Consider the following 55806-nt stretch of genomic DNA (forward strand, 5'->3'; position numbering starts at 1 on the left):
GACGACACGGCCGGGCAGATCCAGGCCCAGCTGAAGAGCGACCACCAGCACTCCAGCCTGAGCCTGGGGGCGATCACCCGCATCGAGGACAACCAGGGCCGCAAGGACGCACGCGGCGAGGGCTTCGAGCTGCGCACCGATGGGCACGGCGTGCTGCGCGCCAAGGACGGGATGCTGATCACCACCGAGGGGCGGCCCGGCGCCGCAGGCCACGTCAAGGGGCTCGCCTCCCTCGTCGGGCGCCTGACCAGTGCACGCGACCAGATCGAAGGCCTGCACGAAGCCGCTGTCCAGGCCACCGCCCAGGAACAGGACCAGGACCAATCCCGCGTCGCCCAGGCCGTCAAGCAGCAGAACCAGGCCCTGCAGGGCCGCGGCGTGGTTGATGCCGCGGCCCGTCGCTTCCCAGAACTGGCGCAACCCCATCTGGCGCTGGACAGCCTCGCCGGCCTTGCAGCCACCAGCACGCAGGACCTTCATCTGCACAGCGCCGTGCACACCCAGATGACGAGCGGCGGCCATGTGTCGCTGAGCAGCGGCAGGCGCCTGCTCGCGGCGGTCGCCGAGGGGCTGCGCTTCTTCACGCTCGAACACGGCCTGAAGGCCTTCGCCAGCGAAGGCGACATCCAGATCGAGGCGCAGAGCGATACCAGCGAGATCACCGCCCTGCAGGACGTGGAGGTGCTCAGCACCGAGGACACCGTCTATCTGATGGCGCCCCAGCGGGTGGAAATCCAAGGCGGCACCAGCTTCAGCGAATGGAGCGGCTCCGGCGTGCTGCACGGCACGCCCGGCGTCTGGCTAGAACACGCGGCCAGCCATGCCACGCCCGGGCCCGACCAGCGCCCGCCACCGGGTGCCGAGCAGCGGTTCGCACAGCTGCCCCCTCGCGTCTGCCCGGAATGCATGCAGCGCGCACTGCGTCGCGGCGCGGCGGCCGTCCCTCAGGCCTGAGCGGAACCTGCCGGATGAGCGCACTCCTTCTCGCCGACTTCGAACATGCGCAAGCCGTCCGCCAGGCCTTCGACGCCACGCTCCACCGCTGGCTGTGCGCCCAGATCCAGCGGCTGCTCGAATCGCCCGCCGCCGCATCACCCGGCGCTTCGCAGCCCCTGCACCGCTATGCCCTGGTGAGTGCCGGACAGTGCCTGCATCACCTGCCCGAGTCCCTGGCAGCCACCCACGGCCTGCTGCACGAATGCCTCTTCCTCCAGACGTCGGAGGCCGAATCGGTCGATGTCGGTCCCTGGCTGATCGCGCTGCCACCGGCCACGGATGCGGCCTTGCAGGATGCGCTGGCCTGGCAAGCCGCCGACGAGGCATTGACGCTGCTGGCCAGTCCGCTGCGCCTGCCCGCACTGGCCGCCCATCTGCGCGGCTTCCTCCACGGCACCCTGGATAACGGCGGGGCCGATCACGGCATCGCCGTGCTGCTGCGCTACTTCGATCCCCGCATCGGCTTCGACGCCGTCCAGCACTGGGCGCCGGCCTTGCGCGATGCCTTCCTGCAACCGCTGGCATGGTGGGCGGGCTGGGACGCGTCCGGCCAGCCCCGCTTTCTGAAAGGCCGTGCCCGGCTCTCGGCCAACCCGCCCGCGGGACGGCTGCCCCTGCCCCTCACCTGGCGCAAGGCCGTCGACGCCGTGGGCGAGCCGCAGCTCCTGGCAGCCCTCACGGCCGAAGCGCTCGAGGCCGACGACCCGGTGGCGGCGCAATGGCTGGCGCTGGTGCATCCGTTGATCCAACGCCGGATCGTCCGCGATGCCCTGGACTTTGCCGCCAGCACCGGCCTCTCCGGCTGGACGGACCGCAGCCTGGCCTGCCGGCAGGCGCTGCTCGTGCACGCGCGCTTTCATGCACATCCGGCCGTGGCTGCAGCCCTGGCCAACCAGGCTCCCGCCCAACAGACTGGCCCCACACCGCAACTGCACACGCTGCTGGCCTGCCTGCCGCCCCAGGTCGTCCAGGACTGGGCCGCCGACCGCGACCCGATGCTGGGCCGTCTGTACGAGGCGCAGGCCCGGGCGCTCGACGCGCTCCCCTCGCATTTCCAGGGGGCCTGACCGCGCCGCCCGTTCGACCCTTTGCCATGACCGCCCCCACCCCTTCCAGCGCCCTGTGCGACTGCGGCGAGCCCACGCCGCTGATGGCCGTGATCCTGTACCCGAGCCTGGGCACGCCGCTGCTGCTCGCGCCCGGGCAGAAGAAGTGCAGCGTCTTCATCGCCACGGCGGCGCCGCTGGGCGTGGCCAACACGGCCGCCGGACGCCTCAGCCAGGACCGCAAGGCCGTCGTCACCCCCATGGACGGCGACAGCGCCCACAGCGCTGCCGCCACCGTCGCCCGCCATCTGCGCCTGGTGCCCATGGAAGGCCCCAAGCCCGCCACCGACACCACCGTCGGCGCCCTCACCGGCGATGGCCGCGACTGCGCCACCGCACGCCGCGCCATCCGCGTGTGGCGCGTGGGCAGCTTCACCGCCGGCGCCCTCATCCACAACCAGATGGGTGAAGCCTTCGCCACCGTCAGCCCCCAGGCCGTCGCCGCCTACGCCAGCGCCGGCTTCGACGCCGGCCATGTCTACGAGGTCGAGCTCACGCTGGACGCGCTTGCCGTGCAGCCCGAGACGGGCACCTTCAAGAGCTTCGCCTGGATGGTGCAGCCCACCGCCGAGCAGAAGAAGAACTACCCCACCCTGTGCCAGGCCGCCACCGTGCACGCACAGGACCTGATCGTCGAGGCCTTCCTCGGCGCCCAGACGCGCGACGCACGCCACCGCCACTTGGCGGCCAACGGCAACGGCCCGCGCCGCGGCCTGGAAGCGACGCTGCTGGAGTACGACGTCGAGGCCACCGCCGCCAGCGCACGCGACCTGATCCAGGGCAGCCAGCGCCTGGCCGCCTGGCATCCCGTCATCCGCCTGGACAGCCGCAAGCCGCTCAAGCTCGGCCACCTCAGCGACGTGCACATCAACGTGCGCCACTGCGCCCTGGCCAAGTCGCCCGCCAAGGTGATCGAGGACGCCCAGTTCACCCAGCCGCCCGTCGGACAGCGCGTGTGCAACAGCTTCAATGCGCTCAAGCAGCTGTTCGACCAGTTCGGCGCCGCCGGCCGCCCCGACACCGCCCTGCTGCTCACCGGCGACCTGATCGACTTCAACCGCAACATCGATCCGGCGCGGGTGGGCCACACCATTGCCGATCAGTGGAAGCGCTTCAACGTCATGAACCAGCTGAACACGCCCGGCCTGTACCCGCGCGGCCTGGACGACCTGCTGGCCTTCAGCCTCGTGCGCCATGCCTACACCCGGCTGAAGCTGCCCGTGTTCATGACCAGCGGCAACCACGAGGCCTACGGCGTGCCCTATGGCATCAGTCCGCGGATCAACGAATGGGGTGGGGCCGTGGGCGTGCTGGAAGACACCACCGACGCGCTGGAACAGGGCCGCTGGGGCCGCGAGCGACAACTGAACGAGACAGAAACACTGGCCGGCATGGCTGCCTGGGCCGGCAAAGTGGCGGTGAATGCAAGCAAGCAGTTGCAGATCAAGGACCTGGCCGCGACCTACAACGACTTCGACAAGGCCAGTGCTTGGCACAGCAACAAGGGCAACGAGGGCATTGCGGCCGACCACAACATGACCATCTACGAGGCCGCCCTCGCCTACGGCCCCACCTATGCCCAGGTGCTGACCAGCAACAACTACAGCCTGGACAACTACGACTGGTTCTACGCGCTGTTCACTCCGCTGGAAGACGCCGTGCTCGCCCTGGGCGCCGAGCCGCACCAGCCCTCCCCCGCCATGCAGGTGCTCGCCCTGCTGGGCTGGGGGCAGGGCGAGAACTACAAGAACCTGGTCAGTGGCCTGACGGGCAAATATGTCGGCGGTGTGGACCGGCAAGGCCCCGGCGTCCTGCCGCGGGCCACCCGGTCCTTCAGCGAAGCCCAACTGGCCCTGCTGGCCCAGGCCCAGCAGCACAAGCGCCGCAGCCCAGGCGCCAGCCTGGCCGTGGCCAGCCACTTCACCCTCATCAACTACGACGAGCCCATCGCCTATTCCGCCAAGCCGCAGAACATGCGCTTCGTGCCGCCGCGCGGGCCCGGCAATCCTGTCGTCTCGGCCGGCTTCAACCGCGTCAACACCGGCACCTGCGAGATCAACCAGGCGCGCTACTTCGACACCGCCGTGCGCGCCCGGAGCGCCACAGACAGCCCCACCAGCCCGCATGTGCCCGCCGACGCCTGCGTGGACTGGCACTTCAGTGGCCACAGCCATCGCAGCGGCGTGTACGAGGTGGCGTGGCGCCAGGTGAGCACACCCACGAGCAGCCGACCCACGCAACCCGTGCGCAGCATCGAAGTGCAAAGCGCCCGCGACCCCGGCATCCAGGGTCCCCAGCCTGCGGCCCCACGCGAGCACACCCGCTTCGTCGTCTCCAGCTGCGGCGGCCCCATCGGCAAGCAGAACCTCGACCACGAACTCGACAGCTGGACGCTGCGCCCGCCCTCGGGCACGCTGCTGGACCCGGCCGAGCGGCTGATCCGCCAGATCAAGACCCTGCGCAGCAGCCGCAGCGCGGGACGCCCGCTCAACGAGAAGCCGCGCCTGTGCGTGGCGCTGGATTACCTGGCGGTGATGAGCGCCGACCCCGAGAAGAAGATCGTGCCGCCGCTGCGCTTCGAGTCGGTGCAATTGCCGGCCAGCGGCGGGCGCGTGCCCATCAAGCTCAGTCCTACGGTGGCCAGGCTGGACTGCATTGCCAGCGTGAGGATCTGGGTCTTCGAGGGCGGGGAAGGACGGGGCGGCAAAGCACTGAAGATCTGGCACCTCGTGACGCCCAGTTTCGACAGTAGCGATAAGGGATGCGCCATGAAACTCAGCAAGGCGGACATGGAAAAGCTGAGTCGCGCAGTTGAGGCCTATTCCAATCCCGCCACCCGCAGCAATCATGGACAGGGCGTGGAACAGGCATTCTTTGAAGTGCAACTCAGAGCGCCCAAGGTACGCAATGAGGACTGGAGTACGGACATGGATTGCACGGATCCTTGGGTCTTCCCGCTCGATATCTGGGCTGGAAATTCTGATTGGGGTCTACGGACCTGGTCATTTCAGCGATGGCACGGGGAGCGCGGGGAAGTGCCGGATTGGAAATTTTTGGAAAAATACCACAAGAATGGCGGTTATGTCAGCGCATCTGAAATAATACATACTGACGAAAAATAAAATATCACCCAATGAAGCGCCGATCTTTTATCAGAAAAAATGCGCTGCTCCTGTGGGTAACGAATCACAAGGGATATGCCATGAGTAAAAAAACCAATATCAGAAATATTGAAAAGTCATTTAATTATCTTGATAATCCAGATTGGCGGAAGCGAGAACTAGGCGACGATGTTCTGGTAATTCGGGATGCTGAAATTAGCGGGATTAATTTTATCGATCTTAGTTGGAGCAACCTGCACTTCATTAATTGTGATTTTTTTGGAATTTATCAGATAAAACTGAAATCGCTTAGAAATACTACATTTGAGGATTGCCGCTTCGCAGGAGTCGTAAGCTGGGGAAAAGCCAACAACCTTCGCTATATCCGATGCAGAACAGGGGGACGAAGCATTGTTCTCGATTACAGTGGAAGTTCGAATGTGCTCCTTGAAGATTGTGATTTTTTGGGATCAGATCCAGACCCAAATCACTGGGGCGGGATAGGAAGCAGAGGCGATGCGACTTTCGTAAGATGCAGAATGAAGTGGTTTTCGCTCGCGGGCTACAAGCAAATCAATCTGGAAAGCTGTGAAACGGCTGACGTAAAAATATGGACCGATAGCAGAGCCAACAGCGGAGAAGACTATTTTTCTTCATCAGTAAAAATCGAATCATCCAAACTACGGGGTAAGTTTGATATGGCAGCGTGCGATCTACAAAGCGTGACTATCAAAGATACCTACCTAGACTTCTTGGATCTCAGCGGCGCTGAAATAAAAAACGACGTACTCATTGAGCGAGTCAGAGGAGGCTATCTCAACGCAAGTGCCCACAGCATGGGCAAGCTCACCATCTCCCAATGTCAAATTCTCGGAAGAAGGAAAAATTTCTCCTTCGAGGTAGGCATGGACAGCGCCGAGGAAGTGCTCATCGAGCATTGTAATTTCGGCACCGACCCCACGCTCTCCGTAGGCTTGGGAGCAGGCCGACCATTGGAACCCAACGAATGGAGCGCTACGCCCAAAAACCGATACGCCCTGATCCGCAACAGCACCCTGCCCGTGATGGATGCCTCCTGGCTCGAATCACGTCATCTGCGACTGGAGAACAACACGATTGGCAGCGTAGATATTTCCAACTCCCGCATCGGCAAACTCGAAATTTCCGGCAATACCATCAGTCGTGAGGTGAACCTTCAGGGCACCAAGGTCAAGGAGAGCAAGATTCAACCTCTGGCCAAGGCGCAACTCAAGCTCGATGGAGCCAACATTCGTTTGAATTGAGCGGTTTCTATGGCGTGAAGCAATACCGTTGAAAATGCGGCCAAGTTCCTGACATGCTTCCGGCCCATTATGGGCCACACCTCGCCAGAGGCAGTGGTGCCATTCTTCAATCAAAAACTATCAACGCATCCCCCATCCGAAATGACTTCGACAAAAAAATACGGATTTTCCTTGGCCTCGATATTGACGCTAGTTCTTGGAGCTATCGCGGTTGCACTCTGGACGAATGACATGTTATCCACACCGAGGATCTATTTAGTCCCCGCTGCTGGAGCCCTTGTTTTTTACGCAATGGCAGCTGTAACGTTTATGAGCGCCCTGCTATCATTTATTGCCTTGCTACGGAGAGAGTCCGGGATATGGACGTTTGCATCTGTCGCCCTGTGGGCTTTTCCAGTAATTTTTGTTTCAATAAAGCAGCGTTTTTTCTAAAGTCCTGATCTTTTACGATCCATGATGGGGCCCTGGCTCTCCATTCTGAAAAACCATTCTGGTCCAGACAAAAAGGGCAGCCGGCCAGGGCGTTGAATCTGGCCACACCGGCCGCGCTGTTGCCTAAGTTTCAGCAGTGGTTCAAGGCGAGCGTGCGGAAGTGCGTTTCCGCGCAGCGTTGATCAACCGCTTCAACGGGATCCTCCGCTCTATCACAGCTTTGTTGGCCCGCGTGAAGCGGATCCGATTGGGGCCGGTGGTTATGCCAGCCGCGCCATGGACGCAACTAAGCCGGTCAAGAGTCCATGCGCCTTTGGCAGCGCCGACCCCATCACTCCTTCAGGGGCCACCCATATGCAGCGCGCTGCCGCCAGCCTAGGTTCAGCCACAAAAGGTCCGAAGCAATAGGACCCTCACGAACGCCGAAGCGGCTGCTTCTCCGCCATCGCCTTCGCGATGCCCCGCAGGATGTGGATTTCCTCCATCGTCGGCTGCGCGCGGTTGAACAGTTGGGCCAGGCGCGGCATCAGCTTCTTGGGGGCGACCGGGTCCAGGAAACCGACCTCGACCAGCGAGCGCTCCCAGTGCGCCAGCATGCCGGCCACGGCCTGGGCGTCGGCCGGTGGCGTCACCGGTGCCGCCGAGCGCACCTCGAAGCCGCCCAGCGCCTGCCGCCATTCGTAGGCCACCAGCTGGACAGCGGCCGCCAGGTTGAGTGAGCCGAAGTCGGGCGCCGTGGGGATCGACAGCGCCACATGGCAGCGGTAGACGTCCTCGTTGCGCATGCCGAAGCGCTCCGAGCCGAAAAGCAGGCCCACATGCTGCGGCCCACCCTCCTGCACCAGCCCCGCGAAGTGCTCGCGCGGCGCCCGCGTGGGCGGGCCGAAGTCGCGCGAGACCATGGCCGTGGCGCACAGATGGGTCAGGCCGTCCAGCGCCTCGTCCAGGGTGGCCACGATGCGGGCCTTCTCCAGCACATCGAGGGCGCCGCTGGCACGCTGGATTGTTTCCTCCCGGCGCAGCACGTTGTCCCAGCGCGGCGCCACCAGCACCAGGTCGTCGAAGCCCATGGTCCGCATGGCGCGCGCCGTGGCGCCGACATTGCCGGCGTGGCTGGTGTGGATCAGGATGAAACGGGTGCGCATCGGGGCAGTCGCGGAAGGACGGAAAAGCCCGTCATTCTCGCGCCGGCCCCGTGCCCATGCGGTCACGGCCGGCCAGCGTCGGAAAGAGCCGGAACCAGGCCAGCGTGACCAGCAGCGTGCCCACGCCCCCCGCCACCACCGAGCCCACCGGCCCGAGCAGCGCGGCGGTGGCGCCGGACTCGAACTCGCCCAGTTGGTTGCTGGCCCCGATGAAGATCGAATTGACGGCACTCACCCGGCCGCGCATGGCGTCGGGCGTCTCCAGTTGCACAAGGGTCTGGCGAATCACCACGTTGACCATGTCCGCGGCGCCCGAGATGGCCAGCACCACCAGCGACAGCCAGAAGCTGCGCGACAGCCCGAACACCACCATGCACAGCCCGAACACGCCCACCGCCAGCAGCAGCGTGCGCCCAACATGGCGCTCCACCGGTCGCCGGGTGAGCCAGATGGACGCCGTCAGCGCCCCCACCGCCGGCGCGCCGCGCAGCAGGCCGAGGCCCCAGGCGCCGACATGCAGGATGTCCTTGGCGAAGATGGGCAGCAGCGCCACCGCGCCGCCCAGCAGCACGGCGAACAGGTCGAGCGAGACGGCGCCCAGCACCGGCTTGCGCTGCCAGATGAAGCGCACACCGGCCAGCAGCACTTCGGTGGTCACCGGCTCGCGCGGCCGCGCCGCATGGGCGTAGCGCAAGGTGGCGGCCAGCAGCACGGCCGCGATGAAGAAGCCGATGCAGGTCGCATACACGGCACCCATGCCCGCCACGAAGAGCAGCCCGCCCAGAGCCGGCCCGCCAATGATGGCCGACTGCTGCCCCGCCGAGCTGAAGGCCATGGCCCGGGGCAGCATCAGCGGCGGCACCAGCAGTGGCGTGAGCGCCTGCTGGGCCGGCATCTGGAAGGCACGCACCGCCCCCAGCACCAGCGACAGACCCAGCAGCAGGTTGCGCGAGTCGCCCCCGCCCAGATGCGTTCCCAACAGCGACAGCGCCACGAGGGCCTGCATGCCCAGGCAGGCCGCCAGGATGCGGCCGCGGTGCAGCCGGTCCACCACATGGCCGGCGTACAGCGCCAGCAGCAGCGCGGGCGCGAACTGGTAGAGGCCCACCAGCCCCAGGTCCCAGGCGCTGCCGGTCAGGTCGTACATGTGCCAGCCGATGGCCACCATCAGCATCTGCTGGGCAGCGGTACCCAGCAAGCGTGCCAGCCACAGCTGCATGAAGGGGCGGACGCGGGTGAGATCGGAGAAACGGGGGGGTTCGGCGGGAGAGGCGGGGTCGGGCGCGACGGCGGTGTCGGCAGGAGCGGGAGGCATTCGGCCGAGCATAGCCCAGCATCCCCGCCCTTCACTGACCAGGGCGCGCCGGCATCGCGCCCACCACGCCCGGCTGGGACTGGCGAGGTGCATTGACACCCCGCCAGCGCACGCTGCCGCCCTCCCCGCCTAGACTGCCGCCCCGTGAACCACGCCCCTGCCGCCATCGACACTCTCTACGAAGACGAGCACCTGCTGGTCTTCGACAAGCCGGCAGGACTGCTGAGCGTGCCCGGCCGGGGCGAGGACAAGCAGGACTGTCTGTCCGCCCGCGCCCAGCGGCGCTGGCCCGACGCCCTGGTGGTGCATCGGCTGGACATGGCCACCAGCGGCCTGATCCTGATGGCGCGCAGCCTCGCCGTCCAACGGATGCTCGGCGAGGCCTTTGCAAGCCGGCAGGTGTGGAAGCGCTACGAAGCCATCGTCGACGGCGCGCTGGAATCCAAGCACTGGCAGACCATCGACCTGCCGCTCATGGCGGACTGGCCCAATCGCCCCTTGCAGAAGGTCGACGCCGCCGGCAAGCCCAGCCTCACCCGCTGGCGGACGCTGCAGTGGTTGCCAGAACGCGCCAGCACCCATGTGCTGCTGGAGCCGCAGACCGGCCGCTCGCACCAGTTGCGGGTGCACATGGCCGCGCTGGGCCATCCGATCCTGGGCGATGCGCTGTACGGCGATGGGCGGGTGGCCGCCGCCGCACCACGCCTGCTGCTGCATGCCACGGTGCTGCAGCTGCGCCATCCGGTGACCGGCGAGGCCTTGCGCGTCGAGAGCCCGGCGCCGTTCGCGCCAAACCCTCAGGATGTGGCCGGAGAAGACCTCAGACCTCCAGCTCCTTGACCACCAGCACCGGCATGGGTGCCTCCTGCAGCACGCGCTGGGTGACGCTGCCCAGCAGCAGCTTCTCGATGCCGGTGCGGCCGTGCGAGCCCATCACGATCAGGTCGCAGCCCAGGGCCTTCGCCGTGTCCACGATGCCTTCGTGCACCACGTGGCCGTCGATCACGCGCTGGTCGCTGTGCAGGCCTTCGGCGGCCAGGGCCGCCACGCCACGGGCCAGGGCCGTGTTGGCGCTGGCCGTGGCAGCGGCCAGGTATTCGTTCTGGCCCAGGGCATAGTCCGCGCCCACGCCGATGAAGGGATAGTTGTCGATGACGTGGATCAGCGTGATGCGGCTGCCGAAGGCCAGGGCCAGGCCGCTCGCCTTGCTCACCGCCAGCATCGACGTCTCGGAGCCGTCGATGGGAACCAGGATGTGGTTGAACATGAAGGTGTCCTCTCGCTGTGGGTTGGTCCTGCCGGTCGGCCTTGCCGCCGGCGCCTTGGTGCACTGTAACCCGCGACCCTGACGGGACCATGTAGGACGCCGGGGCAGCGGCCGGTGGCAGGCCATGAGCCTGCGCTGGATCAATCGCCCTGGAAGCCGCCGGCCCGGCAGGTGATGACCAGCGTGTCGCGCCAGCCCTGCGTCCCGGGGGCGACCGGCTGGATCGGCGTGGATTCATGGATCACGCGCTGATCGTCCAGCAGCATCAGTGTCCAGGGCTCCGTCAGCGTGAAGCGCTCGCCGCGCCGGCCACCCGCCTCGAAGACGCGGGTCTCGCCGCCCTTGATGCCCTGCCGTCCCACGAGTGCGACCGCCACCAGGTCCACGCCATCGCGGTGCGCGCCCTCCGGCGTGGGCCGGCCGATGCCGCCTTCGGTGTCGATGCGGAACTGGTGCGCCTCGATGTACCAGCGCTGGTCGCCGCGCAGGGCCGCTGCGGCCTCGGCCGTCTTCAGCAGCAGTCGGCGCCAGGCAGGTCGCGCCACGGTGTCGGGCTCCATGGGCGCGAACCAGCGCTGCATGCCGCCGTGCAGCGCGTTGTATTCGACCGGCTGCCAATGCGCGCGATGCGGCGCCTGCACCAGCGCCCCGCCTTCGGTGGTGAAGCAGGCGTGGCGACGACGGCGGTAGCGCCCGCCGTCCTTCAGGTATTCATCGGGCGGCAGTTGCGCCCAGTCGGGCTGCAAGGCTTCCAGGTCGGTCAGCGGCAGATCCAGCCACTCGGCCACACCGCGCGGGTTGAGCACGGCATAGCCCTCCTGCCGCAACGTGGCGGCCAGCTCGTCGGGCGGGGTGTAGAGGGGGGAGAAAGCGCTGTTCAAGGCTCGACCTTCACGCCCTTCCAGAAGGCGACGCGGTCTTTCACCATCTCGGCTTCGGGCTTGGGGTCGGGGTAGTACCACACCGCCTCGGGGTTGAGTTCGCCGTTGACCAGCAACGAGTAGTAGCTGGCCGTGCCCTTCCAGGGACACACGGTGTGGTTGTTGCTGAAGGTCACGTACTCGCGCCGCAGCGAATCGGCGGGAAAGTAGTGGTTGCCTTCGACGAGCACGGTGTCGTCGCTTTCGGCGATGGTCACGCCGTTCCAGGTAGCTTTCATGTCGGCAGGAGTTCGTCGCGCCGTCGCCGGGCGCGGGCTGCGATTGTCGCTGCCGGCGCGCTTCGGTGGCGACTCCTGCCGAAGCCAGGGCCACCGGCGGCGGCCTGAACATGGAAACGGGCGCCAACCCGGTCGGCGCCCGCCCGGCTTATGCCGTCACTGCACGGCAGGCAGCCAGTGCACGCTGAAGAGTCGCTGCGGATCGGTCCACACCGGGCCGATGCCGAAGCCCGCCCGCGCCGCCATCGCACGCAGGCCGTCGATGGTGAACTTGTGCGAATACTCGGTGTGCAGCGTCTCGCCCTCCTCGAAGGCATGGCGCTGGCCCTCGAGCGTGACTACCTGCTCGCGGCGACTGACCAGGTGCATCTCGATGCGGCGCATGGGCGCGTTGTAGAACGCCGCGTGGGAGAAGGCATTCACGTCGAAGTCCGCACCCAGTTCGGCATTGGCACGGGCCAGCAGATTGAGATTGAAGGCGGCCGTCACGCCCTGCGCATCGTTGTAAGCCGCATGCAGCAGTTGCGGGTCCTTCACCAGATCGACGCCCAGCAGCAGGCCGCCACCCCGCAGCAGGCGGGCGGCCTGGCGCAGGAAGGCGAGCGCCTCGTCGGGCTCGAAGTTGCCCAGCGTGGAGCCGGGGAAGAAGCCGACACGCCGGCCGGCACCGGCCAGCCGCTCGGGCAGCTCGAAGTGCTGCGTGTAGTCGGCCACCACCGGCGTGACCTCCAGCCCCGGGTAGTCGGTACGCAACTGGCGTGCCGCACCCTGCAGATGCTCGCCCGAGATGTCGATGGGCAGGAATCGGCGCGGCGACTGCAAGGCGTCGAGCAGCAGGCGGATCTTCACCAGCGAGCCGGCACCGAATTCGACGATCTCGGCATCGGGACCGATCTGCTGGGCGATTTCCGGCGCGCGGCTTCGCAGGATCGAGAGTTCGGTGCGTGTGGGGTAGTACTCGGGCAGATCGCAGATGCGGTCGAACAGGCGCGAGCCCTCCGCATCGTAGAACCACTTGGGCGAAATGCGCCGCGGCCGGTGGGCCAGCGCGCTGGCCAGGTTGTCCGCAAAGGCACGGCGGCCGTCGTCGGCAACGCGGGACTGGATGGCGAGGGAGACGGGTGGAGACATCACAGGTCCTTGGCGAGGCGCAGCCCGCTGAATTGCCAGCGGGCGGCCGGCGGAAAGAAGTTGCGGTAGGTCGGCCGCGCATGCCCGGCCGGCGTGGCCACGCTGCCGCCACGCAGCACCAGTTGGCCCACCATGAACTTGCCGTTGTATTCCGCGGCCACGCCGGGAAGCGGCCGGAAGCCGGGATACGGATCGTAGGAGGAGCGGGTCCATTGCCACACGGCGCCCTCCGCCTGGGCGAAACCGGGCAGCGTGGTGGCGGCCACCTCCCACTCGGCCTCGGTCGGCAGGCGCGCGCCGGCCCATTCGGCATAGGCGGCCGCTTCGTAGAAGCTCAGCTGGGCGACAGGCGCATCGGCCTGCAGGGGACGCACACCGTCGAGGCCAAAAACATGCCAGCCCGCCGTGCCATGGTGCCCCGACAGGGCCAGGCGGGGGTCATCCGGCGACAGCCAGTAGGCCGGATGCCGCCAGCCGTGCGACTGCACCGCAGCCCAGCCGTCGGACAGCCACCAGCGCGCCTGCTCGTAGCCCCCGTCGGAGATGAACTGCGCGAACTCGCCACAGGTCACGAGGCGATCGGCGATGGCAAAGGGTTGCAGCAGCACCGCGTGGCGCGGCCCCTCGTTGTCGAAGGCGAAGGCGTCGCCTTCATGCCCGATGGCGGCCATGCCCCCGGGATGCTCCAGCCAGGCCAGCGACGGCGTGGCCGCAGCCAGCCGCAGTGCAGGGGCGGAAGGCGCGCGATACGCAGGCAGCAGCGGGTTGCACGAGAAGGCATGCAGGATGTCGGTGAGCAACAGCTCCTGATGCTGCTGCTCATGGTGCAGGCCCAACGTGAGCACCGGCTCGATCCGCGCCAGCGTCGGTGCATCGGCCGACGAGAGCAGCGCCTCCACCGCGGCGTCCACATGGCGGCGGTAGGCCAGCACCTCCTCCAGCGAGGGACGGGTCAGCAGTCCGCGCTGCGGCCGTGGATGCCGCGGCCCCAGCGCTTCGTAGTAGGAGTTGAAGAGGTAATGGAAGCGCCGATCCAGCGCCTGGTAGCCGGCGGCATGGTGATCGAGCAGCACGGCCTCGAAGAACCAGGTGGTGTGCGCCAGATGCCATTTGGTCGGGCTCGCATCGGGCATCGACTGGATGCACTGGTCCTCGGCGGACAGCGGCGCCGCGAGGGCCATGCTGTGCGACCGGACCTGCCGGTAGGCGTGCAGCAGATCGGGGCTCGCGAGCGCGGTTCTCGAATGGTGGGAAGTCATGAGTCTCCGTGGATGTTCCGGCTCCCGGAAAGCGGGCCAGTCGTCGCGGGATCGGTGTTTGTAGCCGGCCGCATGCCCACGAAACGTAGGACGAAAGCGCGCAGGCCCGCTACGCCGCTGGCGCGCCGACCCGCACTTCCATAATGGGCCGATGCCCTCTGCACAAAGCACCCCTGCCCTTCCACGCGTGGTGATCGTCGGCTGCGGCTTCGGCGGACTCGAGGCTGCGCGCACCCTGCGCGGCAAGCCGCTGGACATCGTGGTGATCGAGAAGACCAACCATCACCTTTTCCAGCCCTTGCTCTACCAGGTGGCCACGGCGGGGCTTGCCGCCCCGTCCATCGCGGCCCCATCGCGCTGGCTGTTCCGCAAGCAGCCGAATGTGACCACCCTGCTCGGCGAGGTCGGCGGCATCGATGCAGCGGCGAAGTGCGTGCACCTCACCAATGGCCATGCCGTTCCCTACGACCATCTCATCGTGGCGGCAGGGGCCACCCACAGTTACTTCGGCCATGACGAATGGGCCGCCGACGCGCCGGGACTCAAGACCCTGGCCGATGCCTTCGAGATCCGGCGTCGGGTGCTGACGGCCTTCGAGCTGGCCGAACTGGAGGAAGACCCCGAGCGTCGACGCGCGCTGCTCACCTTCGTGGTGATCGGCGGCGGCCCCACCGGTGTCGAGATGGCCGGCACCCTGGCCGAGATCGCACGTCACACGCTGGCGGGCGAGTTCCGCCGCATCGTGCCTTCGACCGCGGAGGTGCTGCTGGTCGAAGGCAGCAGCCGCGTGCTCCAGGCCATGCCCGAGGGCCTGAGCGAACGGGCCCGGCAGCAACTCGAGAAGCTGGGCGTGAAGGTGCGGCTCAATGCGATGGTCACGCGCATCGATGCCCACGGGCTGGAGGTGCGCGAAGGCGGCAGCGAAGGCGAGGTCGTCCGCATCGACAGCCGCTGCGTGATCTGGGCCGCCGGCGTGGCCGCATCGCCCCTGGGGCGTCTGCTGGGCGAGGCCACCGGCGCCGAATGCGACCGCGCAGGGCGGATCCGCGTGCAGGCCGACCTGAGCCTGCCGGGCCACCCGGAGATCAGCGTGGTGGGCGATCTGGCGGCGGCGATGAGCCATGTGCCGGAACAGGCGCCCCGCCCCGTGCCGGGCGTCTCACCGGCCGCCAAGCAGATGGGACGCACCGCTGCCCGCAACATCCTTGCCCGTCAGGCCGGACGTCCCCCGCAGGCCTTCCGCTACAAGGACTGGGGCAGCCTGGCCACCATCGGCCGCAACGCGGCAGTGGCCGATGTGCCCACGCCCTTCGGCGCGCTGCGCTTTTCGGGCTATCCGGCCTGGCTGTTCTGGTTGTTCGTGCACGTCTATTTCCTGATCGGCTTTCGCAATCGGCTGATCGTGCTGATGGATTGGGCCAGCGCCTACTGGACGTTCCGCCGCAATGCCCGAGTGGTGCCCGAGGTACGGGCCGGCCGGGACTGAGAGGCCCGATGCGCCCCGTCCGACTGCTCAGATAAGCAGCAATCCAAGGAAACACACCGCAACAATGGGGTTTGGCGACGCCGCCACCACCTTATCCCCAACGTTTTCCACAGAAAAACTGGATAGCCGCCATAACCATCATTTCTGACACCCCTGTGTCACTGGCGCGCATTGCTGCGCACCGCCCTGCGCGGCCTTTCTGCCCCCGGGGCGAAGGCGACAAACTGCCGTGAAAGGCAGTACTGACGCGGCGGGCGCGCTGCGCCGAAGACGCTAGTCCTCTCTCAGCTTCTGCTGCCTGCAGATGTTGGAGCCCGTGGTCGTCAGTTGGAGGGATCCACCCATCCATTCCAGCCAGGACAAGGCCACCAGATCGTCGATCGTCGCTTCATCGATCTCGCCGGCACGCCGGCGTTGCAGAAGGTTGGCCACCCGCGGAAGCTCGATGCGCAGTGCATCCTGCCGAGGTCTAGAAAGCGAGGCAGTGTTCATTCGTGCCCTTCCAAGCGTCGATGACACAGCGTAACACCCGCCGTGGCCGCCGGAGGGGATTTTTGAGCAGAGTCAGCCGTGATCGGCTATACTCCGTCGATTGGCCGGGGCGTACTCGCCGCCCCCGCCCTTGATTGGCACCGCGCAGCTTCCCGGGCTGCCCAGGCTTCGGTCCCAAAATTCTGGCCGGACGCCCATCTTCTTCGGCGAGTTCATCGCCCGTCCGCATCACCCTTTCTTGCGGGCTGGATCCACCCCTCAGGGTTTCACTTTTCTGCGCATGGCAGCCTTCGGCTTGCCACCCAGCGCAGGTCCGCGCCGGACGCGGATCACGAACTTCGATTTCATGCAGAACATTCCCGCCCAATCGTTGGGCCGCTACCTCATCACACCGCTGACGCGGCTGACCGACACCGGCCAGTACGCCGCGTCCGTCTCCATCCGCCGCGGCATGCACGACCGGATCTTCCGGTTCATCCCGCGATTCGACAGCGCCGCCAACGCCGAGCGCTATGCCCTCGCCCAGGGCCAGCACTTCGTGCTGAACAACCAGCTGGCCTGATACAGGCCGACCGACCCCATCACTGACAAGGAGCTTCGTGGCCAAGGAAGAACTGATCGAAATGCAAGGCAAGGTGGAAGAAGTCCTGCCGGACTCCCGCTTTCGCGTCACGCTCGACAACGGGCACACCCTCATCTGCTACACGGGCGGAAAGATGCGCAAGCACCGCATCCGCGTGCTGGCCGGCGACAAGGTCTCCATCGAGATGTCGCCCTACGACCTGAACAAGGGTCGCCTCACCTTCCGCCATCTCGAGCAACGCTCGGGTGGAGCCTCTGCCGCGCCGCGCAAGCGTCCGCCGCAGCGCTGATCGCTTCCCCTTCAACCCACCTTGCCGCATCGAACTTCAAACGCGGCAGAACGAAAGAAACCCATGGAAAACAGACTCTACGTTGGCAATCTGGCCTACAGCACCCGTGACGAAAGCCTCCAGCGTCACTTCTCCGAATTCGGCCACGTCAACTCGGCCAAGGTCATGATCGACCGCGACAGCGACCGCTCCAAGGGCTTCGGCTTCGTGGAGATGGGCTCGGCCGAAGAAGCCCAGGCTGCCATCAACGGCCTCAACGGCCAGAGCATCGACGGCCGCGCCGTGACCGTGAACGTGGCCCGTCCGATGACGCCGCGCACCGGTGGCAACGGCGGCGGCGGTGATCGTCGTGGCAGCGGCGGCGGCTACGGCGGCGGTGGCGGTGGTGGCTATCGCAACTCGTACTGAAATCAGCCCTTTGCCCTGCTGGTGCATCCCACCGGCAGGTGCATGGCCTGAATGAGAACGGCCCGCTTCGCGCGGGCCGTTTTCTTTTGTGCCGCAGCGGCCGCCACGGGGCGTCCGCGTCGAGGGGCGGGATGTCTACTTCGCCCCGTCCTCCGCCTCCTGCAGCAGGCGCCACATGACCTTGCCGCTGCCGCTCTTGGGCAGCGCATCGAGGAACTGCACCTGCCGCGGCACCTTGTAGGCGGCCATGTTCTCACGGCACCAGCCGATGATGTCCTCGGCGGTGGTGCCCTTGTGCGTAGGCCGCAGCACCACCATCGCCTTGACCGACTCGCCGCGGTAGGTGTCGCGGGTGGCGATGACGCAGGCCTCCTGAATGGCTGGGTGGCGGAACATCAGCAGCTCCACCTCCGCCGGCCAGACCTTGAAGCCGCTCGCATTGATCATGCGCTTGAGGCGGTCGGTGATGAAGAAGTAGCCCTCCTCGTCCATGCGACCCATGTCGCCCGAGCGGAAGAAGCGCTTGCCCTCGAACTCGATGAAGGCCGATGCGGTCGCATCGGGTCGCTTCCAGTAGCCCTCGAAGACCTGCGGGCCATGGATGATGATCTCGCCGGACTCCCCGGGTGGCAGTTCCTGCAGCGTGTCGGGGTCGACCACGCGCGCGTCCACGCCCATGAAGGGCATGCCCAGGCATTGCTGCTTGGGATGGTCGGGCGGGTTGCTGTGCGAGGGCGCGGCCGTTTCGGTGAGCCCATAGCCTTCCTGGTAGGCCAGGCCGAACTCGTCCAGCAGCCGCTGCGCCACGGCCTGCGGCATGGCAGCCCCGCCACCGCCGATGTAGATCAGGCTGGACAGGTCGTAGTTCTTGAAGTGCGGGCTGGCCAGCAGGTCGATCACCATCGTCGGGATGTTGGTCCAGCTCGTGACCTTGCGGGTGGAGATGAGGTGCCCGGCCACGTCGCGGTCCCAGCGCGGCATGATGACCAGCGCCGCCGCCGCCAGGATGGCCGTGTGCATCATGCTGACGATGCCGGTGATGTGGAACATGGGCACCACCGCCAGCACCACGGTGTCGGCATGGGCGCAGCCCCACATCTGGCCCGAGACGGCGTTGTGCATCAGGCTGCGGTGCAGGTGGACGCAGCCCTTGGGCAGGCCGGTGGTGCCGCTGGTGTAGGGCAGCAGGGCCATGTCGTCGGCGCCCACCTCGTGCGCCGGCGCGGGCGCGTTGCGGGCCATCAAGTCGGTCCAGGCATGCACCTCGCCGCCATCGAGCCGCGGAAGTTCGTGGCGGGTGAGCAGCCAGTTCTTCCAGGCCGGCGCCATGGACGGGCCGTCCGCCGCTGCCGCATCGAAGGCATCGGTGAACTGGGTGACGACCAGGTGCGCGAGCCGTTCCCCCTCGGGCAGTGCATCGCTCGCCTTGGCCAGCTCTGGCGCCAGATCGGCCGTGGTGATGGCGACCTTGGCGTCCGGATCGCTGATGTAGTGCTTGAGCTCCTCGGCCCGGTTCATCGGGTTGACGGGCACCACCACGGCGTTGGCCCGCAGGATGGCGAAATGCGCCACCACCAGTTGCGGCGTGTTCTGCATGTCCAGCACCACGCGGTCGCCGCGGCGCACGCCCAGCGCATGCAGCGCGCCGGCCAGTGCCTCGACCTGCGCCGCCAGTTCGCGGTACGAGGTCACGCGGTCGAAGTAGACCAGCGCCGCCTTGTCGGGATAGCGCTGCGCGCTGGTGGCCAGGTTGTGCCACAGCGAGGTGGCGGGCAGCGTGATGGCGTGCGGCAGGCGTTTGGGCCAGAAGCGGTAGTGCGGGCGGTCGGCAGACATGGGTGAGGGAATGCGGTGTCGCGACAAAAGCCGCCAGCCTACGCCCCGCCCCCGGGCACACGACACCGGGAAAGCCCCTTCCGCGTCACATAGGCGACGAGTCCGCGCCCTCGCCGGTCCAGCCGCCCAACGCCCCGAACAGGCACACGCCGCCAGCGCCCCGCGCCTTGGCCAGGTACATGGCGCTGTCGGCCCGGCGGATCAGCTCGTCCGGGTCGTCGCCCACGCCGGTGGACAGCGCGATGCCCACGGACGCCTTCACCGACAGGGTCTGCGTGTCGACCTCCATCGGCTGCCCCAGCGCGAGCAGCATGCGCTCGGCCAGCGAACGCGCGGCCGAAGGCGCGTTGGTGCCGTGCTGCAGCAGCGCGAATTCGTCGCCGCCGATGCGCGCCAGCACGTCGCCCGGCCCGATCACCTCGCGCATGCGCCGGGCGGCGGTCACCAGCACCTTGTCCCCGGCCGCATGGCCGTAGCGGTCGTTGATGGGCTTGAAGTTGTCGATGTCGATGTAGTGCACGGCGAAGCCCTCGCCGCCGTGGCTGGCGGCCAGCGCGGCGCCGGCCATGTGCTCCAGGAAGACCTCGCGATTGACCAGGGAGGTCAGGCCGTCGTGGCGCGCCAGGTAGCGGATGCGCTCCTCGCTGCGGCGGCGGTCGGTGATGTCGGTGTAGGTGAGCACGGCGCCGCCGCCATCCATGGGCACGCTGTAGACCTCGATCACGCGGCCATCGGGCTGCTGGCGTTCGTAGCGGTAGGGCTGGTCGAAGGGGATCGCCTGCGGCTGCGCCGCCAGTCCGGGCGGCATGCCGCGGGCCACACGCTGGGCGAGCTGGATCGCCTGCACCTCGCGAAAGGCCGGCCGCGACGCCATCAGCTCGGGCGGCAGGTCCAGCAGTTCCACCACCCGCTTGTTGCAGACCTCCACCACGCCCTGGGGGTTGACCATGATGATGCCCTGCTCCATCCGCTCGAGCGCGGCCTCCAGCATGGTGGACTTCTGGCGCAGCAGCGTGTCGCTTTCCCAGGTGCGCCAGTTGGCCATCAACAGCTGCTGCTGCTGGCGCTTGAGCAGCGTGATGTCCACATGGGCGAAGAAGCAGGTGCCGCCGGCGCTGCGCTCGCCGATCACCCGGCTCCAGCGCGCATCGGGCAGCGGCAGCTCGAAGGGCGCGCCGGTGAAGTGCAGGTTCTCGCCCAGGATGGCCACGCCCTCGTCGAACATTGCCCGCTCCCCCTCGCGCGCCGTGGCGGACCAGGCGGCGCGAAAGACCTGCTCGAAGGTGCTGCCGATGGCCGCCTGGCGCTCGCGCAGGCCGTACATCGCCAGGAAGGGCTCGTTGACCCAGACGATGCGCTGGTCGGGCGACGTGATCATCACGCCGTCCGGCATGTGGTCCAGCAGCGCCTGGCTGTCCAGGCCGGCGATGCCCGAGGTGCCGGCGGAGCCCGACAGCTGCACGCCGCCCTCCTCGCGCCACATGCGCACCCGGCCGATGCCGGGCATGGGCAGGGACGACACCCACAGGCACCGCCCCCGGTGCTCGAAGGCGAAGGGCCGGTGCTGCGCACGGTGGCGCTGAAGGCCCTCGGCAACGAAGCGGTCGAGCTGGCCGCGCTCGTCGGACGCCAGCCTTACGCCGTAGAAGCGGCGCAGGTTGTCGCGGTACGACTCGCCGACATGCACATGGCCCTCGTGTTCCGGAAAGAAACGCAGGAAGGTGCGGTTCCAGAGCAGGCAGCGGTCCTGGTCGTCGAACAGGCACAAGCCCACCGCCAATCCGTCCAGCGCATCGGCCATCACGCGCACAGGCCCGGTCAGGTCATGGACCAGGTCAGGCTTCAGCGGGTCGTCGAGATCCATCGAAAGAGGCGTGGCGCTGGCGGTCAGGGCAAGGGCTTTCAGGGGGACATGCCTGCGGCCGGCAGACGGTCATCCGGAGTTTTCTTCTCTTATCGGCATTTCCGCGCCGTCCTGAATACATTTTGCCTCGTTCCTGACAATGTAAAACATACGTTTGCGGTATTTGAATAACTGTCGTGCCGTGGCAGCCCAAGTGCGGAACCCGCAACAGCGCGCGGCCGTCGACCGCTGCGGCTGCCTCAGACGGGGGCGACGTGATCGGCGAAGCGCTGGGCCACGGCGGGCAAGCCGTCGAAACGCTGCGCGTACAGGCGCAACTCCCGCCGAGCCCAGACATCGGTGAGCGGCACGGCGCGCAGGGGCGTGCCTTCGGCCAGCGCGCGGAAGGCGCCTTCGGGCATCACGCCGACGCCCAGTCCCGCCTCCACCATGCGGCAAAGGGCGCTCAGGCTGTCCACTTCGATGTGACGGCGCAACACACGGCGGGTGCTGCTGGCTTCCTGCGACAGCGCCGCCTGCACCGTGCTGCTGTCGCGCAGGCCCACCTGCGGCCAGTCCAGCGTGCGCGCATAGGCCACCCGCCGCAGCCGCGCCAGTGCATGGCCGCGCGGCACGACCAGCACCAGCTGCTCCTGCCGGTAGGGCCGGCTTTCCAGGCCCAGCACGTCGTCGCTGGGCCCGCACACGCCCACGTCGGCCGTCCCCTCGCGCACCGCCTGCGCCACCGCGCGGCTGGCGGCCTGGCGCAGGTCGATGCGGATGTCGGGATGGCGACGCATGAAGTCGGCCAGGTCCGCCGGCAGGAACTGCTCCACCGCCGAGGCACTGGCGCACACGCGCACGCGGCCGCGGATGCCCTGGGCGGCTTCGGCAAGATCCTCGCGCAGGTGTTCGACCGCCAGCAGGATGGCCTGCGCATGCGACAACAGCACAAGGCCCAGCGGCGTGGGCCGCACGCCCCGGGCATGGCGCACCAGCAGCGGCGCCTGGGCCAGCGACTCCAGCTCGGCGATGCGCTTGCTGGCGGCCGAGGCGACCAGTTGCGCGCGCTCGGCCGCGCGGGCGATGCTGCCCGTCTCGCACACCAGCACGAAGAGGTCGAGCGTGCCGACATCGAGCTGCCGGGCAAAGCTGCGGGGAGAAGGAGGACGGGGCATGCGGGCGTTCGGGCGTCGGGCGCGGGCCGCCCGGGGCCGAGCCATCGCGGATCGGAACGGCTCGCGGAGATTTTTGCACTTCGCCGCGCCGAGACGGCTGCCTAGGATGCGCCGCTTGCTCCTTTCTGCAAGCCCATGATCTTTTCCGAATCCGACGCCGCCTCCGTGGCCCGCGCCCTGGTCGAGGCCGACGCCGTGCGCCTGGCCGAAGGCACCCCCTTCTTCTACACCTCGGGCTGGGCCAGCCCGGTCTACGTCGATGTGCATGCCCTGCTGGCCGAACCCGCGCGTCGACGCCAGTTGCTGGACCGCATGGCCGAGGCGGTGGCGCCGCGGGTGCGCGAACAGGGCATCGGCGCCGTGGTGGGCACCGAAAGCTCGGGCATCGCGCTGGCCGCCTGGCTGGCCGAGCGCCTGTCGTTGCCCCTGCTCACGCTGCGCAAGCGGCCCATCGGCTGGGGCGTGCAGGCGCAGTTGCAGGGGCGGCTGGCTCCGGGCTGCCGCACGCTGCTGGTGGACGACGTGAGCACCGACGGCCGCTCCAAGAACGCCGCCGCGGCCGCGCTGCGCCAGACCGGCGCGCAGGTGGACGACGTGCTGGTGCTGTTCGACTACGCCATCTATCCGCAGGTGCCGCCCGCCTCGGCGCCGGTGGCGCTGCACGCCCTGGCCTCGTGGCGCCATCTGCACGCGGCCCTCCAGCAGGCGGGCTGCCTCGACGACGCCGCGCTGAAGATGCTGGCCGAATTCAGCGCCGCCCCCATCGAATGGTCGGTGGCCCACGGCGGCACGGGGGTGGCGGCATGACGCCCTTCGATCTTCTGGACCGAATCGGCCAGGCCACCCATGACGGCCTCGGCATCACCCGCGAAAGCTATGGCGACGGCGAAAGCGCCGCGCTGACGCTGCTGACGCAGGAGGCCGAAGCAATGGGCTTGGCCGCCGAGACCGACCGCGCCGGCAACCTGTGGCTGCGCATCGCGGCCGACCGTCGGGACGAACCGGCCGTGGTCATCGGCTCGCACGTCGACTCGGTGCCGCAGGGCGGCAACTACGACGGCCTGGCCGGCGTGGTGGCCGGCATCGCGGTGCTGCAGGCGCTGGCGGCCGACTGGCAAAGCCTTCCGCCGCTGCGCGTGCTGGCGCTGCGCGGCGAGGAAAGCGCCTGGTACGGCCGCGCCTATGTCGGCTCCCTGGCGCTGCTGGGCCGCCTGCCCGCCTCGGCGCTGGCGCTGCGCCATCGCACGGGCACCGGCACGCTGGGCGAGGCCCTGGCCCGCTGCGGCGCCGACGTGGCGGCCATCGCACGCGGCGAGCTGCTGCTGCCGGCGCCCGTCGCCGCCTACCTGGAACTGCACATCGAGCAGGGCCCGGTGATGGTGGCCCGCGGCTGGCCGGTGGCGGCCGTCACCGGCATCCGCGGCAACCTGCGCCACAACCGCGTGCGCTGCCTGGGCGAGACCGGCCACTCGGGCGCCGTGCCGCGCTGGCTTCGCCACGACGCGGTGCTGGCCGTGGCCCAGCTGCTGGCCCGCATGGACGAGCACTGGCGCGTGCTGCTGCAGATGGGCATGGACCTGGTGATGACCGCCGGCATCTTCACCACCCCTGCCGCCTCGCATGCGGTGTCGGTGATCCCGGGCGAGGTGCAATTCAGCTTCGAGGTGCGCAGCCAGGATGCCGAGACGCTGCGCCGCTTCCATGCGCTGTTGAAGCAGGAATGCGAGACGGTGGCCGCGGAGCGCGGCGTGCGCTTCGAATTCGACGAGCCTGTCGCCAGCGCGCCCGCCACGATGGACGAGGGCTGGATCCGCCGCTTCGAATCGGCCGGCGCCGCGCTCGGCCAGCCGCTGGAGCGCCTGCCCAGCGGCGCCGGCCACGACGCCGCCGTGTTCGCCGCCGCCGGCATTCCTTCGGCCATGCTCTTCGTGCGCAACGCGCACGGCTCGCACAACCCGCACGAGGCCCTTGCGCGCGAAGACCTGGATGCCGGCATCGCCGTGCTGCGCGAAGCCGTGGCCTCGCTGCGGGCCGACCTGCCGGTCGGCGCGCTCGCCCCTGCCCCCCTTACCGCAGAGGCCGCGCCATGAACTGCACCGTTGTCGACGATCTGCCCGCCACCTGCGCCACGGCCGCCCCGGCCCGGGTGGCCAGCCACCGCTGCCGCGTGACGGCCCACCAGGCGGTCAACGCGCGCTACCGCTACCTGCGTCTGCAGGCCGAGGTGGACCTGGTCAGCGCCACGCGGCCCGGCCAGTTCTATCAACTGCGCTGCCCGCAGACGAGCGCCCTGCAGCCCTTCCTGCTGCGGCCGATGAGCGTGTACGGCACGGGGCCGGAAGCCGGCACGGTCGAATTCCTCTATGCCGTCGCGGGCACCGGCACGCAGGCGCTGGCCACGCTGGGCGAGGGCCAGTCGATGGAGATCGTCGGTCCGCTGGGCCAGGGATTCACGCTTGATACGGAGGCCCGGCGCATGGTGCTGGTGGCCCGCGGCGTGGGCCTGGCCACCATGGCGCCGCTGGTGCGGCAGGCCGCGCAGGCTGGCGTTGCCATCGACGTGCTGCTCTCCGCCCGCAGCCCGGCCGATGCGATGGCCCGTGAGCTGCTGCGCGGCGCACCGGCCACGGTGCATGCCGTCTTCGACAGCGATGGCAGCTCCGCCGTGGACCGCGTCGAACCGCTGCTGGCCGGCCTGCTGACCGCGGGCTGCGACGCCGTCTACACCTGCGGCTCCGAGCGACTGGCGCTGCTCCTGCGCCGGCTGCTGCAGCCGCATCCGCAGGTCCGGGCCGAGGTGGCGCTGGAGCAGCGCATGGCCTGCGGCATGGGCGTGTGCCTGTCCTGCGTGCGGCCCTTCGAGCAGGACGGCCGCGTCGCCCTGCAGCGCGTCTGCCGCGAGGGCCCGGTGTTTCCGTTGCGCGAGATGGTGGGAGGCTGGCATGGCTGATCTCTCGGTGCGCATCGGCAGCCTGGCGCTGCGCAACCCGGTGATGCCGGCTTCCGGCTGCTTCGCCGTCGAGTACCAGGAAGCGCTGGACCTGGGCGCCCTCGGTGCCCTGGTGATCAAGAGCGTCACGCCCAGGACGCGCGTGGGCAACCCGACGCCCCGCGTGGCCGAGGTGCAGGGCGGCCTGCTCAACTCCATCGGCATCCCCAGCAAGGGGCTGGACGCCTTCGTGCGCGACGTGCTGCCGGCCTACCAGGGCTTCGGCACGCCGGTGGTGGTCTCGCTGTCGGCCGATACGGTGGCCGAGTTCGCGGCGGCCGTGCAGGTGTTGTCGAGGCCCGGCGTGGCCGCCATCGAGGCCAACATCTCCTGCCCCAACCTGGAGGCCGACGGCCTGGCCTTCGCCATGAGTGCGCGCAGCACGCACGACGCCATCGCCGCCATGCGGCGCGCCACCGGCCTGCCGCTGTGGGCCAAGCTGACGCCCAACGCAGGCGACGTGTCCGCCATCGCCCGCGCCGCCGAAGCGGCCGGCGCCGACGCGGTGGTGATGGGCAACACGGCGCTGGGCATGGCCATCGACGTGCACACCCGCCGCCCGCGGCTGGGCAATGGCATGGGCGGACTGTCGGGGCCGGCGCTCAAGCCGGTCACGCTGCGCATGACCTACCAATGCGCGCGGGCGGTGCGCATCCCGGTCATCGGCTGCGGCGGCATCGCCACGGCCGAGGACGCCGTCGAATACCTGCTGGCCGGCGCCACCGCCATCCAGGTGGGCACGGCCTCCTTCATCGATCCCGCCGCGATGCAGCGCATCGTGGCCGGGCTCCACGATTACTGCGCCGCACACGGCGTGGCGCGGGCGGCCGAGCTGACCGGGGCCGTCCAGATGGAAGGCGAGGAACAACGCAGTTGGCGGGCGCAGGCCGCCGCCTGGGCCTAACGCCGCCGCCGCACTCCAAGCGTGCGGCCCTCGCATGGCCGTGGTGCACGCCAGGGCGGTTCATCCCAGGAATGAACCACATTCGTGCGCCATGCTTGCATACCAGATTGGCATGCTTCGTGCTCGCCATCCGCGCATGGCGATCTCGTCCACCGACATCAGCAACCGCATCGTCGAGGCGGTCCTGGCCCAGAAATTGGCGCCCGGCTCCCGCCTGGGCGAGCAGGAGTTGGCGCTGCTCTTCGACTGCAGCCGCACCATCGTGCGCGAGGCGCTCACCCGCCTGGCGGCGCGCGGCATCGTCACGGTGAGCGCCCGCCGCGGCTGGTACCTGATCGAGCCCTCGCAGGACGAGGCGCGCGAGGCCTTCGAGGCCCGCCGCGTGATCGAGACCGGCCTGATCCGCCAGAGCGCCAGCGGCGTGCGCAAGGAGGCCCTCAAGCGCCTCAAGCTGCACCTGCAGCAGGAAAAGGCCGCCCTGCGGCAGGACGACATCGGCAAGCGCAGCTACCTGCTGGGCGACTTCCACGTCTGCCTGGCCGACTGCCTGGGCAACTCGCTGCTGGCCGACACCCTGCGCGACTACACCGCCCGCACCACGCTGATCGCGATGCGCTACCAGTCCACCCACGATGCCGAGCAGTCCTGCGAGGACCACGTGCGCATCGTCGAGGCCCTGGAGCGCGGCGCCATCGCCGAGGCCGAGGCACTGATGGCCGAACACATCGGCACGGTGCAGGCGGCGCTGAGCGTCTCCACCGCGCCCGACCCGCTGGCGCGACTGCGCGAAGCCCTGGCGCCCGTGCGGGCGGGCGGCGCCAACCCCGACACCGCCCCCTCGGCACAGCTTTTGCGAACCACCCCGTCCAAGGCTGCTGCGCGCAAGCGCGGCGCCGCCGGCGGCCCCGATTCCTCCGACGACTCCTCCACCTACCTGGGAAAGCTCCTATGACGCCCTCCAAACGCCTCTTCACCCTCGGCCTGGCCGCTGCCGCACTGTTCGCCGGTGCCGCGCATGCCCAAAGCGCGCTGGACAACGTGCTCAAGTCCAAGACGCTGAAGGTGGCCATTCCCACCGACTACCCGCCCTACGGCTTCGTCGGCACCGACATGGCGCCCCAGGGCCTGGACATCGACATGGCCAAGCTGATCGCCTCGAAGATGGGCGTCAAGCTCGAACTGGTGCCCGTGACCAGCGCCAACCGCATCCCCTACCTGCAGACCAAGAAGGCCGACCTGGTCATCAGCACGCTGGGCAAGAACGCCGAGCGCGAGAAGGTCATCGACTTCAGCTCGGCCTATGCGCCCTTCTTCCAGGGCGTGTTCGCCAAGAAGACGATGGCCGTCAAGGACTTCAAGGACCTCACCGGCAAGACCGTGGCCGTGACCCGCGGCGCCATGGAAGACCAGGAGCTGAACAAGGTCGCCCCGAGCGGCGTGGACTACCGCCGCTTCGAGGACAACAACGCCACCGTCGCCGCCTACGTGGCCGGCCAGACGCAGGTGATCGCCATGAGCGGCGCCGTGGCCGCCGAGATGATCCGCAAGAACCCGCAGATCAACACCGAGTTCAAGCTGCTGCTCAAGGACAGCCCCTGCTTCGTGGGCATCGCCAAGGGCGAGGACGCGCTCAAGGCCAAGGTCAACGAGATCATCGCCAACGCGAAGAAGGACGGCACGCTGGACAAGATGTCGAAGCAGTGGCTGGGCAAAGCCGCTGGCGACCTGCCGGTCTGATAGCACCCCCATTGCTTGATCGCGTCCTGTAGCCGTATTGCCCGAGACCTCCCATGACCTTCGACTTCTGGGCCATCCTTTCGGAATGGCCGCTGCTCCTCAAGGGGGTGGCGTGGACCCTCGGGCTCACGGCCATCGCCACCGTGATCGGCATGGCGCTGGGCATCGGCTGCGCCTGGGCGCGGGCCTGGGGGCCGGGCTGGCTGCGCTGGGTGGTGGGCACCTATGTGGAGCTGATCCGCAACACGCCCTTCATCGTGCAGCTGTTCTTCATCTTCTTCGGACTGCCGGCCGCAGGGGTGAAGCTCACGCCCGAGGTGGCGTCGATCATCGCCATGGTGCTCAACCTCGGCGCCTATGCCACCGAGATCATCCGCGCCGGCGTGGAGGCCACGCCCAAGGGCCAGATCGAGGCCGCCGCCAGCCTGGCGCTGACGCGGGCCCAGACCTTCGTGCGCGTGGTGCTGCCGCCCGCCATGAAGAAGGTGTGGCCGGCCATGGTCAGCCAGATCATCATCGTGATGCTGGGCTCGGCGGTGTGCGGCCAGATCTCGGTCGAGGAGCTGAGCTACGCCGCCAACCTCATCCAGAGCCGCAACTTCCGCGCCTTCGAGGCCTTCATCGTCGCCACGGTCATCTACCTGCTGCTGGCCATCGGCGCACGGCGCCTGTTCAACTGGGCCGGCCCCCGGTTCTTCGGCCGCTGAAGGAGCACCACGATGGTCGAATTCACCCTCTGGGACATCCTCCGCAACCTGCTGCTCGCCGCCCGCTGGACGGTGGTGCTGTCGCTGATCGCCTTCGTGGGCGGCGGCGTGGTCGGCGGCCTGCTGCTCGCGGCGCGGCTGCGCGGCGGCAAGGCCGTGCAGCGGCTCATCGGCGGCTATGTGCAGCTCTTCCAGGGCACGCCGCTGCTGATGCAGCTCTTCCTGGCCTACTTCGGCATCGCGCTCTTCGGCATCGACGTGTCGCCGTGGACCTCGGCGGCGCTGGCGCTGACGCTCTACACCAGCGCCTTCCTCACCGAGATCTGGCGCGGCTGCGTGGCCGCCATCCCGCGCGGCCAGTGGGAGGCGTCCTCCAGCCTGGCGCTGAACTTCGGCGAGCAGATGCGGCATGTGATCCTGCCGCAGGCCGTCAAGATCGCCATCGCGCCGACGGTCGGCTTCCTGGTGCAGGTCATCAAGGGCACGGCGCTGGCCTCGGTCATCGGCTTCGTGGAGCTGACCAAGGCGGGCGGGATGATCTCCAACGCCACCTTCCGCCCCTTCACCGTGTTCGCCTGCGTGGCGCTCATGTACTTCGCGCTGTGCTTCCCCGTCAGCCTCTACGCCAAGCATCTCGAAAGAAAGACCCATGGCCGCCGTTCCTGAAACCCACGCCCATGTCGAGCCCGGCGCGCCCATCGTGCGCATCACGGCGCTCAAGAAGTCCTACGGCAGCAACCAGGTGCTCAAGGGCATCGACCTGGAAGTAGCACGTGGTGAGGTGATCGCCATCATCGGCAAGAGCGGCTCGGGCAAGAGCACCCTGCTGCGCTGCATCAACGGCCTGGAGGAGTTCCAGGAAGGCGCGCTCACCGTCGACGCCAAGCCGCTGCTGCACGACAGCGCCATGGCCATGCGCGAGCTGCGCCAGCGCGTGGGCATGATCTTCCAGAGCTTCAACCTCTTCCCGCACCTGTCGGTGGGCCGCAACGTGATGCTGGCGCCCACGCTGGTCAAGAAGAAGAACAAGGCCGAGACCGAGGCACAGGCGCGCAAGCTGCTGGCCCGCGTGGGCCTGGCCGAGAAGTTCGACGCCATGCCCGACCAGCTCTCGGGCGGCCAGCAGCAGCGCGTGGCCATCGCCCGCGCCCTGGCCATGGAGCCGGCCGTGCTGCTGTGCGACGAGATCACCTCCGCGCTCGACCCCGAGCTGGTGGGCGAAGTGCTGCGCGTGGTGGAGTCGCTGGCCGACGAGGGCATGACGCTGCTGATGGTCACGCACGAGATGAGCTTCGCCCGCAAGGTGAGCGACCGCGTCATCTTCATGCACCAGGGTCGCGTGCACGAGATGGGTCCGCCGGCCGAGCTGTTCGGCAATCCGCAGACGGCGGAGCTGAAGCAGTTCCTGTCGTCGCTGCACGACTGAGCGACCGTCACGGGCGGCAGAGGCCGCTCACTATCATCGGCGCCCACACAAGAACGGAGACGCCGATGAAGCAAGACCACCGCTCCCTGCTGCGCCGCCGCGGCCTGGCCGCCCTGCTGGGCACGCTGGCGCTGTGCACGGGCCTGGCCGCGCAGGCCGCCTTTCCCGACAAGCCGCTGAAGATCGTCATCGGCTTTCCCGCCGGCGGTCCGCTGGACCAGCATGCCCGCCTGCTCACCGACCGCCTCCAGGCCGTGCTCGGCCAGCCGGTGCTGGTGGACTACAAGCCCGGCGCGGGCGGCTCGGTCGGCGCCGACTTCGTCGCCAAGAGCCCGGCGGACGGCTACACGCTGATGCTGGCCAACACCGGCGTGGCCGTCATCAACGGCGCGCTCTACCGCAACCTGCCCTACAACACCCTGCGCGACTTCACGCCCGTGGCACGCACCGCCATGCAGCCGCTGGCACTGCTGGTCAACAACAACGTGCCGGCCAAGACGCTGGGCGAGTTCATCCAGTACGCCAAGGCGCGGCCGGGCCAGATCAACTACGGCTCGGCCGGCAACGGCGGCATCAGCCACCTGGTGCCCGAGATGTTCAAGAGCGCGGCCGGCATCTTCATGGTCCACATTCCCTACCGCGGCAGCGCACCTGCCTTCACCGATCTGATGGGCGGGCAGGTGCAGTTCATGGCCGAGTCCATTCCCCAGGCCGCGAGCTACCACAAGCAGGGCAAGGTGCGCGCCCTGGCCGTGACCAGCCGCGAGCGCAACCCAGCGCTGCCGGACGTCCCGACCGCCATCGAGGCCGGGCTCAAGGGCTTCGAGGTGGTGGGCTTCTACGGCTTCTTCGTGCCGGACGGCACGCCCAAGGACGTGGTCGACAGGCTGAGCGGCGCCTTCCAGCAGGTTCTGGCCCAGCCCGACCTGAAGAGCCGCATGGTGAGCCAGGGCGCGGATCCGGCTTTCCTCGGCAGCGCGGACTTCGGCCGCTTCCTGCAGGCGGAAACGCCGCGCTGGGCGGCGGCGGTGAAGGCCTCCGGCGCGCGGCTGGACTGAACACGGAGGCGGCCGTCCTCGGCCCCGCCGGCCGCCCGATGCCACGCGCACATGCCACCGCCCGGCCCATTGATCGAACGTCCGCGAAACATGCGGACACCACCTCTTCGACGGCCGAGGAACCCATCCCTGGCCTCACCTTCAAACCTCGCATGACGCAACCCGACCTCGCCGCACGCCGCCACCTGCTCGCCAGCGGCGGCGCCCTGCTCCTGCTGGGGGCCGCGCCGCTGCGCAGCGCCTGGGCCGGCTTCAACTTCTTCACCAGCGAATACACGGCCTCGCGCGAGGAACTGCAAGCCCAGGTGGCGAAGAAATTCCCCTTGCGCCAGAGCGCCGGCGGCCTACTGGACGTCACGCTGCGCGACCCGCGGCTGGACCTGGACCCGGGCGCCAATCGCGCGATGCTGACCACCGCCGTCACCATCGCCAGCCCCTTCCTCAATCCGTCGCAGGTGGGCGGCCAGGTGGCTGTGAGCAGCATGCTGCGCTACGACCCCGAGACGCTGAGCCTGCGCCTGGACCAGCCGCGCACGGAGCGCGTGGTGTTCGACGGCGTGGGTGGCCAGGACGCCGTGCGCCTGCAGCGCGCAGGCGCCGCCGTCGCGCAGGAGCTGTTGCAGGGCCAGGCCCTGCACACCTTCCGCAAGGAAGACCTGACCGTCGGCCGCAAGACCTACGAGATCGGCGACATCACCATGCTGGCGGACGGCATCAAGGTGCAGCTCCGATAGCGTGCGAAGGACGCGGCCACGCACGCTTCGCCGTGGCCGCGTCGCACGGGCACTGCAGGGCGCGTCCCGGCTGCTTGCCACACGTCCCGTGTCCCCGGGCAAACCCCGGCGCTGGCGCTGACGCCACCGTCATCGGCGGCGTCCAGAATCAGGGCATGTCCACGTCGCCTCCCCAGCCCCTGTCCCGCCGCGCGCTGCTCGGCCGCGGCACCCTCGTCCTGCTTCCCGCCTTCGCCAGCCTGGCCGCCTGCCGGACCGTGCCCGAGGCGCCAACGCAGCGCTTGCTCGACCTGCAGGCGCATCGCGGTGGCCGCGGCCTCGCACCCGAGAACACGCTCGCCGCCTTCGACCACGCAATCAGCCTCGGCGTCACCACCCTGGAACTGGACATCGGGCTCACGGCCGACGGTGTGGCCGTGATCTCGCACGACACGGCCCTCAACCCCGACCACACGCGCGACGCCCAGGGCCGCTGGCTGAGCGCCACGGGACCGGCCATCCACCAGCTGACCCTGGCCCAACTCAAGACCTATGACGTGGGCCGGCTGAACCCGAACACCCAATACGGCCAGCAGTTCCCCAACCAGGTGCCGCGCGACGGCGAACGCATTCCCACCCTGGCAGAGCTGTTCGCGCTGGCCGACCGGCGCGGCGCGGGCCAGATCAGCTTCAACATCGAGACCAAGGTCGACCCCACCAAGCCCGCGGAGACCGCGTCGCCCGAAGCCATCACCGACGCCATCCTGGCCGAGGCGCGGCGCGCCGGACGAATCTCTCACGTGACGCTGCAGAGCTTCGACTGGCGTAGCCTGGTGTATGCCGAGACGCGCGAACCCCGTCTCTGGCGCGCCTGGCTCACCAGTCCGCGCACCGTGCAGGACAGCCGCTGGACCGCGGGCCTGCGCCTGGCCGACCATGGCGGCAGCGTGCCGCGGCTGATCGATGCCGCATCGCGGCGCGGCAAGGGCCTGTCCATCTGGTCGCCGGCCTTCGGCGACCTGCAGCCCCAGCAGGTGAAGGAGGCCCACGACCTGGACCTGAAGGTGCTGCCCTGGACGGTCAACAACCCCGCCGACATGGCCCGCCTGATCGACATGGGCGTGGACGGCCTGATCACCGACTATCCCGACCGGCTGCGCGCGCTGATGCAGGAACGCGACCTGCCGCTGCCGCCTGCGCTGCCGGCACGGTCCGCCTCAGCCTGACCTTTGCAGGCCGCGCCCCTGCACCGTACCGACCTCGAACACCCCGCTCGCGCCATGAACACGACCACCGACGCCGCCACCGCCCAGGACCAGCTCGCCCGACTCGCCGACCTGCTCGCCGCCACCCGCCGCGATCCGCTGCAACTTGGCCGCCTGTGCGACCACGCCCGCCAGGCCTCTGCGCTGCAGGCCGCGCTCCCACCGCGCTACGCGCCTGTCCTGCTCGACGTGGTGGACCGCCTGGAATCCAGCGCCTTGTTCAGCGAGGAAAGCTGCTCCTTCAGCCAGAAGGACCTGCTGGACAGCCTGCAGCTGTGGACGGACAAGGCGCGGGGTGTGCTGTTGGGCGGCTGAGTCTTCCTCGTGCACCTCTATGCACGGCGATGGGGGACTCAGTCCGGCTTGAGGCCGGCGCGCTCGATCACCGGCTTCCATCGCTGCAGTTCGTCACGCATGAAGGCCGCGAGTTGCTCCGGGGTCCCGCCGACCGGATCGAAGTAGGCGCCGAGCAGACGCTGTCGGACTTCAGGCTCGGCGAGCACAGCGGCGATCTCCCGGCTCATGCGCTCGACCACCGGCCGCGGTGTGTCGCGTGGCGCCATGTAGGCGAACCAGGGCACGGCCTGGATGTCCGGCAGACCGGACTCGCGCAGCGTCGGCAGATCGGGCAACAGCGCGGAGCGCTGCGCGGAGGTCAGGGCCAAGGCCTTGAGCTTGCCCGCCTTGACCTGCGGCATCACGGTCACCGGCGGCAGGCAGGCGAACTGCACGTCGCCCTGCACCAGCGCCGTCACGGCCTGCGCCGACGAAGCGTAGGGAATGTGGACGGCGAATGACTGGGTCTTCGCCTTGACGAGCTCCACGCCGAGGTGCGCGATGGACCCGTTGCCGGTGGAAGCAAAGTTGTACTTGCCGGGGTTGCGCCGCAGCGCATCCAGCCATCCCTTGACCGAGTCGATGCCGGTCTGCGCATTGACGGCACAGACGTTGGGTGTGGTGGCTGCCAGCGATACCGGGGCCAGGTCACGGAAGGGGTCGTAGGGCAGGTTGCGGTAGAGCACCGTGTTGTAGACCAGCGGGGCATTGACCGACAGAAGGAAGGTATAGCCATCCGGACTGGCCTTGGCCACCACGTCGGTGCCGGCGTTGCCGCCTGCCCCGGCGCGGTTCTCGACGATCACCGGCTGGCCCAGCCTTGGCGCCAGGCGGTCATTGACGATGCGCGCGAGGATGTCCGGCGACGAGCCGGCGCCAAAGGGCACGACGATGCGAATCGGGCGCCTGGGCCAGTCCTGCGACACGGCAGCGTTCTGGGCTTGAGCGGGCAAGGCTGCCGACACGATGGCCGCCAGCGCGGCCCATTGGAGGGTATGTCGACGCAACAGGGTCATTGCCCATCCTCCACCGGGGCCATGGCCGCATGGTCCTGCTGCTCGCGCGCGATGAAACCGGCCACCATCGCGCGATAGCAGGCGTCCACCACTTCGGGATAGGCGCCCTTGGCCTCGGCCAGCGCTCGCACCTTGGCGAACACCTGCTCCTGCCGGGCAGGCGCCGAGACCTGGAAGGCGTCACGCTTGAAGCGCGCGGCATCGCGCACATAGCGCCCCCGTTCGGCCAACAGCGCGACGATCTGCTCGTCCAGCGCATCGATGCCGGCGCGGATCTCGGCCAGCGAGTTGCAAAGCGGCGTGTAGCCGGGATCGAGGAACCGCCGCAGCGGCGGGCCGTGCGGATCGGGCTCCGTGCCTGAAAGGTGGGCAGTGGGAATGTTCATGAAGCCGGCCTCAAATGGGGTAGATGATCGAGTTCGGGATCATCTCGCTGTCGTACACCACCAGCCGCGACGCGAACTTGAGCGAGCCGTCGGGCATCCGCACCACCTCATCGATCGTGCGGCCCACGTTGAACACGGTGGTCAGCTGCGACAGCTTGGTGCGGAAGACGGCGTAGTTGGCCTCGCAGTGGATGCGGCCGTCCACCACCTCGCGCACCAGCGGCGTGCCGACCACGTGGCGCTGGTAGTAGGGGTCGTGGTAGAGCGTCTCGCGGATGCCGTAGACGCGGTCGCGCAGCATGGCCTTGCTCTCGAACGACAGCGTGGCCAGCGGAAAGCCCCGTTCATGGTTCTCGCGTGGCTGCAGCCGGTAGCGGCAGTCCTCGGTGAAGAACTCCGGCCAGGCGTCCCAGTCGGCGGCGTCGAGCGCGCTGGCGTAGCGGGCGTAGAGCTGGCTGAGCGCGAACCAGTCCTCGAAATTGAGCGGGCTCATCGGGCGGCGCTCCCTTCCCCATGGACTTGGGGCGAGTCGCCTTCGGACGCACACGGCGACGGTCGGGCCGCCGCCGCTGCGGCCGGTGGTCCATCGGCCCCGGGTGCCTCCATCACGCCGCGCCAGTAGTCGTACATGCCGCGGATCAGCGTCTCGGTAACCATGTGGTCGGCATCGCCCACGTCACGGCCGCCCAGCTCGGCCAGCGCGCGATGGCCCGGCTTGCTCTCGAAGGCCATCTGCGACAGCTCGATCACCTCGCCGTCGTCGGCCGAGACGAAGCCGGCCGGCCCGAACAGGTTGGCCTGGCGCAGGCGGCGCTGCTGCATCTCCTCGGTGTCATCCTCGAAGCCGAAGTGCGTCCATTCGAAAAAGAAGGCGCCGTGGCCGTCGGGCTGGATGTGGCGCGTCGAGACGCTGTTGACCTGCTGCTGCAGGATCACGCTTGGGAACAGCGTCGTCATGACGGCGGTCGGAACAGGTGCCCCCACGCTCGCCACTACGTGTGCGTCGCTGCCCCCCGAGGGGGCGTCCGCCGCTTTGGGGCGGCCCGGCAGCGGCGGAGCGCCCCACCACGGCTCCGGCACGATGTCCAGGAAGCGCGCGTCCTCCAGCGACATCTTCTCCTTGAAGCTCGACACCTGCGTCACCTGCGCGGCGGCGCCCTGCTGGCCGCGGGTGGAGATCATGGCCGCGTGGCGGTGGCGCTCGTCCATCACCAGCTGCGACTTGTTGTCGGCCCGCCAGAGGCCGAAGGTGACGAACCAGGTGTGCAGCAGGCCGGGGTGGTACGGGTCCTTGATGTTCTCCTGCATCAGCTTCCAGTTGCCGGGAATGCGCTGGCGGTTGTAGCCCAGGATCTTCAGCTTGCGGCCATTGAAGAGCCGGTCGAACCAGCGCAGGATGACCGGGCCCATGAAGTCCTCCAGCGACTCGACCTCATGGTCGAAGCTGGCGAACACCACGCCGCCGCGCGTGGCCACCTTGAGTCTGGTCAGGCCATGGTCCTCGGGCTTGAAGTCCTCGGGCATGCCGCCGTGCATCTCCCCAGACTCGTCGCGCACTCCGCGGCGGAAGGGCACGCCCATCAGCTTGCCGGTGAGGTTGTAGTTCCACTGGTGGTAGGGGCAGGTGAAGCTCTTGCGGTTGCCGTGGCGCTCGCGACAGAAGGCCATGCCGCGGTGGGCGCAGACGTTCTCCACCACATGGATGCCGCCGTCCTGCGCACGCACCAGGATCACCGAGCGCTCGCCGACGGCGGTGCGCTTGAAGTCGCCGGGGTTGGGAATCTCCGCCTCCAGGCCCACGTAGCACCAGTGGCCGCGGTAGAAGAAGCGCTCCAGCTCCTTGCGGTGCAGGTCGTCGCGGGTGTAGGCGGCGAAGGGAATGCGGCTGGTGCCGCCGGCTTCCCAGCGCAGCGGGGCCTCGTGGGGCGCACTGTTCATCGTGCGTGTCTCCGTCGTTGTCGTAATGGGCCGCATCATCCAGCCGGGCCCACTATCCACCAATAGAATCCGGTGAATAGGCCCCATCACCATTGTCAATAACACATCATGGACCTCAAGCAGCTCGACCTGAACCTGCTGCTGGTGTTCAACCAGTTGCTGGCCGAGCGCAGCGTCTCGGGCGCGGCGCGGGCGCTGGGGCTGAGCCAGCCGGCCGTGAGCAACGCGCTGGCGCGGCTGCGCAAGGCGGTGGGCGACGAACTCTTCCTGCGCACCTCGCGCGGCATGGAGCCCACGCCCCGCGCCGTGCAACTGGCCGAGCCGGTGGCCGCCGCGCTGCAGCTGCTGCAGCGCGCGCTGCGGCAGGACCAGGGCTTCGACCCCGCCACCAGCAGCCGCGCCTTCACCATCGGCATGACCGACATCGGCGAGATCTACTTCCTGCCCGGCCTCATGGAAGCCCTGGCCGAGGCCGCCCCCAGCGTGACGGTGAGCACGGTACGCAACACCGCGGTGCAGCTCAAGGACGAGATGGAGTCCGGCCATGTGGACCTGGCCCTGGGCCTGCTGCCGCAGCTGCGCACCGGCTTCTTCCAGCGGCGCCTGTTCACCCAGCGCTATGTGTGCCTGATGCGCCAGGGCCATCCGCTGGACAAGCGCCGCATCGGCCTGCGCGAGTTCAGCGCGGCCGAGCACCTGGCCGTGGTCTCCGCGGGCACCGGCCACGGCGTGGTCGAGGACGAGCTGGCCCGCCAGGGCATCGAACGCCGGGTACGGCTGACGGTGCCGCACTTCGTGGCCCTGGGCCACATCCTGGCTGGCACCGACATGATCGCCACCGTGCCCGAGCGGCTGGCCCAGCGCATGGCCGGGCCCTTCGGCCTGCGCTGGCTGGCGCACCCCGCCCCGCTGCCGGAGATCGGCATCCACCTGCTGTGGCACGCGCGCCTGCACCGGGAGCCGGCCAACCAGTGGCTGCGCCAGCTGATCGCGACGCGCTTCGGCGACGGCTGACACAATCCGCCGTTCATCCGACAACCCCTCATCGACCCGCAGCATGACCGCCCCCCTGACGCTCATCTCTTCCATGGCCACCCGGCAGATCCTGAACGACCTGGCGGCCGATTACGAACGCCGCACCGGCCAGGCGGTGAGGGTGGAATCGGTGGGCGGCGTCGATGCCGCCAAGCGGGTGCAGGCCGGCGAAGCCTTCGACCTGGTGGTGCTGGCGGCCAACGCCATCGACCAGCTGGCCACCGCCGGCAAGACGGCCGGCCCGCGCAAGGACCTGGTGACCTCGGGCGTGGCCGTGGCCGTGAAGGCCGGCGCGGCGCGGCCCGCCATCGACAGCGAAGAGGCCGTCAAGCAGGCCGTGCTGAGCGCGCAGAGCCTGGCCTATTCCACCGGCCCCAGCGGCGTGCAACTGGCCAAGCTCTTCGAGCGCTGGGGCATCGCCGCCGAGATCCGGCCGCGCATCGTCACCGCGCCGCCCGGCGTGCCGGTGGGCAGCCTGGTGGCCAAGGGCGAGGTGGCGCTGGGCTTCCAGCAGCTCAGCGAGATGCTGAACCTGGAAGGCATCGATATCCTGGGCCCGCTGCCCGACGCGATCCAGATCGTCACCACCTTCTCGGGTGCCGTGGCGGCCACCAGCACGCGGGCGGCTGAGGCCCAGGCGGTGCTCGACTTCATGGCCGGCCCCGAGGCCGCGGGCGCCATCCGTCGCCAAGGGATGGCGCCGGCCTGAGGGCCAGCCGCATCGGTGGCACGCCCACGCCGGGCGGTATTTCGGGACCGTCGATCCCCGTTTCCGCCAGGCCTTGACCGACGAGGCCGCCGGCCGAATTGAGCCGACGGCCCTCCCCACTTTTCCAATTCCTTTTTCCGATATGGGTCGCCGCCGTTCGCGGCGAGGCCAGCCACGACCTGCGGGCGGTGTCTGGCGGCAATCCAGCCAAACGCGCAGAAGAGGAATTAATTCACCAGCCTTTTCATTACATTGACAAAAGATTTCATTGATTGACTGAATGCACGTGGGCCGCGCTTCATACTGGGGGGCGGCCCGGCGCAAATCGATGGCCGCAGACGCCTGCTTCCCTTGAACCGCCATCGATGACCCTGCTGGGCTTCCAGAAAATGCCGGCCGAACAATTCATGATCCTGACCATCAGTTTTGTCTTGGCGGTCGTTCTTTTCTTCATCAGTGCCGAAGAAAGAAATACGGCGCAGAAGGTGGTCGCGTTATTGATCAGCCTGTGCTTTTCGCTGGTGATCTATTGCTGGACGTCGCTGCACCGGCCTTGAAGATGCGCGCCTCGCCGCGCACGCACGACACACGCGACAGGCCGCTGTGCATCCGGCCCACCTCCCCTGCCGCGGCTGCCCGCAACGGCGCGAGGCCCTGGCGCCCGAGGCCCCGCCACACGCAGCGGCCATGGGCCCGAACACCCCGCGTGTCGCGGCCTTGTCCGTCAAGACGACCGCTTTCGGCTGACGAGAATCCCGCGGCGCTCTGCGCGCCACGACGCTGACGGACGGGTGAGGACCCACGCCGGCTGTCTTTCCTGCGCTTTCCCCCACCGACAGCCGATATGCCGAACGTCTCCACCGTCCAGCCGTCCCTTTCAGAAGACTCGGGCCCAACGCCGTCCGACGGCACGGGCTGGCCGCCCGCAGGCGGGGAATGCGGGGCACTGATCCGCCAGCGGGACTGGTCGACCACCCCGCTGGGCGTGGTGGAAACCTGGTCACCAGCGCTGCGGACCACGGTCTCCAACATCGTCAACTCGCCCGTGCCCAAGGTGCTGATGTGGGGCACCGACCATGTGATGCTCTACAACGACGCCTACCGGGCCGTGCTGGGCACGCAGCATCCCGATGCACTGGGCCGGACGACGATGGAGGTGTGGCCCGAGATCGCCGAATGGAACCGGGAGGTGCTGCAACGCTGCCTTGGCGGCGAGATCGTCTGCTTCCGCGAACACGCGATGACGCTGATGCGCGAGGACGGGCCGCAGCAGCATGTCTTCGACCTTTTCTACACGCCGGTGTACGAAGCCGCGGGCGCGGCGGCCGGCGTCATGTGCACGGTCCTCGACGTGACCGACCGGGCGCGGCAGGAAGCGGCGCTGCGCGTGGGCAACCGGCGCTTTCGCACGGCGATGGACGCCGTCCATGGCGTGCTCTGGACCAACAGCGCCGACGGCCGGATGACCGGCGAACAGCCGGGCTGGGCCGCGCTCACCGGACAGACTCAGCAGGAATACGAGGGCTACGGCTGGGCCGACGCCCTGCATCCGGACGATGCGCAGGGCGCCATCGCCACCTGGAATGCGGCCGTCGAAGGCCGCACCATGTTCGTCCACGAGCACCGGGTACGCCGCAGCGACGGCGTCTGGCGCAACTTCGCCGTGCGCGGCCTGCCCATCCTGCGCGAGGACGGCAGCATCGACGAATGGGTGGGCGTGCATACCGACATCACCGAGCAGCGTGCAGCCGAACGCAGCCTGGTGGCCCAGGCCACAGCACTGGCTGCCCAGGTGCGCCACCGCGAACGCGCCGAAGAGCAACTGCGCCTGCTCAACGAGAACCTCGAAGCGCGCGTCATCGCCGAGATCGACGAGCGCCGGCAGGCCGAGGCCAAGCTCGCGCAGGCGCAGAAGCTGGAGTCCATCGGCAAGCTCACCGGCGGCGTGGCCCACGACTTCAACAACCTGCTGCAGGTCATCTCGGGCAGCCTGCACCTGCTGTCCAAGGACATCGCCGGCAACGAGCGCGCGCAGCGCCTGGTGGGCAATGCCATGGCCGGCGTCTCGCGCGGCGCCAAGCTGGCGGCCCAGCTGCTGGCCTTCGGACGGCGCCAGCCGCTGGAGCCGCGCGTCGTCAACGCCACGCGCATGGTGCAGGGCATGGACGACATGCTGCGCCGCGCCCTCGGCGGTGCGATCGAGATCGAGACGGTGCTCGGCGGCGGCCTGTGGAACACCTTCGTCGATCCGACGCAGATCGAGAACGCGATCCTCAACCTCGCCATCAATGCCCGCGACGCGATGAATGGCTCCGGCCGGCTCACCATCGAGCTGGCCAACGTGCATCTGGACGAGGCCTATGCGCGCCAGCACGACGAGGTCGCGCCGGGCCAGTACGTGATGCTGGCCGTGTCGGACACAGGCGCCGGCATGCCGCCGGAGGTCATCGCCCGGGCCTTCGAGCCCTTCTTCTCCACCAAGCCGGAAGGCAAGGGATCGGGCCTGGGCCTGTCGATGGTGTACGGCTTCGTCAAACAGTCCAACGGCCACATCAAGATCTATTCGGAAGTCGGGCATGGCACCACCGTGAAGGTGTTCCTGCCGCGCGCCATGCAGGCGGAGGATGTCGCGGTGCGACTGGACGCCGGCGCCGTCGAGGGCGGCACCGAGGTCGTGCTGGTGGTAGAGGACGATGCCGAAGTGCGCGAGGTGGTCGTGGCCATGCTGGCCGACCTCGGCTACCGGGTTCTGCAGGCCTCGGATGCATCCAAGGGCCTGGCCGTGATCGAAAGCGGCATTCCGGTCGACCTGCTCTTCACCGACGTGGTGATGCCCGGCCCGCTCAAGAGCCCCGAGATGGCGCGTCAGGCCCGACAGCGCATTCCGGACCTGGCGGTGCTCTTCACATCGGGCTACACCGAGAACTCCATCGTCCACGGCGGCCGGCTGGATGCCGGCGTGGAGCTGCTGTCCAAGCCCTATTCGCGCGAGGCCCTGGCGCGCAAGGTGCGCCACCTGCTGGGCAACCGGGCGCAGCGGCAGGCCGCCGCGCCCGCGGCCCCTGCGCCCTCCAGTGCCGCTCCGGCCTCCGCATCGACGCAAGACCGGCCGGCCGCGGCGAGCGCCACAGCCGCCCCGGCCCGCCCCAGCGCCGGCGTCGTGCTGCTGGTCGAAGACGATCCGCTGATCCGCGTGACCTCGGCCGCCATGCTCACCGACACGGGTTTCACCGTGGTCGAGGCCGGCAGCGCCGAAGAGGCCGAGGCCCTGGCGCAGCGCCATCGTCCGCAGGTCATGGTGACCGACATCAACCTGCCCGGTGCCTCGGGCACCGAACTGGCCGCGGCCCTGCGCACGCAGGTGCCCGAACTGGTCACGATCTTCGCCAGCGGCGATGCATCGCCCCTGCTGCGCGGCGAGCTCAGCGGTAGCCTGATTCTGGCCAAGCCCTACACCTCCGCGGCGCTGGTCTCGGCCGTGAAGGCGGCGCTCGAACCTGCGGCACCGATGCAGGCCGCCTCGACGGCCGCTGCGACAGACGGACGCCACTGACGAGCCTGGGCGCCGGCCACGGCGCTCGGCGATGATGGCCGGCCACCTTTTGACCGCAAGGAGCCGCATGACGCAGACCCCCACCCTTCGAAAGAACGAAGCCGCCCACCGCTACGAGATCCTGCTGGGCGATACGCTGGCCGGCTTCAGCGAATACAACGTGCTGGCCAATGGGCTGGTGTTCACCCACACCGAGATCCTTCCCGAATTCGAGGGCCGTGGCCTGAGTTCCACGCTGGTGCGCCACGCGCTGGAGGATGTGCGGGCGATGGGCACGCGCGTGATTCCGGTCTGCCCCTTCGTGGCAGCCTTCCTGCGCAAACATCCCGAGTTCCACGACCTCATCGCACCGGAAAGCCGCCGCGCCTTCGGCATCTGAGTCTGGAGGTTGTGGTGGATGAGCAAGCTCATGCGGCTTCGCATGATCAGCCCGACCGAACTGCTACAGCTCTCCTGAGCCGAGCGCCGGAAAGTCTGTTGTCCCCGTCCGCTCGTCACGCCAGGCGCCACCGCTGGAGCCGGACCCCAAACACTCCCGCTCTGAGCCGGCGCATCCGACAACGCCTCTGCGCCTGACGGGCAGCGCGAAGGCCCCTGCACCTACAGCGGGGCGCGTGGCCCGACGACGGGCCGAAAGATCGGTCCCTTCAACCATGGCGGTTCCGCAGCCGAGAGGGAAGGCTTCTCTCCCCTCCCCTCGGTCACCGATCCACCCATTGAAGAAGGAGCCCACCATGGCCCAGACCACCAACGACGTCATCGACACCCTCAACGACTTGCTGGAGAACTCGCGCGATGGCGAGTACGGCTTCCGCCTCTGCGCCGAAGAAGTCGAGAACAGCAGCCTGCGCACCACCTTCAGCACCCGTGCCGCCGAATGCGCGCAGGCCGCGCGCGAACTGGAGGAACTCGTGATCCGCCTGGGTGGCAAGCCTGCGGACGGCGGCACCGCGTCCGGCGCGCTGCACCGCGGCTGGGTGCATGTGAAGGGCGCCGTCGGTGCCAACAGCGAAGAGTCCATGCTCGAAGAATGCGAGCGCGGCGAAGATGCCGCCGTGGCGCGCTACCGCAAGGCACTGCAGCAGGATCTGCCGGCCGATGTGCGCGCGCTGATCGAGCGTCAGGCGCAGGGCGCGCAGAAGAACCACGATCAGATCAAGCGCCTGCGCGACGAGGCGCGCGCTGCCAGCTGATTGCCCGCGGGGCTCGTGCCCCGTGTGAGCGTTGGCCTGACGGGCGTCTTGCGTGGCAGCGGATTGAGGGCCAGGGTTGGCTGATCCTGCGCACCCGCGAGAGTAATCATCACGCACAACTAAAGCACGTCAGTGCAGACCGAAGCCGGCCCGTGCCCGCAGCAGGCGCACCCAAAGTTTAGGCCCCCAGCGCGCGATGGCTCGCAATAGTTGCAGCCATGAGCGTGGCAACCCTGCTTCTTGATCGCCCAGACGAACAACCGGCCGCCCAAGCATCGGCGGACCGCCCGGGGTCTGGCTTCGCTATTCGACATTGGCCGCCCAAGCCAGTCGAATGTTACTGAGGCTGGTGAGCGGTCAGGCAGGAGCGACCGCGGCAATGTCAAGCTGTAACGCTTTGCTATCTCCTTCTTACGCATCACCCACGGCAGCTGCGCCAAGTCCAGATGCGTGAGCAGCAGTTCGATGTCTCGCTGATCCGAATTTCCGTGCCGTGTAGCCGCTTGGCTAGCACAATGCTGTGGTTGCGGCCGGAAGACACAACCCGTGCAACTTCAACGCTGAGAACAGCCGGGTAGGCGCCGACGGTGCTGCGGGGGCGGCCACACACTTCCAGCGTACCCCTCTCGGCACGGTGCCGCAGCGGATGGAAGCGGATGAATGTCTTCACCCGACAAACGCAATGTCCTTACTACGCAGGCACAATTAATCGCAGGCCTTCGCGCAACCTCTGCGGAACCCTCTTGGCGCGCAGTGGGGCACATCCAGATTGGGCAGCGGGGGACAGGTATGTCAGAGAGCCACAACGGCCTGCACAACTGGCATCAGGGCGTCGCAACAACCTCCACAGCACTTCAAGCGACAATCACTTCTGTTGCACAACAACGGATCAAACATGACGCAAGCAATGGCGCCGCTGCACCAACATCTCCAGCCAGTCGACTTGCCACTGGCTCAGATCTATCTCGATCCAAACAATCCTCGATTCACCGACTCAGACTGGGCATACATCGCGACTGAGCACTGGGATAAACCTGATGTACAGGAAGCTGCCCATCGGAGGCTGATAGCCGACTTCGATGTGGAGAAGCTTCGCATGAGCATGGAAGTCAACGGATTTCTTCCAATTGATCGGGTAATCGTCAAGCAGTTTGCACACGACAAATATGTCGTGCTTGAGGGCAATCGTCGTATCGGCGCAGCGAAACTGATAGGCCAGTACGCGCTTGACGGCTCCGCTGTTTCTCCAACCGTTATTGAGTCACTCGCCAGCATCCCCTGCCTTCTGTACACCGGAACGGATGGGGACGCAGCTTGGGTCTTTCAGGGATTGCGGCACATTTCCGGCGTTGCCGAATGGTCTGCATTTAACAAGGCAAAGTTGCTTGTCGAACAAATGGAGAAGGACTCACTATCGCTTACACAAGTCGGAAAGCGATTCGGGCTGACTCCTCATGGAGCAGGTCAGTGGGTTCGCGGATATTATGCTTTCAAGCAAGCTCGCGAAGCTTCCGACTACATAAATGAAGTTGACGAACGCTCCTACCCGTATTTTCAGGAACTCTTCGGACGAAGCTCAGCACCAGTGCGCGAGTGGCTGGAGTGGAATGATGATAAGTATGAGTTCACAAGCAAATTGAATCTCGACGAATTCATATCTTGGCTTTATCCAAGACCCGATACGGGAGTAGAGGACGGGACGTCGAAAAAGGGCGACTTCGGGCGGAGGCGTATTGCCAGGCGTGATGACATTCGCCAGCTTGCCGTTCTGATGATTAATGAGAAGGATCTGTTTGAACAGTTTAGAGGGGGAACCGACCTTGAGGCTTGTTATTCACTGCTGCTGACCCGCCGCTTTGAAGAGGAAGCGAAAAGAAAGTCAGATCCGGTCTCCGAACTGTTCGCGGCAGTCGAAATCTGCACGAAGGTCGTAGGCAATGTCCCTTACAAGGCGATGAAGGACCCCGAGACAAAAGCAAAGATTATCGAAGCACTTATAAAACTGGAGAACGTGATCTCTGATATCAAGCCCTAATTTTTGTGAGCGAGAAGAAAGAACTACTGGCCGCCTTGCATCGAACGCAACTTGCGCCGGGAAATACGGACTTTCGCGCGTTGCTCAGCCAACTAGCGCAAACGACACTCCGAAAGGCTCGGTCAGACGCAGATGCGTTCGCCGACGTCAACTTGCGCAAATATTGGAACTGGTTGGCACGCGAGATAGATGAGCACATTGCAAGGGGTTTAACGCCATTCTTCCTTCAGGCTACAGGCGGTGTCTTTGCGATTTCCTCCGCGTGTCACACGCTGGCCGCATCTGGTAATGCTCAGGATAGATCGCGCGGGACCTTAGCGATGTCTCGTCCACAAGTTCTTCGTCAAATTGATGCGCTGACAGATAGAGAGTATGAGGCATTGGCCTGCGTCTCATGCACGGCGATTGGTAGCACTCAAACGTTGCTCACTCCGCCCGGCAACGAAGGAGGAATTGACTTCTTTGCAACTCTATCAATGCATACGAAGACACATGTCTTCTCTGCAGTCGGTGCGGAAGTCCGGATTGTCGGTCAGTGCAAGAAGTATGGCTCACCAGTAGCCGTAGACAAGTTAGAGCAATTCATAACGACAATGCAGAACGTCAGACATCGAAGTGATCGAGTACGTCGCCACATTCCAGCATGGTTTGAACAGTCGAGGGGACCAATTATCGGCTGGGTCATGGCTCACTCAGGATTTCAAACTGGAGCGGCCGACGAAGCGAAGAACCACGGTATCATCCTTTCCGACACTCTTGATCTTGCAGAACTGATCTGCCTCTCTACTGGCTTTCATGCAGCACTACCGCCGGCAGATCGGGCAACAAAGTTAGTGGACGAGTGCAGAAACTGGCTCTAAGCGACGCCCACGCCTCGCGCGAATTGAAGAGCTACGGCAGGCAGCTTAACTCAGATTTAGGAGGGCAGTTCAAATCTGAAATACAGCGCCCACGCTTTCCGCAAATGGTGAGCTGTTCAGTAATTGCTCTATTGCTCTCTCTTCTCGGAGCTCTGCGCACTTCGAATTCGGATGTCGCGTTCAGCGTCTGCAATGACATCATTTAACTGATCATCGCCGTTTCCGCCTGCTTGCAAAATTGTTCTAGCATAACGAACACGAGTCACAAATTTCTTGACAGACAGCAGACCTTGTTCGTATTCAAGGCATGCTTGGTCAAGTACATGATAGGCAGACCAATAACGCTCCGCCTTACCTATTGGACCCAAGAACGTTACCAAGCTAGTGCATACCGCGGCGATAATGCCAATAAGCCAGGAATAGTTTTTTAAATGTCCAAACGTTATCAGGGTATCAGATGTGGCAGATGATTCCCCATTTGCTGACGTGAGCGCCGTAAGCAGTGTTCCACCTAAGACGCCAATAAGTCCAATAGCGTAGTGTGTCGCCCACCAACTCAGATAGAGTTTTCTAACCCTTGACTTGAGCGTTAAAACGCCTCTAGGGATCGCAATTGCATCCACTGAAATTCCTTTCGAGTAGTTTTCTTGACTGGCGCGCAGCGTTAAGAAGTGACTTGATATGTAACAGCGGTGACTCAAGCAGCGCAAGAAACTGAGTTGTCGGCCTAATGCTGACATAGAGAGCTAGGAGTTGTATCGCCCCTTTGGATATGAGGCACACAATCACCAAGTTCGGAGTGGGAGGATTCACACCTGAAGTGCATCACCCGCCGTCCGATAAGGTCAGCAGATGCCCAGCACTTCGACGAAGAAATACCACCAAATCCACCTGATGATCGCGTGACGCTGGCAAGCCTGCGCCAGCAGGGCCTGGGCGTGCGCCATGGTCCGTGGGCTGGGGGCTCGGCGTCCACCGTCAGCCGCAAAATGGAACGCAACGCCGATTCGACCGGCTACGCCAGCGTCACGGCTCCCATTTGCTGCTGACAACGCAGGCTTGCGGCGCGCCTTGCCCGCAAGCTGGATCCCGAAGGCGTCCCGTTCGGCTTCGTACGTCATCGCCTGGGCCTGTGCTGGTCGTCCGAGCAAATTGACCTGACACTGGCGAGCCTCTGGCCCAAGGGCCACCACCGCGGGTCACACGAGACGATTCACAACTGCATCTACGCCCAGACTGTGGACGAGCTCAAGCGCGAACCGGTGGCCTGCCTTCGCCAGGCGCACAACAAGCGCACGCCCCGCAGCAAGGGGCAGGACCGCCGCGGGCAGATCCCGGAAATGCTTCAGCATCCACGTGCGCCCGCCCGAGGTCAAAGACCGGAAGTTCCCCGGGCATTGGGAGGGCGACCTGATCAAGGGCGAGGCAACGCCAGCGTGGTGGGCTCACTAGTCGAGCGCACCAGCCGGCTGCTGATGCTGGTGAAGCTGCCCCATCCCAAACCTGCCAGTGCGGCCAGCGTGATGCAGGCCTTCACGGACAAGCTGCGCAGCATCACGCAGCCGAAGCGCAACACGCCGACCTACGACCAGGGTCGCGAGTTGGCACGCTACAAGGAGCTGACGGCCCACACGGGCGTGGCGATGTGCTTCTGCGATCCGCGCAGCCCCTGGCAGCGTGGCTCCAACGAAAACATCATTGAGCTGGTGCGTCAGTACCTGCCCAAGGGCATGGACTTGAGCGGCTACAGCCAGGAACGGCTCGACGCCATTGCCACGGAATCAACAACGGGCCCCCGCAAGGGTCTGGGGGTGAGAATATCGTTGGCCGTCTACCGTCAACTCCTCATCACCCACTCCGCGCCACAATCCAACACCATTCACTGAAGGCCTGGGTGTTGCACTTCTGGTTTGAATCCGCCATCCCTCAAGAGGCATTGCCTGCAAGATTGCGCTCGCAGGTTCCCCTTCACGACTTCGCCGCCATGGCGGTCCCGTACGTCAAACGTTGCGCCGCAAGGCTGGTGAGGCCGCGCTTACGGCCGCACCCGCACCCTGTCCCTTGCCATGCAGCAGCCCCGCGACAGCGTGCCTTCTTCATAACCGTCGCGTCGAACTAAGGCACCGCACGCAGGAAGGCCGCGATGGGCTCCAACTGCCCAGGCACGTTCAACGCCGGCGCATGCCCACAACCCGGCACCTCCAGCACCGTCAGCCGCCCCGCCGCGCCCGGACCTCGATGGCGCATCGCATCGACAGTCTCCGGCAGCACCAGGTCCGACTCGCCGCCGCGCAGGATCATCACCGGCACCTCAATGGCGTCGTAGTGCGACCAGATGAGGTAGTCGTCGTCGTGCACGGTGAACTGGCGCACCATGGCCGGGTCGTAGTGCGGCGTGACGCGTCCGTCCGGCAGGCGGCGGGTCGAGGTCTCCGTCATGCGCCGCCATTGCGCATCGCTGAGCCAGCCGTACGGCTTGTAGACGGTGCGCAGAAAGACTTCCAGCTCGCTCACGGTGTCGAAAGCCGGCGGATTGCCCGCATAGGCCTTGATGCGCTCGATGGCCGCGGCGGCCAATTGCGGCGCGTTGTCGTTGAGCACCAGCGCGGCGATGCGTTTCTTCATCGCTGGCACCACGAGGCCGGATGCGCAGACCGTGCCGATGGCGCCGCCCATGGAGGTGCCTACCCAGTGGACGCGGGCGAGCCCCAGGTGCTCGCACAGTGCGTCGGCCAGGCGCGCATAGAAGGCGAGCTGGTATTCCTCGTCAGGGGCCGGGCTCCACTGGCTGAGGCCGCGGCCCAGGGTGTCGGGACAGATCACCCGCCAGCCTTCGGCCACCAGGTGTGCTGCCAGCTCGTCCATGTCGCGGCCCGTACGGGCCAGGCCGTGCCACGCGATCACCGCGGGCGCGGCCGGGGCGCCCCAGTCCATCCAGTGGATCTCGCGGCCGACCAGCTGCGCGTAATGGGAAGTGGGGGTGACGCTCATTTCGCGCTCCTACTGCGCAGCTTGCCGACGATGCCGGTGGGAAAGTAATAGACCGAGAGCACGAAGAGCACGCCCAGCCACAGCAGCCAGCGGTCGGGCGACAGCACCGCCGAGAGCCAGGGCAGGCCGCTCGCTGCTTCGCTGCCCAGGCGCAGCAGATCCTGCAGGTAGCTCTGCGCCACCACGAAGAGCACCGCGCCGATGGCTGCGCCGTAGATGGTGCCCATGCCGCCGATCACCACGATCAGCAGCACGTCGACCATGATCTCGAAGCTGAGCGAGGTGTCCGGCCCGTTGTAGCGCAGCCAGATGGCCAGCATGGCACCGGCCAGCGTGGCGAACAGGGCCGACAGCACGGCCGACAGCGTGCGGAACACCACCACCCGATAGCCGATGGCCTCGGCACGGAACTCGTTCTCGCGGATCGCCTGCAGCACGCGGCCGAAGGGCGAGTTGACGATGCGCAGCAGCGCCAGCACCAGCACCACGGCCAGAACGAAGAGCAGGTAGTAACACAGCAGCCGGCCGTCGAGCGAGACGCCGAGGAAGGGCTCCTCGCTGAACTCGAAGCTGGGCGAGATGAGTTCCGGCAGCTTGAAGGTCAGCCCGTCCTCGCCGCCGGTGAAATCCGACAGCTGCGAGGCCAGCGTCTGGAAGGCCGAGGCCACCGCCAGCGTGATCATGGCGAAGAAGATGGCCCGCACCCGCAGCGAGAACAGGCCCACCGCCAGCGCCAGCACCAGCGAGACGGCCAGCGCGCACAGCACGCCGACGAGCACGGCGTCCCAGCCCGCGCCCATGCGCGTGGCGGCGATGGCCACGCCATAGGCGCCGATGCCGAAGAACATGGTGTGCGCGAAGCTCACGATGCCGGTGTAGCCCAGCAGCAGGTCGAAGCTGGCCACCAGCACGATGAAGACCAGGATCTTGGCCGCCACATTGAGCGCCTTGACGCCCGGGAACAGGAAGGGCGCGAAGGCCAGGCCCAGCAGTACCGCCAGCAGCAGCACGGCCAGCACCTTGCTGCGCGGCAGGTCGTTGGAAAGAAGGCGTCGAAGCATGATCGGTCCCCTTCCCTTTCAGCGGCTGCCCGCCACGGGGTACACGCCCTGTGGCCGCCACAGCAGGATCGCCACCATCAGCGCGATGTTGGAGAACAGCGCCACCTTGGGCGCGACGAAGCCGGTGTAGTTGGCCATCAGCCCCACCAGCAGTGCGCCGATCAGCGCGCCGGTGGTCGAGCCCAGGCCGCCGATGATGATGACGATGAAGATCAGCACGTTGACCTGCGCCCCCATCTGCGGGATCACGTTCTGCTGATACAGGCCCCACATCACGCCGCCCAGGCCGGCCAGCGCACTGCCGGCCACGAAGATGCCGACGAAGAGCACGCGGATGCGGTAGCCGAGGGACTCGACCATCTCGCGGTCCTGCACGCCGGCGCGGATCAGCAGGCCGATCTTGGTGCGGGCCAGCGTCCAGGCCAGCAGGCCGAAGACCAGCGCGCCGACGATCACGGCCAGCACGCGGTACTTCTCCACCGCGGCATCGCCCCACAGCCAGGAGCCGCGCAGGCCCTCGGGCAGCGGCAGCGGAATCTGCGCCGGGCCCCAGATCACCTTGATCAGCTCCTCGCCGATGATCATGCCGCCCATGGTGATGAGGATCTGCTTCAGGTGCTGGCCGTACACCGGCCGCACGATGAAGCGCTCGAAGGCCAGGCCCACCGCGCCCGCCACCAGCATGGCGACCACCATGGCCGGCAGCACCGCCACCAGATTGGTGAGGATGGACGAGGACTGCGTCCAGTCGCCCATGGCGCCCAGCACACTGGTGGCCACGAAGGCACCCAGCGCGATGAACACGCCGTGGCCGAAGTTCAGCACATCCATCAGACCGAAGACCAGCGTCAGGCCCGAGGCAATGATGAACACGATCATGCCCATGGCCAGGCCCGCGATGGTCAGCGTGAGCCAGGTGGAGGGCGAGCCCACCAGCGGCAGGGCCACCAGCGCGAGCGCGGGCACCAGCAGCAGGGGCTTCCAGTCGATGTCTTTGGCGAGGGTCGTCATAGGGCCAGTCCCAGCAGGCGCTGCTGCAGTTGCGTGTCGGCCGAGAACTCGGCCATGGCGCCGGCGTGCACCACGCGGCCGTTGTCCATCACGGCCACGGTGTCGCCCAGGCGTTGGGCGAAGTGGATGTTCTGCTCCACCAGCAGGATGGTCACGCCGCTGGCCTTGAGCTCGGCGAAGGCGTCGATCATGTTGTTGATGATGGCCGGCGCCAGGCCCTTGCTGGGCTCGTCGATGATGAGCAGCTCGCGCGGCTCGACGATGGCGCGCGACACGGCCAGCATCTGCTTCTGCCCGCCGGAGAGTTTGCCGGCGGGGTGGTTCCAGAACTTCTCCACCGCGGGGAAGAGCCGGAAGATCCACTTCAGCCGCGCCTCGTCCATGTCCTGCGCGCGGCGGGCGCTGCGCGCGGCCAGGAGCATGTTTTCCTTCACCGTCAGGTCCGCGAAGATGCCCATGGTCTCGGGCACGTAGGCGATGCCCAGGTCGGCGATCTGCGGCGTGGGCAGGTTGGCGATGCTCTTGCCGCCGAACTGCACGCGGCCCTGCGCCACCTTCCACAGGCCCATGATCGTGCGCAGCGTGGTCGTCTTGCCGGCACCGTTGCGGCCCAGCAGCATGGTGAGCTGCCCCTTGGGCACCACCAGGTCCACGCCGTGGAGGATGTGGTACGCGCCGATGTGGGTGTGCACGCCTTCCAGCGTGAGAAGTGCTTGATTCATGGCTGTTGCTCCTTCCCCCGCTGGGGGAAGGGGGGGATGGGGGCTGCAGCGTTTGCAAGGCGTGCGGCGTTCGCGACGAGGTGGGCGTGCGTGGCCGTGCTGGCCCCCACCCCCGCCCTCCCCCAGAGGGGGAGGGAGCCAATCTGGGAGCGCCTCATGCCGCCTCCTTCGCCACGCCCAGGTAGGCTTCCTGCACCACGGGCGAGGCGATCACCTCGGCCGGTTCGCCATCGGCCACCAGCGTGCCGTTGTGCAGCACGATGATGCGGTCGGCCAGCTCGCGCACCACGTCCATCTTGTGCTCGACCAGCAGGATGGTCTTAGTCTTGTCCTGCTTGAGCCGGCGGATCAGGTCGAGGATGACCGGCGCCTCGGCCGCGTTCATGCCGGCCGTGGGCTCGTCGAACATGAAGACCTGCGGCTCCAGCGCCATCAGCAGCGCCACCTCCAGCTTGCGCTGGTCGCCATGCGGCAGGCTGGCGACCACGTCGTGCTCCCGGGCCTTGAGGTTGGTCTCGGCCAGCAGCGCGTCGGCGCGCTCGGTCAGCGCACGGTGGTCGCTCCAGATGCTCCAGAGGTTGAGGCCGCGCCGGTGCCCGCCTTCGTGCGCGGCCTGCACGGCCAGGCGCACGTTCTCCAGCACCGTGAGGTTGGGGAACAGGTTGGTCAGCTGGAAGGCGCGGCCGAGGCCGGCGCGCGTGCGCGCCGAGGCCGGCAGCCCCGACAGGTCGCGGCCGTTCAGCAGCACCTTGCCCTCGGTGGCCTTGAGCTGGCCCGAGACCAGGTTGAAGTAGGTGGTCTTGCCCGCCCCGTTGGGGCCGACGATGGCCGTCAGCGTGCCCGGCGCGAAGCGGCAGCTGACGGCATTCACCGCCACATGCCCGCCGAAGCGGATGGTGAGGTTCTGGGTTTCAAGCAATTGCGGAAGTCCTGGCGCGTTCAGTAGCAGGTGCCGACCTCGTAGTAGCCGGCGGCGGTCTTCTTCAGGGTCGTCTCGATGTAGATGTTCCACAGCCCCATGCCCTGGTTGGAGCCATAGGCATAGGTGAAGCCGTAGAGCGCATAGGCCCGCGCGGCCATCGTGTGGCTGTAGTTGTCGGTGGTGGTGCACACGGGCGTCATGCCGGTGGTGCTGGCGGTGGCCGTGGCCGAGGCGGCGCCGCGGGCGCCGGCGGCATTCACCGCACGCACCGTCCAGTCGTAGCTGCTGCCCGCGACGAGGCCGGTGTCGGTATAGCTCGTGCCGGTGATGGGCGTTGGGTTGCGCCGGCCACCATTGCGATAGACCACATAACCCGAGGCGCCGGGCACGGCGGACCAGCTGAGCTTCATGCTGCTGGCGGTGGCCGCCGAGGCCGTCAGCCCGCTGGGCGCCGCGAGCGCGGGCGCCGCCGTGCCGCCCGACAGGTGCGTGACCATGGCCTGGATGGCGGCCATCTGCGGGCCGGCCTTCTTCGCATAGTCGGGGCTGTCATAGCCCCACCAGTCCCAGCAACCGTTGGTGGCCGTCACGCCGGTCTGCGGATAGAGCACCACGATGTTGTTGGTGTCGGCCCAGCGGTTGTAGCCGGTGTTGCGCACGTACTGCTGGCCGATCTGCGACGTGTTCTGCTTGCAGCCATGCAGCGCCACGTGCAGTCGGCACGTGGCGCTGCCGCTGGCGCAGGCCGCGGGCACATAGGCCCAGCCGGTCTGCGCCAGCGCATGGCCGCCGACGAAGCCGCGCTGGTCGAACTCGACGAAGCTGCCACCCAGCGTGCCCACGTTGCGTGGGTTGAGCGTGCCGTAGATCTGCTGCAGCAGCGCGCCGGCCAGGTCGAAGTTGCAGTCGTCGATGTAGGGGTCGCCCTTGACCGAGCACGCGCTGCCGTAGTCGTCGGTGACGAAGGAATGCTCGGCCGCCAGGTCCTTCTTGTAGGCGATGTTGGCCGCGGGCACGAAGGCGCCGTAGTAGCTGCGCAGGTCGTCCATCACGGCCGTCTTGACCACGCTGTCGAGCGTGCCCGAGAACAGGTAGAGCCGGCTGGCCGCGAGGTTGGACACCGGGTCGATGACGCCGCTAGCGGCCCAGTTGTTGGTGGTGGCCACCAGGCTGCTCACCGGGATGCTGGTGTCGTGCGCCATGCAGCGGCCGGTGGCATAGACCACCGAGCCTTCCGCACAGTAGTACGGCCCGCCCGCCACAACCCCCGCCCCCTTCTTGAAGGTGGCCGAATAGGCCACGTGCAGCTGCACGGCCATGTAGCCGCCCGAGGACACGCCCGACACGCTGACCTGCGCCGGGTCGATGTTCAGCTCCGGCAGCGGCACGGCCGCCGCCGCCGCGCCAGCCATCAGCCAAGCCGACACGAGCACACCGGCGGCGCGCCTGATAGGCACGGTGAACTTCTGCATGGTGCGTCTCCTGAAACAGGTGAGCGGTGATGAAGCCAGGCGGGGACACCCACGGAACTGGCTCTGCCGGGCCGTCGGGTGTGCCGCCTTCGAGGATCAGAAGGGGGAGCCGCGAAGCGGCATGGGGGATGTCAGTCCCTTATCTCTTGTTGCGGATCGGGATGTCCATCTCGGACGGCTTGATCTCGTGCACCAGCTCCGGCACACCCCAGGCGAAGGCCGGGTCCACCTTGATCTTGAAGTGGTACATGCTCTGCAGCGCCTGGTGGTCTTCCTTGCGGAAGGTCATGGTGCCCTTGGGCGTGTCGAAGCTCATGCCTTCCATGGTGCTGATGAGCTTGTTGGTGCCGGTGTCGCCGCCGGTCTTCTTGAGCGCGGTGACGACGGCCATGGCGGCCGAGAAGCCGCCGGCGGTGAAGAAGTCCGGCGGGCTCTTGAATTCCTTGTAGTGCATGGACACCAGCGCCTCGTTCACCGGGTTCTTCGGAATGCCGAAGTAGTAGTAGGTGGCGCCTTCCATGCCGGGGAAGTTCTTGTAACTGGCCATCGCCGGCAGGATGTTGCCGCCGGTGGCGATCTCGATGCCGTAGCGCTTCAGGTCCAGGTCGGCGATCTTGAAGGGGTTGCCGGCGCCGGCCCAGACGATCCAGATCACCTTGCGGCCAGGCTGGTCCTTGAGCTTGTCGATCAGGCGCTGCGCACCGGCGGTGAAGTCGGTGGTGTTCTGCGGCAGGTATTCCTCGTGGACGATCTTGGCCTTCTTCACCGCGTCCTTGAAGGCCTTCACGCCGTCGCGGCCGAAGGCGTAGTCCTGGGCCAGCGTGGCGATGGTGGTGCCCGGCTTGTCGAGGGCCACGGCATTGGAGATGGCGTCCTGGCTCGAATTGCGGCCGGTGCGGAAGATGTACTTGTTCCACTTGTCGCCGGTGATCGAGTCGGCCACGGCGGGCTCGACGATCAGCAGCTTCTTGTACTCCTCGGCCACCGGCAGCATGGCCAGCGCCACGCCCGACGACGTGGGACCGACGGCCAGTGCGGCCTTGTCGTCGGAGTAGGCGGCGGCCAGCAGCGACTTGCCCAGGTCGGGCTTGCCCTGGTCGTCCTTCTCGATGACGACGATCTTCTTGCCGTTGACCATCATGGTGCCGCCGGTGGCGTAGTCCAGGCCCATCATCAGGCCGGTCTGGGTCTGCTTGCCGTAGGCCTCCAGCGGGCCGGTCTTGCTGTAGACGTGGGCGATGCGGATTTCGTTGGACTGGGCCCAGGCGGGCGCGGCGATGGCGCCGGCCAGGGCGGCGCAGGCGATGAGGTGGCGACGTTGCATGCGGTTGTCTCCTTGTGACGGATGCCTGGATATTGCACACGCCGTGCCAGCGACACAAGTCCTTTTGGATCAACGATTTGCCGTCTTAGCCACCCCGAATTGCCTGATTTCCATACAACCTCATATGTCTAGTT

At 67.3% G+C, this 55806-nt stretch carries 54 protein-coding genes; 31 read left to right on the forward strand and 23 right to left on the reverse strand.

Features of this window, described 5'->3' with window-relative positions; all coding sequences use genetic code 11:
• From ACT54X_RS22655 to ACT54X_RS22670, 4 genes are all read left to right on the forward strand, one after another.
• On the forward strand, positions 1-954 hold a 954-nt coding region (locus tag ACT54X_RS22655), incomplete at its 5' end, for a DUF2345 domain-containing protein (RefSeq protein ID WP_476348751.1).
• A gap of 14 nt (positions 955-968) precedes the next feature.
• Positions 969-2063, forward strand: coding sequence for a DUF4123 domain-containing protein (locus ACT54X_RS22660; RefSeq protein WP_476348753.1), 1095 nt, complete (start codon positions 969-971; stop codon positions 2061-2063).
• A gap of 26 nt (positions 2064-2089) precedes the next feature.
• A complete protein-coding gene (locus ACT54X_RS22665) occupies positions 2090-5224 on the forward strand; it encodes a metallophosphoesterase (protein WP_476348755.1) in 3135 nt (1044 codons plus the stop codon).
• 80 nt (positions 5225-5304) lie between these two features.
• Positions 5305-6486, forward strand: coding sequence for a hypothetical protein (locus ACT54X_RS22670; RefSeq protein ID WP_476348757.1), 1182 nt, complete (start codon positions 5305-5307; stop codon positions 6484-6486).
• An 845-nt stretch (positions 6487-7331) separates the two neighbouring features.
• On the opposite strand, the gene ACT54X_RS22675 is transcribed toward ACT54X_RS22670, so the two are convergent.
• Together ACT54X_RS22675 and ACT54X_RS22680 are read right to left on the reverse strand one after the other, a co-directional pair.
• Positions 7332-8063 (reverse strand): RNA methyltransferase, encoded by a 732-nt coding sequence (locus ACT54X_RS22675; RefSeq protein ID WP_294368438.1) that lies wholly within the window; start codon positions 8061-8063, stop codon positions 7332-7334.
• A gap of 31 nt (positions 8064-8094) precedes the next feature.
• Positions 8095-9282, reverse strand: coding sequence for an MFS transporter (locus ACT54X_RS22680; protein WP_476348930.1), 1188 nt, complete (start codon positions 9280-9282; stop codon positions 8095-8097).
• Positions 9283-9522: 240 nt separating this feature from the next.
• Between ACT54X_RS22680 and ACT54X_RS22685 the strand changes: the two genes are divergently transcribed.
• On the forward strand, positions 9523-10218 hold the full coding sequence (locus ACT54X_RS22685; protein ID WP_294368441.1) for an RluA family pseudouridine synthase: 696 nt from the start codon (positions 9523-9525) through the stop codon (positions 10216-10218).
• Here ACT54X_RS22685 and ACT54X_RS22690 read toward each other — a convergent pair.
• The 5 genes from ACT54X_RS22690 to egtB all read right to left on the reverse strand — a co-directional run bounded on the left by ACT54X_RS22690 (position 10199) and on the right by egtB (position 14194).
• The gene (locus ACT54X_RS22690; RefSeq protein ID WP_017759115.1) at positions 10199-10645 is read right to left on the reverse strand and encodes a universal stress protein; all 447 of its coding nucleotides are present in this window, start codon (positions 10643-10645) and stop codon (positions 10199-10201) included. The genes ACT54X_RS22685 and ACT54X_RS22690 overlap by 20 nt on opposite strands.
• A gap of 140 nt (positions 10646-10785) precedes the next feature.
• Entirely contained in the window at positions 10786-11526 is a 741-nt protein-coding gene (locus ACT54X_RS22695) for a 2OG-Fe dioxygenase family protein (RefSeq protein WP_114803592.1), read from the reverse strand.
• On the reverse strand, positions 11523-11804 hold the full coding sequence (locus ACT54X_RS22700; protein ID WP_076503862.1) for a DUF427 domain-containing protein: 282 nt from the start codon (positions 11802-11804) through the stop codon (positions 11523-11525). Before ACT54X_RS22700 ends, ACT54X_RS22695 begins: the two co-directional genes overlap by 4 nt.
• A 156-nt stretch (positions 11805-11960) precedes the next feature.
• Positions 11961-12935, reverse strand: a complete 975-nt coding sequence (gene egtD / locus ACT54X_RS22705; protein WP_476348760.1) for an L-histidine N(alpha)-methyltransferase — start codon at positions 12933-12935, stop codon at positions 11961-11963.
• Positions 12935-14194 (reverse strand): ergothioneine biosynthesis protein EgtB, encoded by a 1260-nt coding sequence (egtB, locus tag ACT54X_RS22710; RefSeq protein ID WP_476348762.1) that lies wholly within the window; start codon positions 14192-14194, stop codon positions 12935-12937. The genes egtD and egtB overlap by 1 nt, the downstream gene beginning before the upstream one ends.
• Before the next feature lie 151 nt (positions 14195-14345).
• On the opposite strand from egtB, the gene ACT54X_RS22715 reads away from it, so the two are divergent.
• The gene (locus ACT54X_RS22715) at positions 14346-15680 is read left to right on the forward strand and encodes an NAD(P)/FAD-dependent oxidoreductase (RefSeq protein ID WP_476348764.1); all 1335 of its coding nucleotides are present in this window, start codon (positions 14346-14348) and stop codon (positions 15678-15680) included.
• 273 nt (positions 15681-15953) lie between these two features.
• Here ACT54X_RS22715 and ACT54X_RS22720 read toward each other — a convergent pair whose 3' ends face one another.
• Positions 15954-16172 (reverse strand): hypothetical protein, encoded by a 219-nt coding sequence (locus ACT54X_RS22720; protein WP_052383800.1) that lies wholly within the window; start codon positions 16170-16172, stop codon positions 15954-15956.
• A gap of 346 nt (positions 16173-16518) precedes the next feature.
• Between ACT54X_RS22720 and ACT54X_RS22725 the strand changes: the two genes are divergently transcribed.
• From ACT54X_RS22725 to ACT54X_RS22735, 3 genes are all read left to right on the forward strand, one after another.
• Complete coding sequence (locus ACT54X_RS22725; protein ID WP_294368473.1) at positions 16519-16734, forward strand: hypothetical protein; 216 nt, start codon at positions 16519-16521, stop codon at positions 16732-16734.
• A gap of 37 nt (positions 16735-16771) precedes the next feature.
• The gene (infA, locus tag ACT54X_RS22730; protein ID WP_017760753.1) at positions 16772-17044 is read left to right on the forward strand and encodes a translation initiation factor IF-1; all 273 of its coding nucleotides are present in this window, start codon (positions 16772-16774) and stop codon (positions 17042-17044) included.
• 63 nt (positions 17045-17107) lie between these two features.
• A complete protein-coding gene (locus ACT54X_RS22735; protein WP_476348767.1) occupies positions 17108-17452 on the forward strand; it encodes an RNA recognition motif domain-containing protein in 345 nt (114 codons plus the stop codon).
• 135 nt (positions 17453-17587) lie between these two features.
• Here the strand turns inward: ACT54X_RS22735 and ACT54X_RS22740 are convergent, their stop codons facing one another.
• The 3 genes from ACT54X_RS22740 to ACT54X_RS22750 form a co-directional block, all read right to left on the reverse strand.
• Positions 17588-19288 carry a long-chain fatty acid--CoA ligase gene (locus ACT54X_RS22740; protein ID WP_294368480.1) on the reverse strand — a complete coding sequence of 567 codons (1701 nt, stop codon included), beginning with the start codon at positions 19286-19288 and terminating at the stop codon, positions 17588-17590.
• An 85-nt stretch (positions 19289-19373) separates the two neighbouring features.
• Complete coding sequence (locus tag ACT54X_RS22745; RefSeq protein ID WP_294368483.1) at positions 19374-21152, reverse strand: PAS-domain containing protein; 1779 nt, start codon at positions 21150-21152, stop codon at positions 19374-19376.
• A 239-nt stretch (positions 21153-21391) separates the two neighbouring features.
• Positions 21392-22309, reverse strand: a complete 918-nt coding sequence (locus ACT54X_RS22750; RefSeq protein WP_294368485.1) for a LysR family transcriptional regulator — start codon at positions 22307-22309, stop codon at positions 21392-21394.
• Positions 22310-22444: 135 nt separating this feature from the next.
• Here ACT54X_RS22750 and ACT54X_RS22755 point away from each other — a divergent pair, with 135 nt between their 5' ends.
• From ACT54X_RS22755 to ACT54X_RS22815, 13 genes are all read left to right on the forward strand, one after another.
• Positions 22445-23116 carry an orotate phosphoribosyltransferase gene (locus ACT54X_RS22755; RefSeq protein WP_294368488.1) on the forward strand — a complete coding sequence of 224 codons (672 nt, stop codon included), beginning with the start codon at positions 22445-22447 and terminating at the stop codon, positions 23114-23116.
• Positions 23113-24399 (forward strand): hydantoinase/carbamoylase family amidase, encoded by a 1287-nt coding sequence (locus ACT54X_RS22760; protein WP_294368490.1) that lies wholly within the window; start codon positions 23113-23115, stop codon positions 24397-24399. Before ACT54X_RS22755 ends, ACT54X_RS22760 begins: the two co-directional genes overlap by 4 nt.
• Positions 24396-25259, forward strand: coding sequence for a dihydroorotate dehydrogenase electron transfer subunit (locus ACT54X_RS22765; RefSeq protein ID WP_476348770.1), 864 nt, complete (start codon positions 24396-24398; stop codon positions 25257-25259). Before ACT54X_RS22760 ends, ACT54X_RS22765 begins: the two co-directional genes overlap by 4 nt.
• Positions 25252-26202, forward strand: coding sequence for a dihydroorotate dehydrogenase (locus ACT54X_RS22770; RefSeq protein WP_354319969.1), 951 nt, complete (start codon positions 25252-25254; stop codon positions 26200-26202). Before ACT54X_RS22765 ends, ACT54X_RS22770 begins: the two co-directional genes overlap by 8 nt.
• Positions 26203-26314: 112 nt before the next feature.
• Positions 26315-27154: a GntR family transcriptional regulator gene (locus tag ACT54X_RS22775; RefSeq protein WP_476348772.1), complete on the forward strand. Its 840-nt coding sequence runs from the start codon at positions 26315-26317 to the stop codon at positions 27152-27154.
• Positions 27151-27939 (forward strand): transporter substrate-binding domain-containing protein, encoded by a 789-nt coding sequence (locus tag ACT54X_RS22780; RefSeq protein WP_294368498.1) that lies wholly within the window; start codon positions 27151-27153, stop codon positions 27937-27939. The genes ACT54X_RS22775 and ACT54X_RS22780 overlap by 4 nt, the downstream gene beginning before the upstream one ends.
• Positions 27940-27992: 53 nt before the next feature.
• Positions 27993-28646 (forward strand): amino acid ABC transporter permease, encoded by a 654-nt coding sequence (locus ACT54X_RS22785; protein WP_294368501.1) that lies wholly within the window; start codon positions 27993-27995, stop codon positions 28644-28646.
• Between the two features lie 12 nt (positions 28647-28658).
• Complete coding sequence (locus ACT54X_RS22790; RefSeq protein WP_354319967.1) at positions 28659-29312, forward strand: amino acid ABC transporter permease; 654 nt, start codon at positions 28659-28661, stop codon at positions 29310-29312.
• Positions 29296-30072: an amino acid ABC transporter ATP-binding protein gene (locus tag ACT54X_RS22795; RefSeq protein WP_294368504.1), complete on the forward strand. Its 777-nt coding sequence runs from the start codon at positions 29296-29298 to the stop codon at positions 30070-30072. The genes ACT54X_RS22790 and ACT54X_RS22795 overlap by 17 nt, the downstream gene beginning before the upstream one ends.
• Positions 30073-30137: 65 nt before the next feature.
• A complete protein-coding gene (locus ACT54X_RS22800; RefSeq protein ID WP_476348775.1) occupies positions 30138-31130 on the forward strand; it encodes a Bug family tripartite tricarboxylate transporter substrate binding protein in 993 nt (330 codons plus the stop codon).
• Positions 31131-31282: 152 nt separating this feature from the next.
• Positions 31283-31864 (forward strand): YceB family lipoprotein, encoded by a 582-nt coding sequence (locus ACT54X_RS22805; protein ID WP_354319966.1) that lies wholly within the window; start codon positions 31283-31285, stop codon positions 31862-31864.
• A gap of 155 nt (positions 31865-32019) precedes the next feature.
• Positions 32020-33069 (forward strand): glycerophosphodiester phosphodiesterase, encoded by a 1050-nt coding sequence (locus tag ACT54X_RS22810; protein WP_476348778.1) that lies wholly within the window; start codon positions 32020-32022, stop codon positions 33067-33069.
• Between the two features lie 54 nt (positions 33070-33123).
• Positions 33124-33423: a hypothetical protein gene (locus tag ACT54X_RS22815; RefSeq protein WP_294368513.1), complete on the forward strand. Its 300-nt coding sequence runs from the start codon at positions 33124-33126 to the stop codon at positions 33421-33423.
• A 38-nt stretch (positions 33424-33461) separates the two neighbouring features.
• Here the strand turns inward: ACT54X_RS22815 and ACT54X_RS22820 are convergent, their stop codons facing one another.
• The 4 genes from ACT54X_RS22820 to ACT54X_RS22835 are packed head-to-tail and all read right to left on the reverse strand — an operon-like array spanning position 33462 to position 36784.
• Positions 33462-34460 (reverse strand): Bug family tripartite tricarboxylate transporter substrate binding protein, encoded by a 999-nt coding sequence (locus ACT54X_RS22820; RefSeq protein WP_476348780.1) that lies wholly within the window; start codon positions 34458-34460, stop codon positions 33462-33464.
• Positions 34457-34846, reverse strand: coding sequence for a chorismate mutase (locus ACT54X_RS22825; RefSeq protein ID WP_294368518.1), 390 nt, complete (start codon positions 34844-34846; stop codon positions 34457-34459). The genes ACT54X_RS22820 and ACT54X_RS22825 overlap by 4 nt, the downstream gene beginning before the upstream one ends.
• Positions 34847-34856: 10 nt before the next feature.
• Positions 34857-35339, reverse strand: a complete 483-nt coding sequence (locus ACT54X_RS22830) for an aromatic-ring-hydroxylating dioxygenase subunit beta (protein ID WP_476348782.1) — start codon at positions 35337-35339, stop codon at positions 34857-34859.
• On the reverse strand, positions 35336-36784 hold the full coding sequence (locus ACT54X_RS22835; protein ID WP_476348784.1) for an aromatic ring-hydroxylating dioxygenase subunit alpha: 1449 nt from the start codon (positions 36782-36784) through the stop codon (positions 35336-35338). The genes ACT54X_RS22830 and ACT54X_RS22835 overlap by 4 nt, the downstream gene beginning before the upstream one ends.
• A 108-nt stretch (positions 36785-36892) precedes the next feature.
• Between ACT54X_RS22835 and ACT54X_RS22840 the strand changes: the two genes are divergently transcribed.
• From ACT54X_RS22840 to ACT54X_RS22875, 8 genes are all read left to right on the forward strand, one after another.
• A complete protein-coding gene (locus ACT54X_RS22840) occupies positions 36893-37798 on the forward strand; it encodes a LysR family transcriptional regulator (RefSeq protein ID WP_294368526.1) in 906 nt (301 codons plus the stop codon).
• A 43-nt stretch (positions 37799-37841) separates the two neighbouring features.
• Positions 37842-38528, forward strand: coding sequence for a substrate-binding domain-containing protein (locus ACT54X_RS22845; protein ID WP_476348786.1), 687 nt, complete (start codon positions 37842-37844; stop codon positions 38526-38528).
• A 365-nt stretch (positions 38529-38893) separates the two neighbouring features.
• Entirely contained in the window at positions 38894-39085 is a 192-nt protein-coding gene (locus tag ACT54X_RS22850) for a hypothetical protein (RefSeq protein WP_294368532.1), read from the forward strand.
• A 287-nt stretch (positions 39086-39372) separates the two neighbouring features.
• The gene (locus tag ACT54X_RS22855; RefSeq protein ID WP_476348788.1) at positions 39373-42081 is read left to right on the forward strand and encodes a response regulator; all 2709 of its coding nucleotides are present in this window, start codon (positions 39373-39375) and stop codon (positions 42079-42081) included.
• Positions 42082-42148: 67 nt separating this feature from the next.
• Positions 42149-42460 (forward strand): GNAT family N-acetyltransferase, encoded by a 312-nt coding sequence (locus ACT54X_RS22860; RefSeq protein ID WP_476348789.1) that lies wholly within the window; start codon positions 42149-42151, stop codon positions 42458-42460.
• A 355-nt stretch (positions 42461-42815) separates the two neighbouring features.
• Positions 42816-43274 carry a ferritin-like domain-containing protein gene (locus ACT54X_RS22865; RefSeq protein WP_476348790.1) on the forward strand — a complete coding sequence of 153 codons (459 nt, stop codon included), beginning with the start codon at positions 42816-42818 and terminating at the stop codon, positions 43272-43274.
• A gap of 895 nt (positions 43275-44169) precedes the next feature.
• Entirely contained in the window at positions 44170-45309 is a 1140-nt protein-coding gene (locus ACT54X_RS22870) for a ParB/Srx family N-terminal domain-containing protein (RefSeq protein WP_294368543.1), read from the forward strand.
• A 5-nt stretch (positions 45310-45314) separates the two neighbouring features.
• Positions 45315-46169, forward strand: coding sequence for a restriction endonuclease (locus ACT54X_RS22875; protein WP_294368546.1), 855 nt, complete (start codon positions 45315-45317; stop codon positions 46167-46169).
• Between the two features lie 845 nt (positions 46170-47014).
• Here the strand turns inward: ACT54X_RS22875 and ACT54X_RS22880 are convergent.
• A complete protein-coding gene (locus ACT54X_RS22880) occupies positions 47015-47290 on the reverse strand; it encodes a hypothetical protein (RefSeq protein ID WP_294368550.1) in 276 nt (91 codons plus the stop codon).
• Between the two features lie 9 nt (positions 47291-47299).
• On the opposite strand from ACT54X_RS22880, the gene ACT54X_RS22885 reads away from it, so the two are divergent.
• Positions 47300-48055 carry an IS30 family transposase gene (locus ACT54X_RS22885; RefSeq protein ID WP_294369194.1) on the forward strand — a complete coding sequence of 252 codons (756 nt, stop codon included), beginning with the start codon at positions 47300-47302 and terminating at the stop codon, positions 48053-48055.
• Positions 48056-48284: 229 nt separating this feature from the next.
• On the opposite strand, the gene ACT54X_RS22890 is transcribed toward ACT54X_RS22885, so the two are convergent.
• The 7 genes from ACT54X_RS22890 to ACT54X_RS22920 all read right to left on the reverse strand — a co-directional run bounded on the left by ACT54X_RS22890 (position 48285) and on the right by ACT54X_RS22920 (position 55672).
• On the reverse strand, positions 48285-49160 hold the full coding sequence (locus ACT54X_RS22890; RefSeq protein ID WP_294368554.1) for an alpha/beta fold hydrolase: 876 nt from the start codon (positions 49158-49160) through the stop codon (positions 48285-48287).
• A complete protein-coding gene (locus tag ACT54X_RS22895; RefSeq protein ID WP_294368556.1) occupies positions 49157-50221 on the reverse strand; it encodes a branched-chain amino acid ABC transporter permease in 1065 nt (354 codons plus the stop codon). Before ACT54X_RS22895 ends, ACT54X_RS22890 begins: the two co-directional genes overlap by 4 nt.
• An 18-nt stretch (positions 50222-50239) precedes the next feature.
• Entirely contained in the window at positions 50240-51232 is a 993-nt protein-coding gene (locus ACT54X_RS22900) for a branched-chain amino acid ABC transporter permease (protein ID WP_294368559.1), read from the reverse strand.
• The gene (locus ACT54X_RS22905; RefSeq protein WP_294368562.1) at positions 51229-51954 is read right to left on the reverse strand and encodes an ABC transporter ATP-binding protein; all 726 of its coding nucleotides are present in this window, start codon (positions 51952-51954) and stop codon (positions 51229-51231) included. The genes ACT54X_RS22900 and ACT54X_RS22905 overlap by 4 nt, the downstream gene beginning before the upstream one ends.
• Positions 51955-52108: 154 nt before the next feature.
• Positions 52109-52873, reverse strand: coding sequence for an ABC transporter ATP-binding protein (locus tag ACT54X_RS22910; protein ID WP_294368565.1), 765 nt, complete (start codon positions 52871-52873; stop codon positions 52109-52111).
• 20 nt (positions 52874-52893) lie between these two features.
• Entirely contained in the window at positions 52894-54348 is a 1455-nt protein-coding gene (locus ACT54X_RS22915; RefSeq protein ID WP_476348791.1) for an extracellular catalytic domain type 2 short-chain-length polyhydroxyalkanoate depolymerase, read from the reverse strand.
• Between the two features lie 139 nt (positions 54349-54487).
• Positions 54488-55672, reverse strand: a complete 1185-nt coding sequence (locus tag ACT54X_RS22920) for a substrate-binding domain-containing protein (protein ID WP_234192487.1) — start codon at positions 55670-55672, stop codon at positions 54488-54490.
• Between the last annotated feature and the right edge of the window lie 134 nt (positions 55673-55806).

The sequence above is a fragment of the Pseudacidovorax sp. DMC4 genome (assembly GCF_056314265.1).

Excerpts from the sequence above, each read along its gene's own strand:
- ACT54X_RS22660 (WP_476348753.1), top strand. The coding sequence starts at position 969 with ATGAGCGCACTCCTTCTCGCCGACTTCGAACATGCGCAAGCCGTCCGC.
- ACT54X_RS22665 (WP_476348755.1), top strand. The coding sequence starts at position 2,090 with ATGACCGCCCCCACCCCTTCCAGCGCCCTGTGCGACTGCGGCGAGCCC.
- ACT54X_RS22670 (WP_476348757.1), top strand. The coding sequence starts at position 5,305 with ATGAGTAAAAAAACCAATATCAGAAATATTGAAAAGTCATTTAATTAT.
- ACT54X_RS22675 (WP_294368438.1), bottom strand. The coding sequence starts at position 8,063 with ATGCGCACCCGTTTCATCCTGATCCACACCAGCCACGCCGGCAATGTC.
- ACT54X_RS22680 (WP_476348930.1), bottom strand. The coding sequence starts at position 9,282 with ATGCAGCTGTGGCTGGCACGCTTGCTGGGTACCGCTGCCCAGCAGATG.
- ACT54X_RS22690 (WP_017759115.1), bottom strand. The coding sequence starts at position 10,645 with ATGTTCAACCACATCCTGGTTCCCATCGACGGCTCCGAGACGTCGATG.
- ACT54X_RS22700 (WP_076503862.1), bottom strand. The coding sequence starts at position 11,804 with ATGAAAGCTACCTGGAACGGCGTGACCATCGCCGAAAGCGACGACACC.
- egtD (WP_476348760.1), bottom strand. The coding sequence starts at position 12,935 with ATGTCTCCACCCGTCTCCCTCGCCATCCAGTCCCGCGTTGCCGACGAC.
- egtB (WP_476348762.1), bottom strand. The coding sequence starts at position 14,194 with ATGACTTCCCACCATTCGAGAACCGCGCTCGCGAGCCCCGATCTGCTG.
- ACT54X_RS22715 (WP_476348764.1), top strand. The coding sequence starts at position 14,346 with ATGCCCTCTGCACAAAGCACCCCTGCCCTTCCACGCGTGGTGATCGTC.
- ACT54X_RS22720 (WP_052383800.1), bottom strand. The coding sequence starts at position 16,172 with ATGAACACTGCCTCGCTTTCTAGACCTCGGCAGGATGCACTGCGCATC.
- ACT54X_RS22725 (WP_294368473.1), top strand. The coding sequence starts at position 16,519 with ATGCAGAACATTCCCGCCCAATCGTTGGGCCGCTACCTCATCACACCG.
- ACT54X_RS22735 (WP_476348767.1), top strand. The coding sequence starts at position 17,108 with ATGGAAAACAGACTCTACGTTGGCAATCTGGCCTACAGCACCCGTGAC.
- ACT54X_RS22740 (WP_294368480.1), bottom strand. The coding sequence starts at position 19,288 with ATGTCTGCCGACCGCCCGCACTACCGCTTCTGGCCCAAACGCCTGCCG.
- ACT54X_RS22745 (WP_294368483.1), bottom strand. The coding sequence starts at position 21,152 with ATGGATCTCGACGACCCGCTGAAGCCTGACCTGGTCCATGACCTGACC.
- ACT54X_RS22750 (WP_294368485.1), bottom strand. The coding sequence starts at position 22,309 with ATGCCCCGTCCTCCTTCTCCCCGCAGCTTTGCCCGGCAGCTCGATGTC.
- ACT54X_RS22755 (WP_294368488.1), top strand. The coding sequence starts at position 22,445 with ATGATCTTTTCCGAATCCGACGCCGCCTCCGTGGCCCGCGCCCTGGTC.
- ACT54X_RS22760 (WP_294368490.1), top strand. The coding sequence starts at position 23,113 with ATGACGCCCTTCGATCTTCTGGACCGAATCGGCCAGGCCACCCATGAC.
- ACT54X_RS22765 (WP_476348770.1), top strand. The coding sequence starts at position 24,396 with ATGAACTGCACCGTTGTCGACGATCTGCCCGCCACCTGCGCCACGGCC.
- ACT54X_RS22770 (WP_354319969.1), top strand. The coding sequence starts at position 25,252 with ATGGCTGATCTCTCGGTGCGCATCGGCAGCCTGGCGCTGCGCAACCCG.
- ACT54X_RS22775 (WP_476348772.1), top strand. The coding sequence starts at position 26,315 with ATGCTTCGTGCTCGCCATCCGCGCATGGCGATCTCGTCCACCGACATC.
- ACT54X_RS22780 (WP_294368498.1), top strand. The coding sequence starts at position 27,151 with ATGACGCCCTCCAAACGCCTCTTCACCCTCGGCCTGGCCGCTGCCGCA.
- ACT54X_RS22785 (WP_294368501.1), top strand. The coding sequence starts at position 27,993 with ATGACCTTCGACTTCTGGGCCATCCTTTCGGAATGGCCGCTGCTCCTC.
- ACT54X_RS22790 (WP_354319967.1), top strand. The coding sequence starts at position 28,659 with ATGGTCGAATTCACCCTCTGGGACATCCTCCGCAACCTGCTGCTCGCC.
- ACT54X_RS22795 (WP_294368504.1), top strand. The coding sequence starts at position 29,296 with ATGGCCGCCGTTCCTGAAACCCACGCCCATGTCGAGCCCGGCGCGCCC.
- ACT54X_RS22800 (WP_476348775.1), top strand. The coding sequence starts at position 30,138 with ATGAAGCAAGACCACCGCTCCCTGCTGCGCCGCCGCGGCCTGGCCGCC.
- ACT54X_RS22805 (WP_354319966.1), top strand. The coding sequence starts at position 31,283 with ATGACGCAACCCGACCTCGCCGCACGCCGCCACCTGCTCGCCAGCGGC.
- ACT54X_RS22810 (WP_476348778.1), top strand. The coding sequence starts at position 32,020 with ATGTCCACGTCGCCTCCCCAGCCCCTGTCCCGCCGCGCGCTGCTCGGC.
- ACT54X_RS22815 (WP_294368513.1), top strand. The coding sequence starts at position 33,124 with ATGAACACGACCACCGACGCCGCCACCGCCCAGGACCAGCTCGCCCGA.
- ACT54X_RS22820 (WP_476348780.1), bottom strand. The coding sequence starts at position 34,460 with ATGACCCTGTTGCGTCGACATACCCTCCAATGGGCCGCGCTGGCGGCC.
- ACT54X_RS22825 (WP_294368518.1), bottom strand. The coding sequence starts at position 34,846 with ATGAACATTCCCACTGCCCACCTTTCAGGCACGGAGCCCGATCCGCAC.
- ACT54X_RS22830 (WP_476348782.1), bottom strand. The coding sequence starts at position 35,339 with ATGAGCCCGCTCAATTTCGAGGACTGGTTCGCGCTCAGCCAGCTCTAC.
- ACT54X_RS22835 (WP_476348784.1), bottom strand. The coding sequence starts at position 36,784 with ATGAACAGTGCGCCCCACGAGGCCCCGCTGCGCTGGGAAGCCGGCGGC.
- ACT54X_RS22840 (WP_294368526.1), top strand. The coding sequence starts at position 36,893 with ATGGACCTCAAGCAGCTCGACCTGAACCTGCTGCTGGTGTTCAACCAG.
- ACT54X_RS22845 (WP_476348786.1), top strand. The coding sequence starts at position 37,842 with ATGACCGCCCCCCTGACGCTCATCTCTTCCATGGCCACCCGGCAGATC.
- ACT54X_RS22850 (WP_294368532.1), top strand. The coding sequence starts at position 38,894 with ATGACCCTGCTGGGCTTCCAGAAAATGCCGGCCGAACAATTCATGATC.
- ACT54X_RS22855 (WP_476348788.1), top strand. The coding sequence starts at position 39,373 with ATGCCGAACGTCTCCACCGTCCAGCCGTCCCTTTCAGAAGACTCGGGC.
- ACT54X_RS22860 (WP_476348789.1), top strand. The coding sequence starts at position 42,149 with ATGACGCAGACCCCCACCCTTCGAAAGAACGAAGCCGCCCACCGCTAC.
- ACT54X_RS22865 (WP_476348790.1), top strand. The coding sequence starts at position 42,816 with ATGGCCCAGACCACCAACGACGTCATCGACACCCTCAACGACTTGCTG.
- ACT54X_RS22870 (WP_294368543.1), top strand. The coding sequence starts at position 44,170 with ATGACGCAAGCAATGGCGCCGCTGCACCAACATCTCCAGCCAGTCGAC.
- ACT54X_RS22880 (WP_294368550.1), bottom strand. The coding sequence starts at position 47,290 with ATGACGTACGAAGCCGAACGGGACGCCTTCGGGATCCAGCTTGCGGGC.
- ACT54X_RS22890 (WP_294368554.1), bottom strand. The coding sequence starts at position 49,160 with ATGAGCGTCACCCCCACTTCCCATTACGCGCAGCTGGTCGGCCGCGAG.
- ACT54X_RS22895 (WP_294368556.1), bottom strand. The coding sequence starts at position 50,221 with ATGCTTCGACGCCTTCTTTCCAACGACCTGCCGCGCAGCAAGGTGCTG.
- ACT54X_RS22900 (WP_294368559.1), bottom strand. The coding sequence starts at position 51,232 with ATGACGACCCTCGCCAAAGACATCGACTGGAAGCCCCTGCTGCTGGTG.
- ACT54X_RS22905 (WP_294368562.1), bottom strand. The coding sequence starts at position 51,954 with ATGAATCAAGCACTTCTCACGCTGGAAGGCGTGCACACCCACATCGGC.
- ACT54X_RS22915 (WP_476348791.1), bottom strand. The coding sequence starts at position 54,348 with ATGCAGAAGTTCACCGTGCCTATCAGGCGCGCCGCCGGTGTGCTCGTG.
- ACT54X_RS22920 (WP_234192487.1), bottom strand. The coding sequence starts at position 55,672 with ATGCAACGTCGCCACCTCATCGCCTGCGCCGCCCTGGCCGGCGCCATC.